This is a genomic window from Burkholderia singularis (assembly GCF_900176645.1).
GTDB lineage: Bacteria > Pseudomonadota > Gammaproteobacteria > Burkholderiales > Burkholderiaceae > Burkholderia > Burkholderia singularis.
Genome location: NZ_FXAN01000046.1, coordinates 1 through 57671, shown reverse-complemented (window position 1 = coordinate 57671; position 57671 = coordinate 1). Strand labels below are relative to the sequence as shown.

Below are 57671 nucleotides of genomic sequence, written 5' to 3'. Positions count from 1 at the left end.
CTGCCGCAACCTTCGTCACCGCGTCGATGAGTTCGGCGCTCGCGCATTCCTTCGTCATATAGCCGGATGCGCCCGCTCGGAATGCGCGCACTGCGTATTGCTGTTCCGCGTGCATGGTGAGCACGAGAATATGCAACGCGGGCCTTTCGTCCTTGATCTGCTTGATCAGTTCGACGCCGGTTCGCCCAGGCATCGACAGATCGAGCACGAGCACTTGCGCGTCAGTGCCGCGCACGAGCGCGATCGTCGATGCGCCATCCCACGCCTGGCCGGCCACTTCGAAGCCGCTGGCGTTTTGCAGGATGTGGCGCAGGCCGTCGCGAACCAGCGTGTGATCGTCGGCAATGAGCACTTTGATCATGGCAGCGGTCCTTGCGGCTGGACGTCTGACCACTGCGGCGCGGCCGCAGTCGGGCATGTCGGGCTGACGCACGCAACGCTGGCGGTCGATGTGACTGCTGCGGGAAGTGGCGACGCGACGAAGCGGTAGACGTGGGGCCGCACGCATGCGCGAACGGCGTCTTGCACACGGCTTCGCGCGGCAGCGCGCGTTCGCAACACACGCAGTCGTGCCGGGCAGGAAAATCGGCTACGCAATCGGCAGCGCGCTGCCTGACGCAGGGAGCACGGCGCCGGCGCGGCGTTGGGGGAGGGCGCGCTGGCAGTCATGAGGTGTTTTCGGGCCGTTCGCCCGATTTTATGGCGTGTGTATAAGCGCCGCGCATGAGGCGCGCACGCTCGATGTTGCTATGCGATTGTGCATGGGTTGAGACATTTCTCCAAATAACGTTGCGCCGGCGTATCGGGCGATGCGTCGTTTGCGTATGCCGCAAGCCACGTGCAATTGATTGACGTCAAGCTGTCATGGTGTGGCAGCGTCAGACTGACAGCGGATGATGCCGCGGCTGCTGTGAACGAATCGATGATCGGGGGAGGAGAGATGTACCAGCGGATTTTTGTAGCATTCGATGGCAGCCGTTGCGCCAGCCTCGCGTTGGAAGAAGCGGTGCGTATCGCTGCGGCGTCGGGCGGCTCGGTGATGGCTGCGTGCGTCGTCGAGCGCGCGCCGCGGCTTGTCGATGTCGGTAGCGGTTTCGTCGACGAACCGACGCGCGAGGACGCACTCGCCGTTGCGGCCGCGACAGCGGCGCTCGAAGCGGCGAAGCTGGCGTTTCAGCAGCGTAGTGTGTGCGGCGCGGTGCGCGCGATCGACGCGGACGGCGACAGCGTGCCCGAGGTACTGACGCGGACAGCGGCGCAATACGAAGCCGATCTGATTGTCATGGGAACGCACGGGCGGCGCGGGATGGCGCGCATGTGGGTCGGCAGCGTTGCCGAATCGGTGTTGCGGATGGTCGACCGCCCAGTGCTGATGGTGCGCGAATCGGTGCGTGAATCGTCAGACGAGAAACCATCGCGGCGGTAGCGCACACGGGGTCGCGCTGATTCGATGTTCGCGCGTGCCGCTGCCCGGTGCTGCCTATGCTGGATGGCGCGATGGATCCGGAGCGGCCGCGAGGCGTTTTATGCATGTTCGCGTCAACGTGATGACGCCCGTTTTCGATTTGCATGGCGGCGCGGCGGGCGCAGGCGGTTCGTCCGCCAAACGCACGCCCTTGTCACCGTTATCAGTGCGACATCAGCACCGGTACTGTCATCGTTTCAAGCATCGTATGCGTTGCGCCTCCGAGTACGCGTTCGTATATACGCGCATGGCCGTAGGCGCCGGCTACAAGCAAATCGGCATGCAAATCGCTTACGCGATTGAGCAGCGTCGCGCCGACGCCGCCCGCATCGCATGGCGTTGTCGAGAACGACGCGCGAATGCCGTGATGCGCAAGGTATGCCGAGACATCGATGCCGGCAGGCGCGGCTTCGGGCTCGTGCCGCCTGCCTGGCCGCACTGTCTCGACCGTAACGAAACGGGCGTGTATCAGCAGCGGCAGCGCATCGGTGACGGCACGGCTCGCTTCGCGGCTGCCGTCCCAGCCGATCAGCACGTTTTCTCCGCAATTGGCATGCACGGCAGCGTGTGGCAGCACGATCGCGGGGCGGCCGCTCGCCATCAGCATGTCGGCTGCAAAATGGTGCGGGGCGGTGTCGGCTGCGCGATCGTCCGGGGCGGGCTGGCCGAGCACCAGCAAGTCGGCATGCCTGGCGTGCAGCGGTGCGACTTCGGTAATAGGCCCGACAGGCGCGTGCCATTCGACGCTGCGGCCGGCGCGTTCGGCCGCCGCCAGGAATGCGTGCTTGGCCTCGTCTCGCCGGGCCGCGCGTTGTCGTTGATCCTCGGCAAGCGGCGCCTTGTCGGGGCGATACAGCAGCTCGAACGGGTTGTTGCCCGCCGCATACAAGCCGATCAGATGCGCGTCGAAACGCTGGGCGAGTTCGAGCGCGAACGCGGCGCGTCTCGCGCAGTGTCGGCCATTGTCCAAATGAACAAGCAAGGTTTTGTAGCTCATGGCAGTTCCTGTTCAGAAGTCGTTCGCGTGACAGCGCCCGCTGCGCGGCGTAGTAACCGCAATGCGTTGCGCGCGGCAATCCAGGCTTCGTCGGTCGGCTCGACAACGATTGTCACGGCGCTGCCGTCGCGCGAGACGACATGTGCATTCGCTGCATTGGCCGCGGGATCGAGTGCGATGCCGAGCCAACCAAGCGCCGCGCATACCCGCTCGCGCACGGGCGCGCAATGCTCGCCGACGCCGGCGGTGAACACCAGCATGTCGAGGCCGCCGAGCACGGCCGCGAGCGCGCCGATTTCGCGAACGATGCGATGCACGTACAGCGCGAGCGCGTCGCGCGCGCGAACGTCGTCGGTTTCGTGCGCGAGCAGCACGCGCGGATCGGCGGACAAGCCGGATAGCCCCTTGAGCCCCGCGTCGTGATAGAGCAACTGGCCGAGCGCGCGATGCGACAGCTGTTCGACATCGAGCAAGTGCAGCACCGCGCCGGGATCGAGCGAACCGCAGCGGGTGCCCATCATCAAGCCGTCGAGCGCGGAGAAGCCCATCGTGGTGGCGACGCTGCGCAATTCGCGCAATGCGCACAGGCTTGCGCCGCTGCCGAGATGCGCGGCGATCACGCGGCCACGCGCACGCGTTCCGAAGGCTTCGTCGAGCGCGACCGTCAGGTATTCGTAGGACAATCCATGAAAGCCATAGCGCCGCACGCCTTTGTCGAACCATGCGTGAGGGAGCGGCAACAATTGTTCGACGCGCGGCAGCGTGTGATGAAAGGCCGTATCGAACACGGCAACTTGCGGCACGCCAGGCAGCACGCGTTGCAAGGCGTCGATTGCGTCGAGATTGTGCGGCTGGTGCAACGGGGCGAGCGGAATCAATTTGCGTAGCGCGCCGATCGTCGCGTCGTCGGCGATGACCGGCGCGACGTAGTGCGCGCCGCCGTGCACGACGCGATGCGCGACGGCAGCCACGTCCAGATTGGGCAGCCGTTCGTCGAGCCACGCGATGATCGGCGCAAGTGCGGCCTGATACGGATCGCCGGCGGCCGCCGTGAGCATGCGGGGCGGTTCGCTGTCGACGCGCAGCGATGCGTGGCCGCCGATGTCTTGCACCTCGCCCTCGTGCAGCGGCTGGCGGGCCGGATCGCCGTGCGGCGGGTACGCGTACAGCGCGAACTTGATGCTCGATGAGCCGGCATTCAGCACGAGCAGGGTGCGGATCCGCATCGCCGTGCTCAATGCGACATCAGCACGGGAAGCGTCATCGACGCGAGCACTGTGCGGGTCGTGCCGCCCATCAACAGTTCGCGCCAGCGCGCGTGACCATATGCGCCCATGACCATCAAGTCTGCGCCGGATTCATACGCGCGCGACAGCAGCGCGTCGCCAACCGATGCGCCGGGGCCGCCGGCAATGTCGACCACATCCACGTCCGGTGCATGGCGTGCAAGCATGAGCGCCGCGTCCGCGCCGGGTATGCGTTTGCCGAACGGCTCGCTGCGCGCTTCGTCAGCCACCGTCGCGATCAGCGTGCGCTTGGCGCGCGCGAGAAACGGCAGCGCATCGTGCGCGGCGCGCGTCGCCTCGCGGCTGCCGTCCCACGCGACGAGCACACGTTCGCCGACAATCGGAAACGAGCCCGTGCGCGGAATGACCAGCACCGGCTTGCCCGCAGCCAGCACCAACCGCTCGGGGAAGTGCTCGTCGATAAAGGTCTCGGGATCGTCCGGGTTGCTTTGGCCGATGATCGTCAGATCCGCGCAGCGCACGTATGGCAGTGCCGCCTGATTGGCGTGCCCGCCGATCGCCACCCAGCGGCTGCTGACGCGAGCGCGCAGTGTTTCAGCATGGAACAGCCGCTCGATCGCGCCGCGCTGCTCGTTGCGCAGGCGCGCGTGTTCGGCGAAGTACTCGGCCGAACCGGCCATCACGTAGAACGAGCCGGGATCGGGCGTGAAAGTCGCGAACAGGCCCGTCAAATGGGCGTCGAAACGGCGGACGATGCGCAATGCGAGATCGAGCCGCAAGGGCGCGCGTTCGCTGGTGTCGAGATGTACAACCAGGCTTTTGTAGCTCATCGCCCATGCTCCGTGAGAGGGGTTAGCGTCGATGCGATTCAGTCTAGGAGGCGCCCGCCCGGCTTCGCTTGATGCAGGTCAACGGTATGGGTGCCGGAAGCCGCCCGCCGCCCGCTTGCCGTTCGCTTGATGCAGGTCAAGCGGCGCCGGCATGCCGGGCCGCACAGTGATGGGGCCGCCGGGCAGCGGCCGGGCGGTGCGTGGCGGATCGCGCATCCGTTGCCTCGATCGATGAGGGTGAAGATGACGACTGACATCATTGCGGTGTCGCTCGACGGTTACCGCGCCGGCTGCGATGCCGGGTTGGGGATGCTATCAAGCATGCACGATTGGAGGCTCGAATGGCTTCGGCTGCAGGCGCGCGCAATCGAGCGGGACTGCGCGGCCACGCGTAGCGTGCGCGCGGCGCTCGCGACGGCGGCGGATTGGCGGGCTTTCGTCGAAGCGAACCAGAAGACGCTGCACGATTATTTGAATGCCAGCGCGGCGATTTGGCAGCAGGCGAGCGAAATGAGCGTGCGCATGCAGCACGATTGGGCCGCTGCGGTGCGCGACTGGACGCAGAACGCGCAGGCCGACGGGCTGCGCCGTTGGAGCAGTGCGTTCGAGCGTCCGGCGGCCGAGGCCGCCGTTGCGATCGACGCCGCGCCGGCCGAGCTGTTGCCGCCGCTCGCGCCGGCGGGTCGGCGCGCCGGCCGAGGAGAGGCCCATGCACACTGAACGGGTGGCCTTCGTGACCGGCGGGATGGGCGGCCTCGGGACCGCGGTCAGCCGCCGGCTGTTGGCGGCCGGAATGACGGTCGTCGTTTCCCACACTGAGCGCAACGATCATGTTGCGACATGGCTGGCGCGCGAGCGTGACGCCGGACGCGTGTTCCACGCGCTCGAAGTCGACGTGTCGGACTTCGATTCGTGTGCGCAATGCGCGCGGCGCGCGCTCGACGAATTCGGGCGCGTGGACGTGCTCGTGAACAATGCGGGCGTGACATCCGACGCCAGCTTCATGAAGATGACGAAGCGTCAGTGGGATACGGTGTTGCGCACCGACACCGACGGATTGTTCAACATGACCAAGCCGTTCGTGCCGGGAATGATCGAGCGCGGTTTTGGCCGTATCGTCAATATCGGCTCCATCAACGGCGAGCAGGGAGCTTACGGGCAGACCAATTACTCGGCCGCGAAGGCCGCCGTGCATGGCTTCACGATGGCGCTCGCGCGGGAACTCGCGCGTTACGGCGTGACGGTCAATACGGTGTCGCCGGGCTATCTCGCGACATCGATGGTGGAGGCGGTGCCGACGGAGATACTGGAAAAGCGCATTCTGCCGCAGATTCCGGTCGGCCGGCTCGGCCGGCCCGACGAGATTGCCGCGCTCGTTGCGTATCTCTGTTCCGATGACGCCGGGTTTGCGACCGGCGCGGATTTCGCGATCAACGGCGGCATGCATATGCAATGAAGACGCCGCGTTCCAGACGAAGCGCGTGCACGCCGGTTGACGCCGACGGCGTGTTGCCGCCGCGCACCGTGCGTGGCGGCGAAGCGCCGCTTGCCGCCGACGAGTGCGCGCATTTGCCCGAACAACCGTCCGACGAATGGAATCGCGCGACGCGGGCCGCTGTCGCGGCGATGACATTCGGATTATCGCCGGCGTCGCTCGCGCTTGCCGTGCTCGACTGGTGGATGCATCTCGCGGTTTCGCCGGGAAAATGCTTCGATCTCGCGATGCAGGTGGGGCGCGCGGCTTGCGGATTGGCGCCGCCCGAACCGCATGTCGACGCCCTCGACGAAACGCGCATGGCCGTGCACGAAGGGCCGGGCGATCCGCGCTTTACCGCACCCGGCTGGGCCCATTGGCCGTTCTCCTGTTATCGCGATGCATTTCTCGCCGCTCAGCGCTGGTGGTGCGACGCGACGACCGGTGTGCCCGGCGTCGAACGTCATCACGAAGCGCTCGTGCGCTTCGTTGCACGGCAGTGCCTCGACGCGTGTTCGCCGGGCAATTTTGCGGCGACCAACCCGGTCGTGATCGATGCGGCGTTGCACAGCGGCGGCGCGAATTTTGCAGCGGGCGCGCTGCACTGGCTGGACGATTGGAGCGAGCTTTGCGACCGCCTGCGCGGCGCGCGAACTTATCGCATGTCCGCGTATCGGCCCGGCCAGGAGGTTGCCGTGACGCCGGGGCGCGTCGTGTGGCGCAATGCGCTATGCGAACTGTTGCAATATGCGCCGGCAACCGACAAGGTCGCGCGCGAGCCGCTGCTGATCGTACCGTCGTGGATCATGAAGTACTACATCCTCGACTTGCAGCCGCACGACTCGCTGATCCGTTTTCTCGTCGAGTCGGGGCACACCGTGTTCGTGATTTCATGGCGCAATCCCGGTGCCGAAGCGTGCGACCTCGGGCTCGACGATTACCTGTACGACGGACTGTTTGCCGCGCTCGACGAAGTGCGCACGCGTTGCGGTGAAGCAGTGCATACGATTGGTTATTGCCTGGGCGGCACGCTGCTTGCGATCGGAGCGGCGGCGCTTGCGCGTGACGGCCGCGGCGACACGCTTCGCACCGTGACGCTGCTCGCCGCGCTGACGGACTTCAGCGAGCCCGGCGAGCTGGGACTTTTTATCGACGCGAGCGAAATTGCCGCGCTCGATGCATTGATGTGGCGGCAGGGTTATCTCGACGGGGCACAAATGGCAGCAGCGTTCCAACTGCTGAACGCACGCGATCTCATCTGGTCGAGGATGATGAGCGAATATTTACTCGGTCGCCGCTCGAAGCCGAATGATCTGATGGCGTGGAACGCAGATACGACACGCATGCCATATCGGATGCACACCGAATATCTGAGACGTTTGTTTCTTGATAACGATCTGGCGGCGGGACGCTACTGCGTTGCCGGGCGGCCGATCGCGTTGTCCGACATCAATGCGCCGATGTTCGTCGTTGGCACCGAGCGCGATCATGTGTCGCCGTGGCGCTCCGTCTACAAGCTGCACCTGCTGACGCACAATGCGCTGACCTTCGTTTTGACATCAGGCGGCCACAATGCCGGCATCGTATCCGAGCCGGGGCATCCTGGGCGTTACTATCGTTGCGCGACCCGCGAGGCGGGCGCGCCGTATCGGAGCAGGCACGAGTTCGTGCGGGACGTTGCGGCCGTTCAGGGTTCATGGTGGGTGTGCTGGCGCGACTGGCTGCGCGGGCATTCGACAGGCGAGGTTCGGGCACGCGAGCCGGACCCAGGATGGGGGGCGGCACCGGGCGTTTATGTACTCGATAGCTGAACGCGCCGAGTTGCATTGCGCGGCGTGCTTCAGCATTCGCAGGCGCGCATGAAACCCGTGCGGCCAACGGCGGCGGCTTCGTGCAGTGGGACGCCTTGCGGTTCACGGCGTGTGCTATGCGCGAGGCGCGTGATTGCCCTGCACGTTTGCCTGTTACCGGTTCGAGTTGGGCCGTTATCCTTGCCGATTGCGTTCGAGAAGAGAAACAGCAGCGAACGAGGAATTCGACTGGCTGACGCAATACGACCTTCGACGAATCGGTACTGGGGCGCTGCCGGTCCGCTAATCCGGGAGTCCTTATTAATTTATTTCACTCTCGGCGGCAGTCAATCATTTATAACGGCGCACTGCACGGCACCGAGTACGCGTTGTCGCGGTGATGACCATGCCAATGCACGGCGAAAATTTTTCCATGCGCTGAAAAAGAACGAATCAAACGGCGAGCCTATCCAATCAGGCGGCGGCAACCATGAGCGTATTCAATGGCAATTGAGTATGCTCATGCAATGGCGCGGTTTAGCTGGCGCTTGTTAACCGTAAGATTTGAGCGGCGCTATAAGCTAAACGGTTTGTGAGTGGCCATGAAACTTTGGTCGCCTTATTTTCTTCTTTGAAAACGAACTTTGCCAGATGCATGCGCGCTTGCCCGCTAAGCATGGTAACCCTTTCCTACGCCGGCCTCGATCGCCACAGCGCATCCATGTTACCCTTCGCGTGGGCGATAAGCGCGACACGCCAGTTTTATCCTTTGAGGGGCAGACCCGAGGGATAATTGTTTGGTCGCGGCAAATCATATTCTAAAGTTGTGTGATTAAATTAAATATTTTTTGATAAATTCGGCTTGGTGAGAGATTCGGTGATTAAGGTAATTCATGAGCCCATTTAAGGTTTTTTCCCCGTTGCGATTATACCGTTCTCTCCTCTGGGAAATGACGAAGCGTGATTTGTCGGCCCGTTATAAAGGGTCATATTTTGGGATATTTTGGGCGTTTTTGATGCCGCTTGCAATGCTCGGAATTTATTCTTATGTATTCGGTGTCGTGTTCGCATCCCGCTGGAATGCGGAAGGGCGGCAAAGTGTCGCGTTTCCGATTGTGCTGTTTGCCGGTTTGATCGTATTTAATTTCCTGGCGGAGTGCATCAATCGGGCGCCGTCGCTGGTGACGGCCTCGCCGAATCTGGTTAAGAAATCGATTTTTCCGTTGGTCATTCTGCCGTGGATGGCGGTTTTTACCGCAACCATTAATGCGTTCATCAGTGTCGCGATATTACTTGTCGGGGAATGGGCGCTGGTTGGACATATTCCGCCTACTGCTGTGCTGTTCCCGCTGGTCCTGATTCCGGTTGCATTGGTGGCGCTCGGCATCGGCTGGTTTCTGGCGTCGCTCGGCGTATACGTGCGGGATATTGCACAATTGGTCGGATTGGTGACGACCGCGTTGTTGTTCTTGACGCCGATTTTTTACCCGCCTCAGAATGCTCCCGGCGCGATCCGCACGCTATCTCAGTTCAATCCGTTGGCCGCGCAAGTACAGTCGATGCGCGAAGTGTTGCTCTGGGGAGCCGTTCCAAGCCCCGTCATGTATTTCGTCTCCATCGTTGTAGGTTGGCTCGTCGCTTGGCTGGGGTTAATTTGGTTCACGAGAACGTCCGAGGGTTTTGCCGATGTCCTCTGATTACATAGTGCGCGTCGACGGCGTCAGTAAAAAATTTAATGTCTATAGCAATCCGTCCGACCGGTTGCGCCAGTATGGGCAACGCTGGTTGATGCGCGCGTTACCGCATGCATTGCAGCGGCGTTTGCCGAATGCGATCGTAGATCGCAAGTTTCATCGGGAATTCTGGGCGCTGCGCGATATCTCGTTCGATCTCAAGCGCGGTGAGAGCGTTGGCATCCTGGGGATGAACGGCGCAGGCAAGTCCACGCTGCTTCAAGTGGTGGCCAAGATTCTGAAGCCGACTGTCGGCAGGGTCGAGACCGTCGGACGTCTCGCGGGCCTGTTTGAACTCGGCTCAGGCTTCAACCCGGAGTTTACGGGGCGGGACAACGTCTATCTCAATGCCGCGATGCTCGGTTTCTCGCGAAATGAGATCAACGAGCGCTTCGACAGCATCGAGCGTTTCGCGGGCATCGGAACGTTCATCGATCAACCGGTCAAGACCTATTCGAGCGGCATGATGGTCCGGCTGGCCTTTGCCGTTCAGGTTCAACTTGAGCCAGACATCCTTATCGTCGACGAGGCATTGGCAGTCGGCGATGCGCTTTTTCAGAAGCGTTGCTACGAGCGTATCGAACGGTTCCTCTCCGACGGCGGCAGCTTGCTATTTGTTTCGCACGATCAGGAGTCGGTGCGAACGCTCACTGATCGCGCGCTGCTGCTGAAGGACGGCGGCATCGTATGCTCGGGCTTGTCGTCGGAAGTGGTGCTCGAATATCGCCGTCTGCTACACGAAGCGGAAAATGCGCAGGCGCGCGACGTGCTCGAATATCTGTCGTCGGCGCGTCAATCGATGGCGCTCGCTCAAGTGCCGGCGCTTGCCGAGGCCGAGCAGGGTGACGATCAGCCAGCAGTGCCGGACGATGATGCGGCGGCCGACGATGCCGAAATGCCGCGGCGCAATCGCACGGCGGATATGTCGTTCGGCGATCTCGATGTCGAGATCCTCGAAGTCGCCACGCTGGATGAGCATGGAGCCGCGTGCCAGTTGTTCTATCCCGGCGATCTCATCGACGTCAGATTGCGTTTTCGCGTCAACCGAACGATCAATCACCTCAATCTTGGCATCCGCCTACGTAACAAAGAGGGCGTCAAGGTCTATTCGGGCGGCACCTTCAATCAGGATATCGTCAATCGACATGCCGCTGCGGCAGTCGAATCGACATGGGAGCGGGTATTCCACGCAGGCGAGATCATCGAATTGTCCGAACGTTTCGAATGCCGGCTGGGCGAGGGATATTACGAAATCCAGTCGTATGCCGCTGAAGAAAAGGTGATGACGCCGGGCCACCAACGCATGTTGCACTGGATGGATGAAAGTGCATTCTTCCGCGTGTCGATGAATCGGTTCGAACGCTGGTATGGCGGCGTGTCGGATATTTGCCCGGTTTGCAGCGTGCGGGTGCTGGAAAACGGGGCGGCCCAAATGTCTGGAGAGCGTGTTGCGTGACATGGATATTGCGCGCCGGCTGTTGACGGCATTCGGCGTGGCGCGATTCGTCGTGTGCGGCGAAATGCCGGTCGCGAGCCGAAATATGCTGTATGACGCAGGCTGCGAAGTGCGGGAGCAGCTCGATGACGATCCGGCTTGTCTCGTCTGTGTCGGTCTGGCCGAGGGCGAGCTGTGGCGTCTGCTGGAGCAAGTCAAGCGCGGGCGGATCGCGGGCGTCTACATCGAGCGTCAGGCGGATGACGAAATCGGTACGCGAGACGAACTGGAGAAGCGATGTTTTTCGCTCGATTACCGAAAGCATCCGTACTACCACCGGGTGTTCGGCTATGCGGATCTCGAGCGGGCCGATGCGTTGCTCGCGACACTTCTCGAGCCGCTCGACGCGCAAGCCGCAGCGCTGTATCCGCTGCCCCGGCTTCTTGAAGAGCGCGATCTCCACATGGACATGCTGCGCGAGGCCGGCCGCCGTTCCGATGCGCACGTGATTCGCTATGAATGGGCGTCGCAGTTCATACGCCCGAACGATGCGGTGCTCGATGCCGCATGCGGCCTCGGCTATGGCACCCATGTCATGCAGCACTTGTCGCTCGGAGCGACGTTCGTTGGAATCGATGGCAGCGACTGGGCGATTGATTATGCGAACCGGTGTTTCGGCGGCGGCAATGTGCGCTATGTGGCCGGCTATTTGCCAGACGCTTTGAGCGGTTATGGCGATGCGTCGTTCGATGTGGTCGTCTCGTTTGAGACATTGGAGCATGTCGCTGAACCGCGGCGCTTGCTGAGCGAATTTGCGCGAATCCTGCGGCCGGGCGGACGGGTCGTGACGAGCGTGCCGAACGACTGGAGCGACGAGACGGGCGCGGATCCCAATCCGCATCATTTTCATGTGTATACGTGGGAGAGGCTGCGTAACGAGATTGCCGAGCACTTCATCGTTGAATCGGCGACACGCCAGATCGCGAGCGGCTGCAAGCGGCTCGATGTGGCATGTGAATGGGTGCCGAGGCCGCGGTTGCTCGAGTCCGTCCCGCTCGAATCGGCTGGCCTTGTGGAGGCGGAGTGGTGGCTGGCCGTCGGGATGAAAGCGCCGCAACTCGGCCACGGCGTCGTGTATCGGGAGACCGTGCATGAGGCGTTCAACGGCCGAACGCATCTCGTGGATTTCGCCGAGCATTACGAGAATCCATGGCTGGTTCACGGCATGGTCGAAATTCCTTATCGCCTGCAGCGCCGAGACGGGCTGATGGACATCGCCGACGACGTCCTGTCCCGTCATGACAGAAAGACACCCGATTACGGCGCGGCGCTCGCGGTCAAGGGCTATGGTTTGCTCGAGCAACTGCCGGCCGGCACCCGGCCACCCGCGCTGGTGCAGTGGGATGCCGACGTGTGTGCTTATCTCGAGATCGGCTCGTCCAATCCGCATGTCAGGCGTTGGTATGTGTCGTTGACTTTTCTGCGTGCGCGCTTGGACATGCGCAGCGGTGATCGCCTTCGCGCAAAAGCGGGTTTTGAGCAGATTGCAAGCGCAGATGTCGCGGACATCACGCCGACGCTGGGAACGAAGGTGGTGGAAGCGGCGTTGCGTTTGGGCTTGTTGTGCTGGCATGACGGCGAAACCGAGCGCGCGCGCGCCGCGTGGTTGAGCGGGCTGACTGCTGCTGGCCGGCTCTTTCAATGCGATTGGATGGAGTTTTACGGCAATACGCGGCGGCCGATGGGTTTTGCGATGAATGATGCAGTCGAGATTGTCGACCGGGCTTCTGCGTGTGCGCAGGCATTGTCCATTTCGAATGGCGCATCGGTTTCGGTTGGCACGCGGTTGTATGGTGTGTTGAGGCAGTCGCTGCGATCAGCGGTAGGACAACTCGAAGTCGATTTACGCGCCGCTCTCGAAGTCAAAGGCCATCTGGAGCAGTTGACGCTCGAGCGCCTCGAGCGGATTCATACGTTGGAGGCGCAACTCCGGGATACCGACAAAGCCTTCCGCTTTGCCGAACGGCTGTCGCTCGAACGTTTGTCGGAAATTCAAGCGCTGGACCAGCGAGCGACGGCATTTGATTTGGCGCTTGAAGAGGCTAAGCGCCTGTCGCAGGAGCGTCTTGCCCGGACTATGACGCTGGATGCACAACTGGCCGAGACCAACAAAGCATTGGACGAAGTCAAGAAGCTGTCTATTGAGCGACTCGACAAACTCATGCTGCTCGAAAAGCAGCTAAAGGAAACCGCTGCGACACACGAAACACGTCTTGAGCAGACCGATGCCGCGCTCAATGAAATGAAAGCGCTTGCGGACGAGCGGCTCGAGCGGATTCATACGCTGGAGGCACAACTTCGGGATACCGACAAAGCTTTTCGCTTTGCCGAACGGTTGTCGCTTGAACGCTTGTCGGAAATTCAGGTGCTGGACCAGCGAGCGACGGCATTTGATTTGGCGCTCGAAGAAACGAAGCGCTTGTCGAAGGAGCGGCTTGCTCAACTGATGGCACTGGATGCGCAACTGGCCGAGACCAATAAAGCATTGGACGAAGTCAAGGAGCTGTCAATTGAGCGACTCGACAAACTCATGCTTCTCGAAGAGCAGCTAAAGGAAACCGCTGCGGCACACGAAACACGTCTTGAGCAAGCCGATGCCGCGCTCATTGAAATGAAAGCCCTTGCGGATGAGCGGCTTGAGCGGATTCGTGCGTTGGAGTTGCAGCTGGCTGCGCATGCCGCCGAGCATTCAACCGACGCGGAGATCAAAACCGGTCAGGATGTGGCCAAGAAACTTTGATTGAAAAAACATGAGAACGAAGACCATTGTATTTACCAGCGCAGCGCTTAACTATATTCCGAAAGTTCGGATGTTATTCAATTCCTTGCGCGAGCTTCATCCTGAAATCGAATTACATCTTGCGCTGTCTGACATACTGCCTAAAGATGTCGATCTGAGCAACGAGCCGTTCGACGAGGTTCACCCGATCAGTGAACTGGGCATTCCCGACTGGAAAGGATGGACGTTTTGCCATTCGATCGTGGAGCTGTCGACGGCGATCAAGCCGTTCGTGCTCGAAAAATTGCTGCTGCGCCCGGATACGGAGCGCGTGATCTACTTCGATCCGGACATGGTTTTATTTTCGAGGGTCGATGATTTGCTCGAGGCACTCGAAGAATCGAATGTTATTTTGACACCGCACCAAACGGAGCCTGAAAGCCGCTTGTCGGCGGTGATCGACAATGAAATTTGCAGCCTCAAGCACGGGGTCTACAACCTCGGATTCGTCGGTGTTTCGGCGACGGACGAGGGATTGCGGTTTGCAAACTGGTGGAAGCAGCGAATTTACTATTTTTGCCGCGCCGATATTCCGAACGGCTTGTTTACAGACCAGCGCTGGATTGACCTCGTGCCGGCCTTTTTCTCGGACGTTGCCATCATTCGTTCTCCGCGACATAACGTGGCGCCTTGGAACGTTACGACCCGCGATGTGACGGGAAGTTTTGCAGAGGGTTTCCAGGTTAATGGCGAGAAACTCGGTTTCTATCACTTCACGGGTTTTGATAGCGGCGCGCATCGTGTAATGGCGTCGATCAATGCACGGCCGGCGTCGAAAATCGGTATGTTGATCGATTGGTACGAGCGCGAAACGGCTCAATTGGCATTGGATCCGCTCGCTCAATACAAATGGGCGTTCGCTGCGTATTCGAATGGCGAGAAGATCGATCCGCTCCACCGATTGATTTATCGAGAGCGTGTCGATTTACAAAGAGCATTTGCCGATCCATTCGATGCAAGCAACGGCGGGTACTTCGGCTGGGTGACCAAGCAAGGCGTGCTCGAATATCCGAACCTGGCCGTGAGGGATCAAGCGGATCCCGGGCTCGATATGCTTAAGCGCCAATTAACTCCAGGCTTCAGGCCCTCTCATGAAGACAATCTGGATTGGAACCGCATTCGCAATCTGGCTGCTGACGTCATGACGCGTCCGTCGCAGGCGACTCGCTATGCCAAGCGTGCATGGGAGATTTTGCGTCAGGAAGGCATAAAAGGAGTGACTCGTCGGTTGAGTTGAAAATTGTTTTAGCGGGACGGGGCAATGCGAGAAAAGCGTGTTGCGACGAAAATAAAACGACTAGGGACCAAAATGAAACTACAAGCTAAATTTGCCGAAGACGGCACTGCGGGGATTTTGACGTACACCTTGCACGGTACTGGGCGGCTCAGGCCGAACGCGGAAATATCGATCCAGGTTGCCGGGAGGCAAGACATTCAGTTGAGCGCGGCGCGGGCAGCAGACTTGCCGATCGATATTCATATTCACACACACCTGTTCGAAAACGGTACGTACACGCTGCAAGCAAAGGCAAAGAGCGGATGGCTGGGCGACACGATTCACGCACAAACCGTTTTTAAGATCGAACATCGCGATGGACTGGCGGCGAAGGTCTCGTCTCTTCTGGCCGAAGCCGGCACGCCTCCGGTATTCGCGGGAGACTGCGATTCGTCGTACTACCCCTATGATGAAACCGCGGCGACGCCTTGGTTCGATCGGCCGGATGCGGATGAACATATTGCTGCATTGCTGCGCTCGGGCGAGATTTCGGGCACTGAGGCCAGTGCGCTGCGCCAATTCGTGAAAGACGGCCTCATGATTCTCGAAGACGTGATCGACGACGCGTTGGTCGATGCCGTCAACGCGGAAATCGAAGATGCGATTGAACGTAAGTACCAAAACTATGAGTTTGGGACGAGTCAGCGAATCGAACATCTTCATCTGCATTATCCGAACATGCGTAAGTTGTGGCTCGATCGGCGCCATCTTCGCCTGGCCGATCTGGTATTCAATGCTCGTGCCCGGCCTTGTCAGACACTGACTTACGTATTCGGCAGTCAGCAAGATGCGCATCAGGACACGGTGCACCTTACGCCGTTTCCCGCAGGCTATATGTGCGGCATCTGGATCGCGCTGCAGGATATCTGCGCAAATAGCGGAGAGCTTGTCGTTTATCCGGGCAGCCATCGCGAGCCGCGCATTTATTTAAATGGAACGGGGTGCAATAAGGTCCGATCGGACTGGAGCGAGTTCGGTGCCAAGATCGTGCCGAAATATCAGGAAATGTCGGCGCGATATACCCCTTTCGTTTACCGCCCGAAAAAAGGCACTGTTCTGATTTGGCATGAAAACCTGTTGCATGCGGGGTCGGTTCGTCTTGATCAATCGTTGCCGCGCCGCTCGGTGGTCATTCACGCATTCGCGGATGGTGCGATCGGTTACTACGATTCAACGGGTATAGCGGCAAGTGCAGTGCCATTCACGGAAATTGCCGCCTTTGCTGGAAATTGACGCGCTTTATGCCGTCGACGGGTTAAGAAATACTGATATGAATATATCCAATGCCCCAATACTGGACCGGGAAAACGATTTGACCGAATTCAGGTGGTCGATCGATCATCTTGCCGTAAATGAAGATGGCGCGCTTCTCTTATTTGGTTGGGCCCTGCATGTCAAGCGCGAAATCAAGCGGCTGATTGTCGTTTGCCACGGCTCGGACGGGGAAGAATTGCATTTTCCCGTCACATATGGAACTGAACGGGTAGACGTTGCGAGGTCGATGCCGGAAGTCATCCATGCAAGCACGAGCGGGTTTTATTATTTCGGACATTTGCCGCTTTCGGGGAAGACGAGCGTATCGCTCAAGGTTACGTTGGCGGACGGCAGCAGCGTCACGCTCCCATCTGGCCGCGAGGTGGAAAAAAAAGCGGCCGCGTCAGGCGTTTCGAGCGCTACAACACGCACGCGTATTCAGGCGTATCGCTATCTGCTGGGGCGCGCGTGGCATTTTGCGGCATCGGGCCGCTTCACGGATCTAGGAGCGGCTGCCGCACGATACCTTCGCAATCGGCCTCCCAAGGTCGCAGGCGGACTGGACGGCATCCTGAGTCGGCTGAGTCAACAAAAAGAGACGGTGCTCGTTATCGATCATGATTTGGGGGGCGGCGCGAATCAGTTTCGCAGGAAATTGATGCGCGATTTGGTTTCGTCGAACGCGCAAGTCCTGCTTCTCACCTTTCATCTACCGTCGCTGCGTTATGCGATCGAGTTGCATGTAGACGACGAACTGGTTCGAGTCGCGGTGAATGGCGAGCGTCTGTTCACTGAACTACAGCGTTTGCCGCTCAACCGGATTCATTATAATAATTCGGTTTCCTTCACGAATCAGTTGTCGTTGCTTCATGCATTGATATTGATTCATTCGAGTCGTGCGGTGCCGATAACATTTTATTTGCACGATTATCACAGTATTTGTCCATCCCATTTTTTGCTCGATAATCACGGGAAATTTTGTAATATCCCTGATCTGCAGCGCTGTGCAAAATGCCTGCCGGCGATGAGCAGTGGCCTGGTGTCGTTGTTTGCCGAGCGGGATATCGGTCTTTGGCGGAAGGTCTGGTTCGACTTTCTGACGCAGACGACTGAAATCGTCTGTTTTTCGAATGCGAGCCTTCAACTGCTGCTGAAGGCTTATCCGGGACTTGCCGATCATCGTCGCCTGGTGGTCCGGCCGCATGACATGTCCGATTTTCCGGTCAAGCAGATAACGTTTGACCTCGATAGGCCGCTCAATATCGGTGTGGTTGGTCGAATTAACGAACATAAGGGGGCCGCTATCGTTGCGGAAATGGCCGACGCGCTCGAGCGGAGGAACAAGGGTGAGCGTATCACCGTCCTGGGCGCGCTCGACGCGGCTCGAGTGTCGGGCGTTCTTCACGTAACGGGAGCGTATGAGCGGGACAAGCTGTCGGATCTCGTGGACAAACATCAGATCAACATGATTGCGTTCACCTCGATCTGGCCGGAGACGTTTTCGTTCGTTGTATCGGAAGTCATGAATTTGGGCTTGCCGATTGTCTGCTTCGACATGGGCGCACCTGCCGAACGAGTCCGATCTTATTCGCTTGGCAAGGAAATTCCATTTTGTGATGGTGCCACGCTGGTCGAGACGATTGTGGCGTTCAAGGACGAACTGCGCAAGAAGCGGCAGCTACATCGGGTGTAACAGCGGTCCTGGCATGACGCAAACAGTAGCATTCAGAGTGTTGTCGGCTGGTATGCGCACTCGATTTGTTAGCAGCGTCAAATTTGCTGAATCGATGTTTTGACGGCTGGCGGCCTAATTGGGTAGTGTTTGTTCGGACTACCATGATTTAAGGCACCACGTCGGCCCGTGCGCCGGAAAGCAAGCGATCGATATGCTTCGACGGCTTGCTGCAAGCGAGTCCGATGCGTGGGTGCGTCGCGATATCGGTTTGCCGGCACGCGGGTTTATAGCCTACCCAGGTTTTCCGCGGAGCGGGGGACGATCGGCGTTCAGGGAGCCGCTCAATGCCGATGAAACTGCGTTCCGCACGGCGGCTTCGATATGCACCGAAGAAGGTGGACGAGTGCAAAGGATGGGCGTGCTTTTTATCGTAGGCTTGTCCGTGAGCGAAGAACATTGTCGCTGTGATCCGCGTGGTGGCAGCAAGCAGTTGCAGCAATCTACGTCGGAGAAAGTAGCTTTCGAGCTGTTAACCTGTATTGCACACTCGCTGATTTGGACTCGGAAGATCTACTTCGCGGTGGAGCGTTTCGGCAGTCACCGACGCTATTACCTTTGAAAATGCATCGATAAATGCTTGGTTTTCCTGAACAGTGCCGATCGTCACTCGAATATGATCGGGATATTCGCGGAATCCCCGCACGTGCACGTGATGTTTTCTTAGGCGTTCGACGATGTTCGAACCATCCGGCGTCTTTAGTAATAGAAAGTTTCCTTCGCTGGCTGCGACACAATACGGAGCGATGACTGGGTGAGTTTGCAGCCGCCTGCGCTCGGCTGCATTGTGTGAGCGGCAAGCCGCAATGAAGTCGGCATCCTCGAGCGCCATTCTGGCGAGCTCGGCGGTCAATGCATTGATATTGAACGGCGGCCGCGTATGCTCCAATTGTCCAATCAGCATGGGATTCGAAATGCCATAGCCTAGGCGCAATCCCGCAAGTCCGTAGGCTTTCGATAGCGTCCGAACCACAACGAGATTCGGATATTGGTCGACAAAACCGATGCAAGACTTGAAGTCCGGGCTCGTCGCATATTCCGCGTAGGCTTCATCGACAACGAGCAACGTCGACTCCGGTATGTGCTGCAACAGGCTACGCATCGTCACTTCATTCAGATAACGGCCCGTCGGATTGCACGGATTGTCGAGAAAAATGACCTGTGCATCGGCGGCGGCTTCCAATAGTGCGTCGACGTCGTGACCATAGTATTTTGATGAGACGAAACGGACTTCGGCGCCCGTCATCGAACTCGCAATCGAGTAGAACGAAAACGAGTATTCGGAGCACAACGCGGTGCGGCCTCGTGAGAGAAATGCCCGGGCCAGAAACATTAGGATTTCAGACGAACCATTGCCAATCAAGAGTTGATTTTCGTCGATGCTGTGTAGGCGGCTAAGAGCCGATCGAAGCGCAGGATAGTAATTGTTCGGATAACGAGCGATGTTGCAATGTTCGAGGAGTTGTTTCCCCAGTTTCCGCAAACGGGATTCACCGAACGGGTTTTCGTTGTTGCACAGGTATACCGCAAACGGCTTCAGTAATGCAGGGATGGAAAACTTATTGCGATGAGCCACCGCCGGAAGGGACTCGGTTATTCGCTACGCCAATCAACAGACACTGCTTTGACAACATACGCAGCGTCTGAAAAATCGGAAGCATTCGTCAATTGAGTCGATTGCGTGCGGTTGCCGTTGCCGACTGGCCATAAGCCGCACGGTGATGCAGGAAAGATGGCTCAGATTCGTTAGCCGGCGTTCCGTGAGTTGAAATCCAGGTCAGGCCGGCGTGGGGAGGTTTACCGGGAGCAGGCCGCGCGGGGAGTCCGCCATTGACCGGTGCGGTTACCGTTTCTTGGAGCACTCACGGTGCCGGTGCGGTGGACAGGGACGTAACCGGTGTGCATGTGCCTATCCGGCAGGATAGGCACATGCACGGCAATATTTATTGGCATTCCTTCCGAGTCAGCCAGATCAGGATGTCGCAAAGATACAGAGAAAAGACTTCCGTTACGCCATAGATATGATTAATCATCGTGGACGTTCTCCATAGGTTTCGATAGTGGCTGGGAAGGGATGAGTGATGCGGTACGGGGCATCCGGTCCCGCATCTATCCTACAACAGGCACCCACACGTCAAAATAGCGCAGTGGCTCGTGCGCGCCATATAAGCATGCGTCGCGCAACAGCATGCCACGCCCATGCTGCCGCACCGTATCACGCGACGAAATAACTGACGTGGCAGGCCGAACGACGCAGCGGTTTCACGCGGGCGAGATGACGGGTGACAGCGTATCGCGATACGCTGCAACCGCGTCACGGACGATCGGTGCGACACGCTGAGCCGCCTCGCATCCAGGATCGTCGAGCGCGGCGAGCAGCGCGCGCCGCATCCGAGGTTCCCAGAAGCGTCGGATATGGTCGGCAATGCCGGCCAGTGCCTCATCGCGATCGGGCATCGAAGCGAAAAATGCGCCGATCTGGTTGGCCATGTCGATCAGGTGTCCGGAATTCATTGCGTTCTCACTTACCCGTCGATACGCCTGCCGCTTCGCGGCGTTCGAGCAGGTCGAGCTGTTCGGCGGTGAAGCGTGCGTATGCGGTTTGCCAATCGGAGCGTTGGGTGACCGGGAGCACTTGAACGGCCGTTACCTTGTATTCGGGGCAATTCGTCGCCCAATCGGAGTTGTCTGTCGTGATGACATTCGCGCCTGATTCGGGGAAGTGGAACGTCGTATACACGACGCCCGGCTGCATCCGCTCGGTCACGAGCGCACGCAGTACTGTCTGGCCGGCACGCGATTCGATGCCGACCCAGTCGCCGCTTCGTATGCCGCGTTCCTGCGCATCGTGCGGATGAATCTCGAGCCGGTCCTCGTGATGCCATTGCACGTTGTCAGTGCGCCGCGTTTGCGCGCCGACGTTGTACTGTGACAGGATGCGGCCTGTCGTCAAAATCAGCGGATAACGCGGCGTGATTTTTTCTGCGGACGGGATGAACTGCGTGATCACGAAGCGTCCCTTGCCGCGCACGAAAGTGTCGACATGCATCGTCGGCGTGCCGTTGGGCGCGTGTTCGTTGCATGGCCATTGGATACTGCCGAGCGCATCGAGCTTGTCATACGATACGCCCGCGAAGGTCGGCGTGAGCCGCGCGATTTCGTCCATGATTTCCGATGGATGCGCATAATCCATCGCGTAGCCGAGCGCGCGGGACAGCATCAGCGTCACTTCCCAGTCCGCATAGCCGGCAAGCGGCGGCATGACCTTGCGCACGCGCGAGATGCGTCGCTCGGCGTTGGTGAAGGTGCCGTCCTTTTCGAGAAACGACGAGCCGGGCAGGAACACATGCGCATACTTTGCCGTCTCGTTCAGAAAGATATCCTGCACGACAATGCATTCCATCGAGGTCAGTGCGGCCGCGACATGTTGCGTATTCGGGTCCGACTGAACGATATCCTCGCCTTGGCAATAGAGGCCCTTGAAACTGCCGTCCAGCGCCGCATCGAACATGTTCGGAATGCGTAGACCCGGTTCCGGCTGCAACGTCGCGCCCCACGCTGCTTCGAACTGCGCACGCACGTTCGCATCGCCGATGTGCCGATAGCCGGGAAGCTCGTGCGGGAACGAACCCATGTCGCATGAGCCTTGCACGTTGTTCTGACCGCGCAGCGGATTGACGCCGACGCCTTCACGGCCGATGTTGCCGGTGGCCATCGCGAGATTCGCGATGCCCATCACCATCGTCGAGCCTTGCGCATGCTCGGTCACACCGAGTCCGTAATAGATTGCGGAGCGCCCCCGGCCCATGCCGGCGGGGCGTGCGCCGCTCGCATACAGGCGCGCGGCGGCGCGCACCTGTTCGGCCGGTACGCCGGTCACGGCGGCGCTTGCTTCGGGCGAATTCTCGGCGCGCGCCGCGAACTCGCGCCATTGCTCGTAAGCGCGGGCTTCGCAGCGTTCGGCGACGAAGGCGTCGTCGACGAGCCCTTCGGTGACGATCACATGGGCGAGCGCATTGATGATGGCGACGTTGGTGCCGGGGCGCAGTTGCAGATGATGATCGGCTTTCACGTGCGGGCCATCGACGAGATCGATGCGGCGCGGATCGATGACGATCAACTTTGCGCCTTCGCGCACGCGGCGCTTCAGGCGAGAGCCGAAAACCGGATGGCCGTCGGTGGGATTCGCGCCGATCACGACGATCACGTCTGCGTTGCCGATCGACGCGAAGGTTTGCGTGCCCGCCGATTCGCCCAGCGTCGTCTTGAGCCCGTAGCCGGTCGGCGAATGGCAAACGCGTGCGCAGGTGTCGACGTTATTGTTGCCGAACGCGGCGCGTACCAACTTTTGCACCAGGTAGGTTTCCTCGTTCGTGCAACGCGACGACGTGATGCCGCCGATCGAATCGCGGCCGTATTTCGCCTGCAGGCTGCGCAGCCGCGTTGCCGCATAAGTGAGCGCTTCGTCCCAACTCACTTCGCGCCACGGATCGCTGATTTTCTCGCGGATCATCGGCTTCGTGATGCGGTCCTTGTGTGTCGCGTAGCCCCACGCGAAGCGGCCTTTCACGCAGGCGTGGCCTTCGTTGGCGCGGCCGCTGCGGTGCGGCGTCATGCGCACGACCTGCGAACCTTTCATCTCGGCCTTCAGCGAGCAGCCGACGCCGCAATATGCGCACGTCGTGACGATCGCATGCTCGGGTTGGCCGAGCTGCACGACCGATTTTTCCTGAAGCGTCGCGGTCGGGCATGCGGCGACGCATGCGCCGCACGACACGCATTCGGAGGCCATGAACGATTCGCTTTCGCTGGCTGCGACGCGCGATTCGAAGCCGCGCGCGGCGATCGTCAGCGCGAACGTGCCCTGCGTTTGCTCACACGCACGCACGCAGCGGCTGCAGACGATGCATTTCGACGGGTCGTAGGTGAAATATGGGTTGGATTCGTCTTTCGGCTCGTGCAGATGATTGGCACCGCCGTTGCCGTAGCGCACCTCGCGCAGGCCGACGATGCCGGCCATGTCCTGCAACTCGCAGTCGCCGTTGGCGGGGCAGGTCAGGCAGTCGAGCGGATGATCGGAGATATACAGCTCCATCACGTTGCGGCGCAGCGTCTGCAAGCGCTCCGATTGGGTGCGCACCTTCATGCCGGCTTCGGCCGGTGTCGTGCACGAGGCCGGATAGCCGCGCCGGCCTTCGATTTCGACGAGACACAGGCGGCACGAGCCGAACGGTTCGAGCGAATCGGTCGCGCACAGCTTCGGCACGTTGATGCCCGCCTCGATCGCGGCGCGCATGACCGACGTGCCGGCAGGCACCGTGACAGGCCGGCCGTCGATCTCGAGCGTGACGCGGGTGTCGGCGTGGCGGCGCGGCGTACCGTAATCCGTATCGTCGAACGGCTCCAGCACGCGCGCCTGCGCGGCGTGTTTGCATGTGCAGTGGCTCGAGCCACAGCCGCTTTCGCGGCCGTTGAGCGTGTCGGTGGACATGGAGGCTCCTTGCGGATCAGGCCGCGGTCTTGACCGGGTTCGGCGCGGCGTTTTTGCCGGCGGCGAGCCCGAAATCCTCGGGAAAATGCTCGAGCGCGGAGAGGACCGGATACGGCGTCATCCCGCCCATCGCGCATAGCGAGCCGGCGAGCATCGTGTCGCACAGCTCGCGCAGCAGCGTGATTTGCCGCTCGGAGGTGTCGCCTTGCCGAATGCGCGCGATGGTTTCGACGCCGCGCGTCGAGCCGATCCGGCAGGGCGTGCACTTGCCGCACGATTCGATCGCGCAGAATTTCATCGCGTACTCGGCGAGCTGCGCCAGATTCGACGTGTCGTCATGCAGCACGATGCCCCCGTGACCGACGACCGCGCCGATCGCCGCGTAGGCCTCGTAATCCAACGGCACGTCCCATTGATGCTCCGGCAGATACGTGCCGAGCGGGCCGCCGACTTGCGCGGCGCGCGCGGGCCGCCCGCTCGCGGTGCCGCCGCCGAAATCGAACAGCAGCTCGCGCAGCGTCGCGCCGAACGCAAGCTCGACCAGGCCGCCTTGCTTGATGTTGCCCGCGAGCTGGAACGGCAGCGTGCCGCGCGAGCGGCCCATCCCGTAATCGCGATAGAACGCGGCGCCGCGCGCGAAGATCACGGGCGCGGTTGCGAGCGTGATCACGTTGTTGATGACCGTGGGTTGACCGAACAGGCCCGCAAGCGCGGGCAGCGGAGGCTTCGCGCGCACCACGCCGCGTTTGCCTTCGAGCGATTCGAGCAGCGCCGTTTCCTCGCCGCAGACATACGAGCCCGCGCCTTTCGCGACATACAGCTCGAACGCGTGCGTGGAGCCGAGCACGCGTTCGCCCAGCCAGCCGGCCTCGCGCGCGCGCGCGATCGCCGCTTCGAGCGTGGCGATCGCATGCGGATATTCGCTGCGCACGTAGATATGGCCGATCGTTGCGCCGGTCGCGACGCCCGCGATGATCATTCCTTCGATCAGGCAGTACGGATCGCTTTCCATGATCAAACGATCGGAAAACGTGCCCGAATCGCCTTCGTCAGCATTGCAGACGATATATTTTTGCTGCGCGTTCGCGTGCCGGACCGTGCGCCATTTGATGCCGGCCGGGAATGCCGCGCCGCCGCGGCCGCGCAGGCCCGATTCGATCAGCGTTTCGCATGCGGCGTCGCCTTTCATGGCGAGCGCGTGCTTCAGACCGGCAAGGCCGTCGTGCCGCAAGTAATCGTCAATCGACAATGGGTCGGTCAGGCCGATGCGCGCGAACGTCAGACGCTGCTGGCGCGCGAGATACGGCAGCGCGTCAACGAGGCCGACGCAGCTTGGATGTGCGCCGCCGTTTAGCCAGCCGGCGTCGAACAGCGCCGGCACATCGGCAGCCGACAGGTTCGCATAGCCAATGCGGCCGGCGGCCGTGCCGATCTCGACGAGCGGCTCGAGCCACAGCAGGCCGCGCGAACCGTTGCGGATCAGCTCGATCGTCACGCCGCGCCGCTCGGCTTGCTCGGCGATGGCCGCGGCGAGTGCGTCGGCGCCAAGTGCAAGCGCGGACGAGTCGCGCGGCACGTAAATGCGTGTCGTCATGCTGCCCCCACGGTTTGGGATACGGCATGCTCGAGCAGTGTGTCGAATTTTTCCGGCGTGACCTTCGCGTGCAGTACTCCGTTGATCGTCATCGACGGCGATTGCGCGCATAGCCCGAGGCAGTAAACCGATTCGAGTGCGATGGCAGCCGGCACACCGGCGTCATGTGCGTGCGGATGCGCGGTGCCGTCGCGCGTGGCGTCGAAGCGGCAGCGCGTGCGCGTTTGCGCATGCTCGGCGAGCGTTTCGCTACCCATGCTGCGGCATGCTTCGGCGCGGCATATCTGAATTGTCACGCGCGCGGGCGGCGCCGTGCGAAAGTGGTGGTAATAGGTCAGCACGCCGTGCACTTCCGCGCGTGACAAATTCAGCGCTTTCGCGAGCAGTGCGACGCAGCCGGGCGGCACGTAGCCTGCATCGTCCTGGATCGCGTGCAGGATCGCGACGAGCGAGCGGCCGGCGCGCGCATGGCGCTCGACGAGCGCATCGGGCGCGGGGGAAATCGGGGACATCTGTTATGCTCCTCCAAAGTCTCATATGCACTATGAATTCATATATGGTGCATCGCGGCTTTGTTTTGATGGATTTTAGGCAACGATAAGCGCAAGCCTTGGCGGTCGCAATAGGAAATCGGGGTGCATAATTGATTCGAGTCGAATGCGACGCCTATTTGATCGTGCGCGACAACGCAGGACGCGGGGCGAGCTTGTCGGACGTGGCGCCGTTGCTCGAACTTGTCGCTGCGACGGGCAGCATCGCGCAGGCAGCGCAAACGAAGGGCGTGTCGTACCGGCATGCATGGGGGCTGCTGCGCGCGCTGGAAGCTTGCGTGGGCGGCGCGCTGATCGAAACCGCGCGCGGCAAGGGTTCGACGCTGTCCGAATTGGGGCGCGCAGTGGTGGACGCGCAGCGCCTCGCGCGCAACCGGCTCGACGGCAATTTGCGCATGCTCGCGGCCGAGGTCGCGGGCGAGCTGAACCGCCGGCTCACGCAGCGTGACGGCGCCTTGCGTCTGCACGCTTCACACGGCTACGCGGTGGCCGCGCTGGTGACATCGCTCGTCGACGCTCAGGCGGCGATCGATATCAAATATCGCGAGAGCGTCGAGGCCGTCAAGGCGCTCGCGCGCGGCGAATGTGATCTGGCGGGATTTCATTTACCGCTGGGCGCGTTTCGCGAGCAGTGCGCGCAGATCTACCGCCCGTGGCTCGACGATGCGCGCCACGTGCTGATTCATCTGACAAGACGCAAGCAGGGGCTGTTCGTGCCGCGCAGCAATCCCAAGCGGATTCGCGGTTTGGCGGATCTCGCGCGTGACGACATCCGCTTTGTCAACCGCCAACCGGGCTCGGGCACGCGCATGCTGCTGGATCTCGCGCTTCGCGCGCTCGGCATCGATCCCGAGCGGATCAACGGCTATGCATCGGCTGAACTGACCCATTCCGCGATCGCGGCGTTCGTCGCGAGCGCAATGGCCGACCTGGGCTTCGGTGTCGAGCCGGCCGCCCGTCATTTCGGGCTTGATTTCATTCCGATCGTCGATGAGGACTACTACTTCGCATGCGAGCGGGCGCGGCTCGACGAACCGCCGCTCGCACGTGTCATGGAGTTGCTGCGCGATGTGCGTTACCACGAACAGGTCGCACGCCTCGACGGCTACGATCCCGCCGCGTGCGGCACGTTGACGAGCGTCGCGGCGGGGCTTGCCGGCGTCGATCAGTGAGGAGGCCGTCACGCAACGCCGCACCGGGCGGGACGAAATTCCGGCGCGGTGTTGCGTGTGGATCGCCCCCGCGGATTGCCGGACGCACCGCGGCTTCGGTGGTCACTGCGATGGTTGGGTTGGCCTCTTCAGCGCTGGGTTGCTCAGCCATCCGAAGCGTTACCGGGGCGTATCGCCATCGTCAAGCGTCCGCGCCACAAAGTCGAACACCGAGCGCAGCACTTCATTGCGATGCTCGGGCGTAACCATTGCCCGCGCAATCAGCACCGCGCCGACAGCCGCGCATCCCATCGTCCATGCAGTGGCGTCGTCGTGCACTTCGTTGGCGATGGCTGCTTGATAGCGCAGGATCAACTTTTCAAACGTCTTACGGGTCGCGATATCCGCCCTTGCCACTTCCGCGCCCAGCGACGGAACCGGGCAGCCCAGCTCGGGATGGTTGACGTTTGCCTTGCTCAGGTAGTTGCGTAGTGCGGCAAGCAGTTCGGCCTTGGTGCGGCCTTCGAACGACGAAAGCACTTTCGACATTTCGTGCTCGATGATCGCGTGCAGGAACTCCGGCTTCGAGCGGAATTGCGTGTAGAACGCGCCCGTCGTCACGCCGGCTGCCGCGGTGAGCTTGTCCATGCCGGTGTTCGCAAAACCGTTTTGTTTAGCGAGCGCCGCGCCTGACTCGATGAGGCGCATCCGGCTCTCTTCCTTGTGTTTCGATGAGTAGCGCATGGCCGCTTCCCGGTGGTTAGAGACGTAATTCGATTGACTTCATCCGAAGTATAGAATAGCGTCCGTTATCATAACGATCGCTATTCTATGCGCTAGAATGTCCCTCAGCCGCCGCATGCGGCAGGCAGACGGAGTGTGTGATGACAGTCGAAAAAACCGCTTGCATTCTTTGTTCGCGCAATTGCGGCCTTGTCGTCGACGTCGAAGGCGGCAAGCTCGGCAAGATTCGCGGCGACGACGAACATCCGGTTTCGAAGGGCTATCTGTGCCAGAAGGCCGCGCGGCTTGCGTACTACCAGCATCACGATGATCGCCTGACGCACCCGTTGCGGCGCGAGCCGGACGGCAGCTTCGTGCGCGTTACGTGGGACGAAGCGATCGACGATATCGCGCGCCGGCTGCTCGCGCTGCGCGCGCGGCATGGCGGCAATGCGTTCGCGCTGGTCGGCGGCGGCGGGCAGGGCAATCATGTCGGCGGCGCATATAGCCGGCAATTGCTCGCAGCCATGCGCAGCCGCTATGCGTACAATGCGCTTGCGCAGGAGAAGACAGGCGATTTCTGGCTCAACGGCCGTTTATTCGGACACCAAACCTGTCATACGACCGAAGATATCGAGCATGCCGACTACGTGCTGATCATCGGGGCGAATCCGTATCAGGCGCACGGCATCCCGAATGCGCGTGATACGTTGCGCGACATCCAGAAAAATCCGGCCCGCACGATGGTGGTGATCGATCCGCGCCGTTCTGAAACGGCGAAGCTCGCCGATATCCATTTGCAGCTTCGGCCCGGCACGGATGCCTATCTGATGAGCGCGATGCTGTCGATCATCGTTCGCGAGGGGCTGCACGACCGCGCGTTCATCGCGCGGCATTGTCGCGGCTTTGAATATGTCGAGCGCGCGTTGCTCGAGGTGCCGCTCGAAGATTACGCGCGCCGCGCGGACATACCGCTCGCGGATATCGAACGCGTCGCGCGCGGCTTTGCGACGGCGCGCAGCGCATGCGTGCGCGTCGATCTCGGCATCCAGCACACGCTGCATACGACGCTCAATGGCTATTTGGAGAAGCTGCTCTTTCTGGTCACCGGCCACTTCGGCAAGCGCGGCGGCAACAACCTGCATACGTTCATACTGCCCGTGCTCGGCCATACCGACGAGCGCGCGCACCGGCACGGCAAGCCGCTCAAGCGCACCGCGCATCACCGGATGCACCCGATCGCCGGAATTTATCCGCCGAATATCCTGCCTGACGAGATCGAATCGGCGGGCGACAACCGCGTGCGGGCCGTGTTCGTCGATAGCGCGAATCCGCTCGTCACTTACGCGGATTCCGCCGCATACGAGCGGGCGTTCGCGAAGCTCGAATTGCTCGTCGTGGTGGACGTCGCGATGACGGAGACTGCGCGCGTTGCGCATTATGTGCTGCCCGCTGCGTCGCAATTCGAAAAATGGGAGGCGACGGGCTTCAACCTCGAGTTTCCGGAAAATGCGTTTCACCTGCGGCATCCGCTCGTCGCGCCGCTCGGCGAAGCGCTGCCGGAGCCGGAAATCTACACGCGCCTGCTCGAGCGCATGGGCGAGATTCCGCGCCGCTTTCCGTTGCTCGCGCGTATTGCGCGGCTCGAGCCGCGAGCGTCCCGGCATCTGGCGTATATGGGCGCGCTCGGCGCCGCGCTCGCATTGAACAAAGGTTGGCGGCGGCATGCCGCGTCGGTCGTCTACCGGACGCTCGGCCGTGCGCTGCCGAATCAGGCCGCCGGCGTGGCGCCGCTGTTGCCGCTCGCGATCGCTTATGCGCAGCGGCATTACGCGGCGGTGCGCCGGGCCGGCCATCGCGGCAACCGGCTGACGCTCGGCACCGCGCTGTTTCGCGCGATTCTCGAACGGCGCTCGGGCACGGTGATCAGCGTTCACGAATTCGACGAGATGTGGCGCTTCATTCGCCACGAGGATGGCCGCATCCATCTGCACATCCCGGAAATGCTCGACGAATTGCGCGCACTGCGAACCGAGACGCCGCCGGGCGCCGACTATCCGTTCGTGCTGATGGCAGGCGAGCGGCGCGCGTACAACGCCAACCAGATCTATCGCGATCCGTCGTGGCGCAAGGTCGATCCGCATGGTGCGCTGCGCATTCACCCGGACGATGCGGCGGCGCTGGGCGTCACGGATGGGGACAAGGTCGGATGCGCGTCCGAGACGGGCTGTATCGAGGTTGTCGCCGAGTTGGACGACAGCGTGCGGCGCGGGATGGTCACGCTGCCGCACGGTTACGGCATGCGCTACAAAGGCGGCGCGCCGATCGGCCCCGAGCTGAACCGCCTGACGTCGGGCGCGCATTGCGATCCGCTGTCGCGCACGCCGTATCACAAGTATGTGCCGGTCCGGCTGAGCAAGATCGATGCCGGCGCGCGGGCGCCCGCCGTCGAGCTGACGCAAGCGTGATGCGGCGAGCCGCGCCGGGCGGCGCTGCGATTGGACGCGCACGCGCGGGCTTGCGCTTTGTCCATCGGAGCCGGATCGATCAGTTTGATTGAGTCTAGATTGGGACGGCGTTGGCGATGCGATTCCAATCATTATTTCAATCGACGAAATTGGTTAATTGAATTGAAACGAGCCAGTACAATGATTGACCCTTGATGAAAAAATCGGGGGCGTCGCTGATTCGAATTAATTATTAAAGGGGACTGGCTATGAAATTTTGCCGCATTGCATTCCGAGGTTCCACGGTGGCGCTTGCCGCGTTGTTTATCCACGCCGCGCCTTTGCATGCTCAATCCACGCCTGGTATTCCCGATCCTGCCGCGGTCGGGCTGACGCCCGGCACCGGGCAAAACGGCGCACCCACCGTGTCGGCCTGTTTTTATAATTACCGAACCGGCGTGGTGGCGGGTTTTCCGGCTCAAATCACGTCCTGGTGGATTGTCACCAATCAACGTAACAATCCGCAGTGCACGCCGCCGGGAGGGCTGCCGAGTCCCAATTGGCAGGAAATGACGTATTTCCACGATATGCCCGTGGGCTCGACCATTTCCGCATGCTGGAGTTTTTCGTGGCCGTCCGATTGGCAACCGATCGGATATTCCGCCGATCCGTCGAAATGCGGTTATTGGCCGAGCGGGCAGATTCCGGGCGCACAGCCTAATGTGGTTTTTTTGAAAAGGGTGCGGTGAGGCGGCCGCTCGGTATGACAAAGCGCCGAACGAAGGATGACAGCAATCGCATCCCTATTCGCGGCGCGTTGACGAGCAGGTTCGCAAAGCTGGCGGTGCCGATGACGACCCGGACGAGTCCGGGTCGTTTTTTTTCGAAAAGCCTTGCCGCGCGACGCGCCTCTTTCAGCATCGTTGCGGCGTCGGAAAGTGTGACAGATCAGCCGCGGATGATCGGAGAGATTCACCGGCAGCGGCATGTTGATGGTGCTGAATTGTCGCGCGGATATGGGCCTGCCGATGGCCGGCGCGGTGCGCGATCCCATGCCGCCCGCCGATAGCGGACGCGCATTGCTTCCGGTGTCGCCGCATCGATGCCGCGAGGCTCGCAAGAGAGGGGCGCGTTGCACGGCTGCGATCTGTTTCGAGCTGCTTTTCCTGCAGTACCGGATGAGTGCTCCGCCGCCTTTACCGGCGCACCTTGACGGAGGATACTTCGTCGTCGAGATCCGCGCCGTGTTTGCCGGCCGTCCTCGACGCATCTTTTTTTGCGGGTATCGCGCACGCGGCGTTCGGTGCCGCGTTGGCAGACGCTTACGCTTTCGCACGTCCACTCATTGCTGGAGCACGCATGTTCGATCACGTCGTATTCGGAGTCAGCGATTATGAGGCGAGTAAGGCGTTTTTCCTCAAGGCGCTCGAACCGCTCGGTATAGCCGTGGTTCTGGAAGGTCCTCTTGGTATCGAGCTTAGCTCGGACGGCAAGGTTTCATTGTGCCTGTTCCAAACCGACGAGAAACCGGCGCATCTTCACTTGGCATTCACTGCCGAGAATCGCCGGCAAGTGGATGATTTCCATCGCGCGGCTCTGGAGGCGGGCGGTCGGGATCATGGTGCGCCCGGCCTGCGCACGCGCTATCACGCGAACTACTATGCGGCTTTCGTCATTGGCCCGGACGGACACAATATCGAGGTGGTTTGCCATCACCCCGAAGGCTAGCGCTTGTGTCGACGGGCACGCGCATGCAGGCCGCGGCGGGCGGCGCTTGTTTGCGTTTGCGCTGCATGTCGAACGTCGTTTGGATTGCCCGGCGGCGGCACGCGGCCCGTAAGCGATATTCACGAGATTGCCGCGACCGATTCTTTTGACGCTCAGCGTCCCGCGCATTCGCGCCAGCGCATCAGTCGCCGCCACAGCGACGGACGCGCTTGCTCGTTTGGCGCCAACGTCACGATGCGAGCGATACCTTGAACGCTGATCAATGCGCCGGCATTCGGCAGTGCGGCGGTTGCATCGTCGGCAGGCAGCGACGGAAGCGGCGCGGGTGTTCGCGGCGAGCCAGTGGTTTCGACGCCGGAAGCGGCGCGGGAATCGAAGCCGGAATCGCAACCGGAATCGAGACCGGGATCGGGCCTGGAAGCGATGCCGGAATCGGGGCTGGGTTCGGAACCGCCATCGGAACCGGCATCGGTGGAGAAACGGACCATGATCGGCATCCTGTCGAAATCGAAGGGGTATCGGTCAATAGCGAACGCGTCCGACGAGCCGCAGCGGGTCGAGCGCGCATTGAACGGCGGATGCGGCAGCCCGCTCTTCGGCGCGCACATATTTGCGGTAATACGCGAGATTGGCGGGGCCGACGCCGTGCTCGGCGCTGAAGCAGCCGCCGAAGCGCGCGACGCGTTCGTACAGCGCGCCGCGCAGCGCGATTTGCCGTACCGCGCCGTATTGCTCGGCGCATGCATGCGGAATCGATACGACGAGATGGCAGCCGCCGTCGCCGAAATGGCCGAACGCGTAGCAACCGAGCGCCGGATGCGTGTCGGCCAGCCAGCGTTCGGTATCGGCGATGAACGGCGCAAGCGCGCCGCGCGCGAACGATACGTCGAACGACAGCGGCAGGCCATCCTGCGCGACGGCGGCAGGCAGGCTGTCGCGCAGCCGCCAGAAACGCTCGGCGGTGGCGCAGGCGGCGTCCAGCGCGTCGCCGCGGCCGACGAGCGCATCGAGCGTGTCGAGCGCGCGCGTTTCCAACAGCGCGTCCAGACCGGGCATGCCGGAGGCGATCTCGACGAGCGCGAAGCACGCGGCAGGCGTATCCGGCAGCGGGACCGACAGATTGGGAAACGCCGCGGCGGCGCGCGCGATGGCACGGGACGACATGAACTCGAATGCGCACAGCAGTTCGCCGAACGCCCGCTCGAACGCGAGCAGGCCCGCGAGCGCGGCGTCATAGGAGGCGAACGCGACGAGCGCCGCGTAAGACGAGCGTTCAAGCGGCGCAAGCGAGAACGAGACTGCGGTGACGAGCCCGAGCGCGCCGCCCGCGCCGATGAACAACTGCTTCAGATCGAAACCGGCGTTGCGTTTGCGCAGCGGCGCGAGGGCGTCGATCACCGTGCCGTGCGCATCGGCGAGCACGGCTTCGATGCCTAGCACGTTGCGGCGCACGTCGCCATATTTGATGAGCCGACTGCCGCCCGCATTCGCGCCGACCAGGCCGCCCGCGCTCGGATCGCTGCCGAGATCGATCGGCAGGGTGAGCCCGGCCTCGGCCGCCGCGCGGTTCAGCTCGGACAGCAGCACGCCCGCGTCGACCGTGATGCTGCGGTTCGCGACGTCGAGCGCGCGAATGCGACGCATCCGGTCGAACGATACGACACATTGCGCACCGCTGCGATCGGGTACTGCCGCGCCGACCAGCCCGGTGCGCGCGCCCTGCGGGACGAGCGTGATGCGATGGGTATGCGCGGCTTGTACGAGCGCCTGGGCATCGGCGGTCGATGCGGGCCGCGCGACGCCGAGCGCTGCGCCGCTGATCTGCATGATGTCGGTCAGATAGGGCGCGCCTGCGCTGCCCTCGAGCCAGCCGTCGCCGAGTGCGGCGGCGAGCGCGGCGGCTTGTGGTGCCGTAGGCGCTGTCGGGTATGTATCGGGCGGTTGAGTCATTTTTGCCGTTTCGCGTGCGTTGGCTTGCCGAGCCGCATGCGCAGTTACGTGCGTATCGGCCGGCTGGGCCGCGTGCGCCGATTCAAGCGCATCGGTTGGCCGGGCCACATGCGCCGTTACGTGCGCATCGGCTGGCCGAACCACACGCGCCGTTTCAACCGTTTCGGTCGGAGCGCCCATGTCAGTGAACCTGCGCGAGTTGGCGGCGCAGCCGGCCGCGCACGACGACGAGCGCGATCAACGGCACGACGCCGCCCCACAGCGGGCTGTGGCGCATCGCGATCGACACGCCGAGCGCGACGACCGTGGCGACGATCATCACGAACGACAACGCGCGCACGCGCTGGTGCTCGGCGCATGCGCCGTCGACGAAGCCGCCGGCGGACCACGCGGTCAGCGCGACGCCTACCGCGAGCACGCAGACGAGCATCGCGGCCGGGCCGAGTTCCTCGCCCCATAAGCGGCTGCCGGCCGGCGACACGAGCGCGAGCAACGCGCCGATCACGAGAAACAGGTCGACGCCGATCGCGATGCTGTTGCGCTCGGCGCGGCGCAGCAGCCATGCGCCATGCGCGAGCGCGAGCCCGCCGCCGATCAGGAACGCATGGGTCCAGCGCTCGTCCGGCTGGCCGGGGCCGAGCCGGCCGTAGAACAGAAACACGATCGCCGGCAGAAAGTTGCTCGCATGCAGCAGGTAGTCGGTGAGCGGATGGCGGGAGGGGGTCATCGGGCGTTTCTCCTTCAGGAAAGCGAATGGATGCTCATGCGTCGTGCCAACGGAACAGGCGCGCGGACACGAACAGGAACAGCAGCGTGCTTGCCGCCATGCCGGCAAGCTGCGGCGCGAACTGCGCATACTGCGCGCCGTCGAGCAGCAGGCCGCGCAGCGCGACCGCGAACTGATTGGTCGGCAGGAACGCGAGCGCGGCCTTGAGCCAGGACGGCGCATCGTGCATGGGAATCGTCAGATCGCTGAAGAACAGCAGCGGATAGTACGTGACGTTGCACGCAAGCTCGGCGGCGGCAAGCGACTGCGCGCGGCTCGCGAGCAGCACGCCGAAGCTCAGCACCATCGCCGCGCCGAGCAGCACGACCGGCAGCGCGCGCAGCCCGGCAGGCGAGACGATCGGCAATGCGATGCCGAACGCGAAGCGCGCAACCGCGAGCAGCACCACGGCGGACAGCGCCATCATCGCCATGCGCGCGACGATCAGCGCGCCGAGGAACACGCCGCGCGACACCGGAAAGCAGACATAGAGCTTGAACGTGTTGCGCTCGCGCAGCGCGGCGATTGCGGTCGCGGTGGAATTCAAGCCGATCGCCATGAACGCCATCACGAGAATGCCGGTTGCGAAGAATGCGCCGTAGTCGAATGCACGACGCTCGGGCGCGGCGTTCTCGAAGCGCGCCGGCTCGGCGGGCAGGCCGAGCCCTTGCGCGGCGCAGCGCGCGAGCGCGATCTCGATCACCCGCGATGCGGCTTTCGCGGCGAGCGAGCCGTTGAAGTCGTAGCGTATCGTCGCGGGCGTGTGCGCGTCGGCGCCGAGCACGACGTTGACGCGTTCGGCGCTGCCGCGCGCGCCCGCGGCGACGATCGTTGCCTTGACGACGTCGCTGCGCGCCAGGCTCGCGACGATTTCGGCACGGCACGCGTCACGGTACGGCGTCGTGCCGCCGGGCGCATCGAATGCGATGTCGACAGTGCCGAGCGAGTTCGAGCCGCCGAATGCGAACAGCATCACGCTGAGCAAGAACACCGGAAAGACGAGCGTCCAGAACAGCGACGAGCGGCTGCGCAGAAAGCCGAGCAGCTCGTTGCGCACCAGGATTGCGAATACCTTAAGCATCGCGTGGCCCCTCCGTGCATACGCGCAGCAGATCCTCGAGCGTACTGGGCGCGAGTTCCAGATGCTGAATGCCCTGTTCGCCGACGAGCGCATGCACGCGCGCGTGAAGCGTCGCGTCGCCGAACGCTTCGGCAACGAGCGGCTGCGGCGCGCGAACGTTGACGACGCCCGGCAACCCGGCGAGCCGCGCGCGCAGCGCGCGGGCCTCGGCGGCGTCGCGGCAGTGCAGCGCGGCGCGCGCGCGGCCGACGCTCGCCGCTATCAGCGCGTCCTTGGCGCCCTGGTAGCGGATGCCGCCGTCGCGGACCCAGACGAGATCGTCGACGAGCGCAAGCTCGTCGGCGCTGTGGCAGATCATCGCGACGCTGGTGGCTGCGGCGCGCGCGCGCAGCAGCCCGGTGACGGCGCCCGCATACCGCCGGTCGAGGCCGGTGAACGGCTCGTCGAGCACGGCCAGCTCGGGCCGGTGCGCGAGCGCGACGTAGAGATCGACGCGCTGGCGCTGCCCTTTCGACAACGCGCGGCACGGCTTGCCGAGCAGCTCGCCGATGCCGAGCGCGGCGGTGACGTCCGGGTCCGCGCGGCGGTACATCGCGCGATGCAGCGCGACGATTTCGTCGACGCGCGCATGATCCGGATATTCGACCTTCTGCAGTTGCGCGCCGAGCCGGCGCAGCGAAGCAGGTTCGCGCATGAAGCGCGGCGCGGGCGCATCGAGCACGCGCACGTCGCGGCCGCCGCGCCGAAAGCCGAGCAGCGTCTCGAGCAGCGTGCTCTTGCCCGCGCCGTTGGGCCCGACGATCGCGGTGACCGCGCCCAGGCGAAAGCGCACGTCGTGTGCAACGAAACGGAAATCGCCCGCCGCGACGTCGATCGCGGCCGCGCTCAGCGCGGCTTGCGGCGCGTGCCGCGCGGGCGGCTGCTGCGTGCCGAACAGCCGGGGCCAGTCGAATGCGTGGCGCGGATCGAGTATCGCGCGCAGCAGGGCGGGAAAGGACACACTCATCGGCGGCATCCGCTCAGTCGAACAGCATCACTTGCGTGTCGCGCGCGCCCCGGTACGGGTTGCGGCCGTGCGCGACCAGCATGTTGTCGACGACGAGCACGTCGCCCGCCTGCCACGGGAACGCGATTTCCTCGCTATCGAACGCATCGTAGATGGGGACGAGATCGTCGAACGGCATCGGCGTGCCGTCGCCGTAGCGGACCTCGTATGGAAACGCGGCGCGGCCGCCGAATACGCGCTGCAATTGCCGATAGCTGAAATCGCCCATCGAGCGGGGGTTCGGATGCTGCGCGCTCGCCTGGTTGAACCACAGCACGTCGCCGGTGCGCGGATGCGTGCGCAGCGCGGGGCCGACGTGCGACACGGTCACGCTGCCGTCGTCGAGCCAGCGGCAGCCGAGCCCGCGTGCCGCGCACAGCCGTTCGACGTCGGCGCGCTCGGCGGTGCCGAATGCGTCGTCCCACGGCCGGTGGTATTCGCCGAACGCCATGCCCGGCCGGTTGCTGCTGGCCGCCCGTTCGCCCGGCGCGGCGAAGTTGCGCAGATACATCACGCCACGCGCGGCGAAGCGCTCGCGCAGCGCGGCCGGAATTCGCGCGGTCACGCGGCGCATGTCGCAAATCGGCGTCTCGCCGCCCGCGTCGGCCGGCCGCCGGCAATAGAACGCGACGAGCCGGGGAAACACCGGCATATAGGCCATCTCCTGATGCAAGCCGATCTTGAACGGCGGGGGCATCCGCGTCGATTCGTATACTTCGCCGGCGATTTGGCGGCGCGGTGCGGCTCCCGCGGTGTAGCCGTTCGCGTGCGGCGGATAGAGCGCGCCGAGGCGGCCGAACGCGGCGGTGTCGGGCACGGCGAAACCGCGCCACAACAGCGCGCCGCGCCCGTCGAGCAGCCGGTCGATGTCGGCAAGCCGCGCGCCGTACCACGCGGCGAATGCGTCGGGCGACGCCGCGAGCGCGGGATCGCGCGGCGTGATGCAAAGCGGCAGCGCGGCGTGCTCGACGAGCGGCGCGCATGCGACGCGGTCGTCGTCGAACAGCGCGGCGGCACCGCCGGCAAGCGGGGCGGGAGTCGGCATGGCGTTACGCAAGCGCGGGTTTTTTCAGCAGGATTTCGAAGCCGAGTGCGCCGAGCCCGGCGCTCGGGCTGTAGATCGACGCGTGCGCCGCGAGGCCGGCCTGCGCGACGAGCGCGTGCGCTTCGTCGAGCGTGATCTTCTCCTCGACGTGAGTCGGCGGATAGTCGGCCGCCGCGCGCATCGCGGTGAAGCGATCGAGCAGGTGCTGGGGCGCATCGCGCCGCATGTCGTGAACCAGCGCGACGCCGCCCGGTTGCAGCACGCGGAACATCTCGGTCAGGCTGAGTGCTTTGTCCGGCAAGTGGTGCAGCGTCGCGCGGCCCACCGCCATCGTCAATTCGCCGTCGTCGAACGGCAGTGCGAGCGCGTCGCCGACCCGCAGCTCGATGACGTCGTCCAGGCCGAGCGCATGGATGCGCGGGCGGCCTTCGTCGAGCATGGCCGGGTCGAGGTCGATGCCGACGTAGCGCCAGCCGGCCATCGCCGGATCGGCCGCCAGCCGGACCGGCACGACGCCCGTTGCCGTGCCGATATCGGCGATCACGCCCGCGTTCATCCCGCGGGCGAGCTGGCGGATGCGGCTGATGAACAGCAGATCCCACGGTTCGAGCGTTTCGGTGGCGAAGCGGTCGTAGTCGTTGGCCGGACGCAGATTCTTGAGCAGCATGTCGTTCCTCGCATGTTGATGGATTGCGAATGGGGCAAAGGGGCCGTCCGTCAGAGCCAGCCGACCGGCACGGCGGCGAGCAGGCGCCGCGCGGTTGCGCTGTTGACGCCGAACGCCGGCCGCTGGCGGCGCTCGAGCGCATGCGCGCACATCGCGGCGATGCGCGCGCCGAGGCCGACGCCGACGCCCCACGACGGCGCGGCGACGCCGAGTTCGAGCAGCGCGGCGGCGGTCAGGAAATCGATGTTGGGGTGCAGTCCGCGGCGTGCGTCGGCGTGCGCGCAGCACGCGTCGAACAGCGTCAGATACGGGCCGTCGAAGCCGCGTGCGGCGAATAGCCGGCGCAGGTGCGGCGGGCGCGGATCGGCGACGAAAAGCGGATGACCGAAGCCGTACAGCGTGCGCTTGGCGTCGAGATCGTCGTCGATCGCCGCGCGCGCGGCCGCTTCGAGCGTCTCGCGCGCGGCCGGGACGGCGGGCTCGGACGTGGCGGCGGCAGCGAGCGTCGCGAGCCAGCCCATTGCTTCGAGCGCCGCCCCGACGTGCGACGGGCCACTCGCCATGAAGCCCGCCGCGACCGCCTGCACCAGCGTCACGCCGGTGCCGATCGCCACGCGCGGCGCGAGCACGGTCGGCGTGATGTAGCCAAAGCCCGCGTGCCACGCGACGAGCAACGCGTCCATGGCCGCGTCGGCGGCCGGGCCGCGGCGCGTCGCGCCGGTCAGCGCGAGCATGCGCTGCGCCTGGGTGGCGGCAGGGTCGCGCAGGGTATCGCCGGCGGCGGACGCGGCCGCGGCGTAAGGCCGCCCTTCGATGGCCGCGTGCAGCAGCAACGGCGCCACGGCCGCGCACGCGAGCATCGCGTCGAGGTCGGCGTCGCAGCGCGGATCGGCGGCGAGCCGGCCAAGCGCATCGTCGAGCCCGCGCAGCAGGCCGGCGGCGGCGGCAAACACCGGCGCGACGCCGGCCGCGCCCATGCCGGCGGCGACGTCCTGCGCGGCCGAGCCGCGCGCGAACGCCGCCGCGTGCGCGGCGAGCCGTTCGCGGATCGCGGTTTCGCGCGCCGTATGCGCGCTGCTGCCGGGCGCGACGTCGAACCACAGATGCGCGAGCGCGCCTTCGAACGTCACCGCGCCGATCAACGCGTTCAGATCGACGCTGCGCACGCGCAGCGCCTCGTCGGGCGCGAGCGTCGCGCCGTCGATGTCGGTGCCGCGATGGCGGGTGGCAGGGCGGCCGAGCAGGTTGCGAGGGGGAGCGTCGGCGGGTTCCGGGCGCAGGGCGGTCGTGTCCGTGTTCATGTCCATGTCATTCCACCTGAGCGAGTTCGTCGCTGCTCACCGAGATCGCGGCGTCGCTCATCGACGCGATCACGGCGGCATGCTGGTGAACGAGCGGCAGCACGTTCGCGAAGTAATAGCGCGCGCTCTTGAGCTTGCCGCGGTAAAACGCGGCTTCGGCCGGCTCATCGGCAAGCGCTTGCCCGGCGAGCGCGCGCGCGGCGATGCATGCGGATTCGAGCAGCACCCAGGCCGACGTGACGATGCCGAACATCTCCAGAAAGCGCGTGTAGAACTGGCTGCTGCGATGCGTGTGGCCGTCCTGCACGTCGCGTGCGATGTGGTCGAGCGCGGCGCCGATGCACTCGGCGCCCGCGCGCAGCGCGTCGAACAGCGGCCGAAGGTCGGCGGGCGTATCGGCATGCGGCTGGCGGGCGACGAACGCGTCAAGCTCGTCGCGGTAGTATTGGATCAGCCGCGAATGCCGGCCGAAGCCGAGTTTGTCGCGCACGAGGTCTTGCGCCTGAATGTAATTCGTGCCTTCCCAGATCGACAGAATCTTCACGTCGCGAGCGCATTGCTCGACGGGGCTGGCGTCGGTGTAGCCGAGCCCGCCGTGCACCTGGATCGCGGTTTCGCAGATCCGCCAGGCCTGATCGGAGATGAATGCCTTGCAGATCGGTGTGAGCAGCAGTTGCAGCTTGCGGTGGCGCTCGATGTCGGCCGGGTCCGCGCCGGGCGTCGCTTCGAGTATCGCCGCGCGGGTCGCGGTCGCGGCAAGCTTGCCGAGCAGCCCGCGGCAGCCGTCGATGCGGCTTTTCATGTCGATGAGCATGCGCTGCACGTCCGCGTGCTCGATGATCGGCACGCGCGCCGCGTGGGTGTTCGACGCGTGCGCGATCGGCCGGCCTTGCAGCCGGCGCCCGGCGTAGTCGACTGCGTGCAGGTACGCGCTCGATGCGACGCCGACGCCGAACATGCCGGTGCTCATCCGCGCCTGGTTCATCAGCGGCATCAGTTGCAGCAGGCCGACGTTGCGGCGGCCGCCGAGCAGCCAGCCGCGGGTCGTGCCGCGCGCACCGAACACGAGATGAGTGTTCGCGCAGCCCTTGAGGCCCATCTTGCGCGGCAGGCCGATGCATTCGACATGGTTCGGCAGCAATTCGCCCGTCGTCTCGTCCGGCCAGAAACGCGGCACGACGAGGCACGACAGCGAGAACGAATCGGGCGTCGCGGTGTCGATCCGCCCGAGCACGAAATACAGCGTGTTGTCGGTCAGCTCATGCATGCCGGCGGAGATGTAGATTTTTTCGCCCGTTATCGCATAGATGTCGTGTTCGAGCGGCGTCGCGCGCAGCGCGACCGCGGTCAGATCGGTGCCGGCCTGCGGCTCGGTCGCGCAGAAGCACGCATCCCAACGGTATGCCTCGAGCGGTGCGATCAGCGCCTTCTGGCGCGGCGTGCCGTGCATCTGCAGCAGCTTGACCGCGGGCCGCGTGAAGCCGCCATAGGTCATGAACGACGGGTTCGCGCCCATGAACATTTCGTAGATCATCTGCGTGACGATCGGCGGCAGCCCATGCGCGGAGCCGAACAGCGTGTTCGCCCACTCGTCGCGAAAGCGCGCCCACAGCGCGTGGAAATGCGACGGAATCCGCACCTGGCCATCGTCGAGCAGCGTGCAGCCCTCGATGTCGGCTTGTTGATAGCTGAGGCCGAGATCGTGCGCGAAGTCGCGCGCGCGTTCGAGCAGCGCGTCGATCGCGGTGCGATCGTGCGTCGCATAAGGCCCGTCGGACAGAAAGCGGCGGTCCGCCTCGAACAGTTCCCACAGAAAGAAGCGCAGTTCGCGCAGGCTGACTTTATAGGCGCTCATCGCGCATCTCCGTCGATGTCGAGTGCGGCATCGAAGCCGCCCGTCACGTCGCACACGGCAGCGGCGGCCGCGCCGTGCAGCGCCGCGTCCCAAACCAGCACCGTGCGGCGCTCGCCTTCGTCGAGCGCGCTGGCCAGGCGGATCAGCGCGGCCGCCGAATCGGCCGACGACAGGTGTCCCGCCAGGTCGTGCTGCATTCGGCAGCCAAGCGGCAGCGAGGCGGCATTGGCCACGCGCGCGGTGAACTCCGGATCGAAGCCGGGCGGCGCGCACCAGTCGATCTGGTCGGCGCGCAGCGCCGCGGCGTCGAGCGCATGCTGGATCGCGCGCGCGGCGATCGGCGCGAGCGTGTCGCGCAGCGCGCCGGGCTCGGCCGCCCAGGGCTCGGCAATCGATTCGCCGAACGCCAGCGCGACGCCGCGCAGCCCGCCCCACGCGGCGCCGTCGGGCGCGGGGCCGGCGCGGTTCACCAGCATCGCGGCGGCGGCGTCGCCGTAGCCGACGAGATCGCCGAACTGCCGGAAGAACGGATACAGCCATTTGTCGCTGACGATCACGAGCGCCTGATCGTCGGGGCCGAGCAGGCCGTCGAGCAGCGTCAGCGCGCTATACCAGCCGAGCGTGCCGTTCTGGCCGAGCGCGAGCGGCATCACGCGTTGCAGCCCGAGTTCGTATTGCATCCGGCCGACGACGGAATCGCCGATCGTCTCGTTGAGTGCGCAGCTCGCGACGAGCACGTGCGTCGTGCGCGCGAGCTGGCCGGAGCCGAGCTGGTCGCGCAGATCGAGGGCGGCGTCGGCGGCGAGATCGGCGAGGCTGCGTCCGGGCGGCGCGATCCGCAGCGTCGGGCGGCCGCCCGGCGCGAGGCGGGCGGCCTCGTCGGGCGTGAGCGCGCCGTGGCCGCGCGGGCGGGCGAAGCGCGCTTGCGGCAGCAGCAGATGGCGGTAACCGTGATGGCGCTCCTGCGCCTGGATCGCGTTGAACGCAACGGCGGGCGGCAAGACTACGACGCCGCCAGTCAGCGTGAGCACGTCGCGGGCGAGTGGAGCGTGGCGCGTGGCGCCGCGCGTGTCGTGGCGAACTTCGTCGAGCGTCGGCAGGCTCATGCGGGCGTTTCCTCCAGGTTCGAACCGGTGAATGTGTCGCGATGCAGCGCCTTTAACGCGGGGCGGTCGATCTTGCCGTTCGGATTGCGCGGCAGCGCCGCTCGCACGTCGACGACAAGCGGCACCATATAGGTCGGCAGCGCCGCGCGGCAGGCACGCACGACGTCGGCGTGGCACGCATTGGCATCGAGTGTCGATACGACGCACGCGGCGATCGCCTCGCCGAGCGCCGTGTGCGGCACGCCGAACACGGCGGCTTCGCGCACGTGCGGCAGCGCGAACAGCACGTCCTCGACTTCGGTCGGGCTCACGCGGTAGCCGGATGTCTTGATCATGTCGTCGCCGCGTGCGACGAAATACAGGTAGCCGTCGGCGTCGCGCCGCACGATGTCGCCGGACCATACGGCGACGCCGTCGCGCGGAATCTGCCCGTGACGCCGCGGCAGCGGCCTAAAGCGCTGGGCGCTCAGCTCGGGCTGGTTCCAGTAGCCGAGCGTGACGAACGCGCCGCGATGCACCAGCTCGCCCGGTTCGTCGGGCTCGCATTCGGTGCCGTCCGGGCGCAGCACGAGAATTTCGGCGTTCGGCACGGCCTTGCCGATCGAGCTCGGGCGCACCTGCGCGTCGGCGGGCGGCAGATAGGTCGAGCGGAACGCCTCGGTGAGGCCGTACATCAGGTAGGGCTCGGCGTTCACGTACAGCGCGCGCAGCCGCTCGAGCAGCGGCGTCGCCAGATGGCCGCCGGTGTTCGCGAAGCGGCGGATCCGCGAGCGCGCGGTATCGCTCCATTCGACGGACGCGAGCTGCATCCACAGCGGCGGCACGCCGGTAATCGACGTGACGCCGCGCGCGTCGCAGTAGCGCGGCACCTCGGACGGTTGCAGGAAATCGAGCGGCGCGTAGCACGCGCCCGACACGAGCGCGGTGGTCAATTGGCTCAGGCCCGCGTCGAAGCTGAGCGGCAGCACGCCGAGGATCACGTCGCTCGGATGCAACCCCTGATATGCGGCGACGCTGAACGCGCCCGAGACGAGATTGCGTTGCGATACCACCACGCCTTTGGGCTTGCCGGTGGAGCCGGACGTGTAGAGCAGCGCGGCGGGATCGTCGTCGACCGGCCCGTGCGTGATGCGGCGCGGCGCGCCGGACGACGCCTGGATCGCCTCACCGAGCGCCTCGATGAGCAGCGTGCGCCCGGCCACGCGCGCGGCGAGCGCCGGCAGCCGCTTGAGCCGTTGCGCGCCGGTGACGAACAGCGCCGCGCCGCTGTCGGCGACGATGTGTTCGATCTGCGCTTCCTTCAGTTGCGGGTTGATCGGCACGAAGATCGCGCCGAGCGCGTTCGCGGCCAGGATCGCGACCACGGTTTCGTATTGCTTCGGCGCATAAATCGCGACGCGATCGCCGGGGGCGATGCCCGCCGCATCGAGCGCGGCCGCCGCGCGTTCGACCGCGCCGGCCAACTGCGCATAATCGGCCTGTTGCCTGCCGTCGGCATAGGCGGTGTGATTCGGCCAGCGGCGGGCGCTGTCGTTGAGCACGTCGGCGAGGCTGATCAAGGCATTCATGGTCGACTCCTCGTGGATGGGGCTACGCGGGCCGGATATAGACATGGGCTGGTTCGTGCGACAGAAAATGCGACATCGAATAGGTGCGGTGATACGCGCCGCAGCGCGGGAACAGGGCGAGATCGCCCGGTTGCGGCGGCGGCGTGTGCGCGTCGGTGCGGCCGATCACGTCGGCGCGGCTGCATGTGCTGCCGACGAACACGGTGGGCACGTCGCGCGACGCGCCGGCCGGCGTGGCGCGCACGAGCCGGGGCGAGGCCAGGCGCCGCATCACGGTTTCGGTTTGCGCGAGCAGGAAGCTGTGCGACAGGCCGCCGTCGCAGACGGCGATCGTGCGCTCGGGCCAGTGCTTGACGGCGACGATCCGCGTGACGAACGTGCCCGCGTCGGTAAAGATCGCGCGGCCCGCCTCGTGCGCGAGCGCATGCGTGGCGGCAAGCGGCGCGAGCGCGGCACGGTAGCGCTCGAACGCGGCGTCGGGGGCGGGGTCTTCCGCAAAGCCGCCGCCCAGGCTCAGTGACGTAAGCGGCGCGCCGTTTGCGCCCGCGAGGTCGCGCGCGAGCGACGCGAGCGCCTCGGGCAGGACGAGCGTGTCGGGGGCGGCCAGGTCCTGCCTCACGAACGAGTGCGGGCCGGAGAACACATGCAGCCCGGCCACTTGCAGGCCCGCCGCCGCGAGCGTGCGCACGGCCGCGTAGGCTTCGTTCGGCGTCATCCCGAAATGGTCGTGCCAGTGCGGCCGCGCATGCTCGCCGGCGAGCGCGCCCGCATTCAGCCTGAGCAGGATTTGGCCGGGGGCCGTGCCGGATGCCGCGGCGTGGCTCGCGAGCGGCACGAAGCGCGCGACCGCGTCCGGGTTGTCGAGCACGAAATGGCAACGCGACGCGAGGCCCGCGCGCATGAACGTTTCGTCCATCGATGGATTGTTCAGATAGCGCGGCGCCTTGATCCGGCCGATCACGATATCGAGTTCGCCGCGGCTCGCGAGCTCCACGCCGTCCTCGTATGCGTGCGCGCAGCGGGCCAGCATGTCCTGGTTCGGATTGGCCTTGAGCGACACGATGAGCTGTGTGCCGAGCCGTGCCTTCAGCGCCCGGTAGCGTTCGATCGCGATTTCGGGTTCGTACACGTAGCACGGCGTGCGCAAATCGGCGGCCCATGCATCATCGTCGGCGCGCGGCGGGCGCTCAAGCTCATGCGTCATGGCGGGTCACCGGATGGAGCGTGGCCGCCGCATACGCGCCGCAGTTCGACTGCATCACGCCGAGCACGCGCTGGCCTTTCGCGACGGCGTCGAGGCCGACGTCCGCGAGATTGATCGGAAAATCGGAACAGCATGCGTGGCCGTGCGCATGGATGTTCGCCTCGTAGAGCCGCTCCGGCGGCACGCGCATCGCGCGGCACAACGCTCGCCAGCCGGGCAGGTCCGCGTTGTGCGGCAGCACGAGCGCGTAATCGTCGAGCGGGTGCGGCTCGAGCGCGAGCGCCGCGTCGATCGCCTTGCGTGTATAGGGCCATTCCATCGCGATCAAGTCGGCTTCGTTCTCGGCGACCGTATCGGAGCCGCGATACCACTTCGCATGCGTCTCGATCGCGATTGCGCCGAGGCGGGTTGCCGTGCTGTTGCGCACGAGCAGCATCGCGGCCGCGCCGTCGCACTGAACGCCCGTCATCTGGCGCATGCGGAAATCCTCGCCGTATACGCGGTCGGACGACACGATCAGCGCCGCGTCGAGCTGCGCGTGGCGCCGCATCAGCGCGCGTACAGTTTCGATGCCCGCGGCGACCGACACGCAGTTCAGTTGCGCGATGGAGCCGAGCCACAGCGGTTCGATTCCGCAATGCGCGGCGAGCTCGTGCGGCAGGCTGCGCGGCGCGGGCGGCACGCTGAACGGCTGGGTATGCACGTGCACGATCGCGCCCACGTCGGCGGGGCTCACGCGCGCGACGTCGAGCAGCCGGCCGGCCGCGGCGATTGCCAGGTCGGTCTCGCTCGTGTCGAGCGCCATGTGGAAATAGCGGCTGCCGGAGCGCGCGATCGCGGCCGCGCGCTGGGCGGGGTAGTCGCGCTCGGCGGCCCACGCCTCGATGTCGACGGGCAGGCCCGGCAATTCGTAGGCGGCGGCATCGATGCCGATCCAGAAATCTTCGCGGCCCGTGACGGGCGTCGGTGTCGTCGTCATGGTCAGTTGAGCGGCATGGCCGCGTAGTCGAGGACGTCGAGTTTTTCGAAGCTTGCCTGCACGGTGGGCGTGAGCAGGCCCATTTCGCGGATCGTCGGCACGAGCCGGCGGAAGATCGAGCGGCGGATCGAACTCGACACCGGCGATTCGCGCACCAGCGCACCGCATTCGCGCTTGGACAGCCCCATCGGCTCCCAGATGTCGTCCGCGCACAGATGCTCGTACAGCACGGCCGCGCCTTCGCAGACGAATTCCTCGCGCTCGCGCAGCTCGCGCGCGTCCATGTCCGCATAGACGCGGCACAGCGTGATCCGGCCGACCGCGAAATGGCGCGATTCGTCGCGCTGGATGCGCGTGAACAAATCCTTGACGAACGGATCGCGGCTGTACGCGACGACGCTCTGGAAGATCGACAGCGCGATTCCCTCGACGAGCACCTGCATCCCGAGGTTGGTCATGTCGAGCGCGCTGCTCGTGATCGTGTCTTGCAAGAGCCCCTTGAGCGAGCGGCTCATCGGGTAGCGCACGTCGAGCTTTTCGTTGACGAGCTTCGCGTATGCCTCGACGTGGCGCGCCTCGTCCATCATCTGTGCGGCCGCGCAAAGGCGCGCGCTCAGTCCGTCCTCGGCCGACGCGAGCTTCGACGCGCAGATCAGCGCGGCCTGCTCGCCGTGCAGGATTTGCGACAGCAGCCAGCCCTGCGCGTGATGGCGCACTTCGCGCTTGTCCGTGTCGGACAGCTTGCTCCACAGTTCGGAGCCGTAGATCAGCAGCGTCGGGTCGGGCATGCCGAGCGGGTTCGCCGGGTCCAGCTCGTGGCGCCAATCGACGTCTTTCGCGACGTCCCACTGCGCTGCCTTGGCCTTTTCGTACAGGCGGTTCAGCGCGGCGTCGCGCAGCTCGTAATCGTTCGACATCAGCGCGTCGACGGGCATCGGCCAGCGGATGTCGGCGGTGTCGTGGGCAGCGGTCAGCATGTCGGTCATCTCATCTTCTCCCCGGCCGCGCGGCGGCGCCGGATTGGGCTGAATGGGAACAACGGCGGGAAACGGCGGACGCGGCCGGGTCCGCTTCGATGCGCACGCCATATGCGGGCCATGCGCGCCGCAGCAGCGCGTCGAGCGCGCCCGCCATGCGGGCCGGCCAGAGCGCGCAGCGCAGCGTGTTGCCGCCGGCGAAATCGAGATCGCGCGCGATCCGGTCGGCAAACCAGACGACGGGCGCACCGTCGGCGGCGTCGCGCAGCGCCTCGTCGTACAAATCCACGCCGAGCAGCACGTGCGGCGCAAGCAACGCGGCCGGCAGCGCAGCGAAGTGCGGCGCGCACACTTCGAAGAAAAGCCGCGTGTCGGGATGCACGGCCGCGCGCACGCGCTGCGTCAGTTCGGCGAGAAACGCGTAGTACTGAATATGGTCGAGCAGCACGCGCCGGGCGTCGTCGCGACCTTGGCGAGGACCGTCGCGGCCGGGCGGCGCGCCGCCCGGCGCGGCGGCGCTGGCGGCGGCCGCAAGCGTTGCGCGCGCGTAGTCGGCGGGCGTATCGAGCGGCATCCGGTACGCGTTCGCGGTGACGATCACCGGCTGCGACGCGTCGCGGACGATCCGATACGAAAAGTGCTCGGGCTTGGTCATGTCATCGCTCCGCGTCGAGCACAAGCGTCGCGTGCGGCGCGAGCGCCAGCTCGGCAATCGCGTAATAGCCGTTCAGCGCAAGCGAGCAGACCACCGCGTGCCGGGGCGCATCGCCTTCGCGATGCGCGAGCAGCAGCGAGATCCACGGATCGCTGCCGAACGCGTGCCCGAACGCGGCGTGGCCGTCGGGCAGCAGCGGCGTCTTGCCGACCGATGCGAGCAGCGCGCGCCGCGACGTGGCCGGAAAGAACGGCAGTGCCGCGCGCGCGTCCGGGTGCTCGGCGCAGAAAGCGCGCAGATCGCGTCCCAACTGCACGACTGCCGTCGCGGGCGCGGCGGCCTCGGTGCGCACCGTCGGCCGCTCCTCGCGGCCGATGTCGACGAGCAGCGTGCACACGCCAAAGCCCGAGTGGCCCCAGGCAGGATTGCCGAGCCAGTACGTATAGCCGTGCACGTCGACGTCGACGATCTGCAGCAGCAGCGTGCGCGGCCCGGTGGCGGCGGCCTTCAGCAGCGCGCGGCGCAGCACGTAACCCCAGCCCGCGCATTCGTATGAGCAGGTCATCCAGTCGGGGCGGTATTCGTTCGCGCCGGCGAGCGCATCAGTGAATGCGCGATGCGGTGCCGAGCCGTTCATCAGCAGCATCGACAGGATCGTCGAGCTGAGCACGTAATCGTCCGCGCACACCGAGCCGCACAGCCGTTCGCGCTCGGCCGCGACCAGCGCGCCGAGCGTGCACGCCGCGTCGAGCGGATCGGCCACGGCGTCGCATACCGGCGCATCGACGCGCCGGTATGCGAGCGCGTGCAGCGTCAGGGCGCACGGCACCGGGCTGGACTGCATCGAGGCGGACGGCGCGGCCGGGGCCGCCGCCGATGCGGCTGTCGGGGCGAGCATCGCGGCGTCAGGCAGCGTGCTGCTGGTGGCGCAACTGCGTGTCGAGCTGCTGCAGCGTCGTGTACTGCGTGATGTTCAGCGCTTCCGGGTCGATCGATCCGTAAAGCTGCTCGCAGAATACGATCAGCTCGACGATGTTCAACGAATCGATGCCCAGCTCGCCGATGCCGGCGTGCGTATCGACGGTTTCGACGTTGAGAATCTTCGCGACTTCGCGCGCGAGGATGTCGAGGGCGTTGGCCGGAACGTTTTGGGTCGTCATGTTGAGGCTCCTTATATCGTGTCGTGGTTGCTTCGTGGTTGCGTCGTGGTAAACGGGTGAATCGGAATCGGAATCGGAATCGGGAACGGCCGGTCAACTGCCGGCTGCGCTGCGCACGCTCTTGCGAAGCTCGTGATAGCAGCGGTAGGAGCTGCCTTCCATCTTCGTGAACGCGAGCAGATCGCGCTGATCGTCGAACGCCGCGACGGCGCCGTTGCGCACGAGCGCGCCCAGAAACTCGTTGGACAGCAGCTTGATCGCCAGCACGCGCTGCACCTTGCCGAAGCTGTAGTGCTCGAGTTCCGTCTGGCTGCGCGCGGCCTCGGCGATGAAGCGATGCAGCGCGCGCGCGTCGGCGTCGAGCGACACGCGAGCGCTTCGTTCGAGCCAGCCGACGTGCGCCATTAGCGCGCGGACGAAATACGGGCGCACGACCGTCAGATACTTATTGAACACGGTCGGCCCGCCGATGCGCAGCCGATCGTCGGCGAACACGCGCACCGTGCCACTCACGTTCGCGAGTTGTAGATGGCCGGCGAGAAACGGCGCGCCGAACGTCTGCCGGGCGAGCTTGCGGTATTCGTCCGGCCATACCAGATACGCGGCCGGAAACATCACGCCGGGCAGCCGCGCGGCGATCACGGCCATGCAGTCGCGCTGCGCCTCGATGCCCCAGACCTTGTCGACGCTCAGCGAGAGGCCGCTGGCATCGCTGCGCGCGAGCGTGCGCCATGCGGCGAGCGTCGGGCCGCCGCCGTCGCTCATCAGGAACGCGAACTGATGGCCCGAGTCGATGCAGTCGCACGCGCGGCGGTTTTGGTCTTCCGAGAAGAACAGTCCGAACATGATCCGGATGAACGCGCGCATGAACGGCTTGAAAAGCGCGTGCAACCCTTCGTGTTCGATTCGCTCGAGCAGGGCCTCGGTGAGCGGCGCCTCGTCGTGGCGAAGCGGCGTCGACGCGCCCGAGTCCGGCAGCGCCTGGGCAAGCGCTGCATCGAGCGCGATCACCATCTCGCTGTCGAGCAGACGCACGGCGGCGGCTTCGATCAGCTCGACGGCTTGGCGGGGCGTATCGCCGAGCATGCCGAGATGGCGCAGCACCGGATAAGCGGCGCGTTCGGCCACGCGCGGCACTGCCGTCGGCGTCGGGCGTGCGGGGGCGAGCGAAAGTGTGGACATGAGCGGTTTCCTGTCAGAAGCGCACGCGCAGGGCGGCGTCGATTTCGGTGCTAAGGCCGATTGCCCGGTATTCGGAGCCGGCGCTGGCGAATGCATGGGTGACGGCGATGTCGACGCTTGTGCGCTTGCCGATATCGGCGACGGCCTGCGCGATCGCGAGCAAGCCTTTGTCCTGCGGCGAGTAGACGCCGCGCACCGAGTACTCGACGCGCCCGATCTTCTTGCCGAGCCGCGCGAAAAAGTAGTCGCGCAGGCTGCCGTCGACGCTGACGTAGTTCGCCGTCGCGCCGAGCCCGGCCAGCGCCGCGCCCGGCGCGGCGGCCAGCCGCGCGTTGTTCGCGCGGATCGCGGCGGTGAGCTGGCGCCACTGGCTCGCGTCGAAGCGCGCCTCGTCGTGCGACCATTCGACGATCAGCGACAGATTGCCGGGCAGCGCGCTTTGCATGCCGAGCGCGCTGCGCCACATGTATTGGCGATCGCCGCGGCGATCGACGGCGTCGTATGCGTGTTGCGCATCGAACGGCGTGCCGTGCGTGATGAACGCGGGCACCGGCCGAGTGGAGCCGCGCTCGATCCAACTGCTCGCGTACACCGTGCTGGATGCGCCGACGTCGAACGACAGCGTCGCGCCCGCGCCGCCGCGGCCGGCGTGGCGGCCGAACAGCAGCGCGGCGGAGCCGCCCGGCCACTGGGTCGCGCCGCGCAGGATCTGCGTCGCGCCGCTGACCTCGCGATTGTCGACGTCGCGCCTCAACGTGCGGTTCTGGCCGGCAATCAATTGCAGCGTCGCGCGCTCGCCGACCCATTTGGCCTCGACGAGCGGCGTGCCTTCCACGTCGCCGTAGCGGTCGTAGATATCGGCCGTCGACGGGCGCTTCTGGAAGAAGCCAAGCGGAAAGAACGCCTGCGACGTGTCTAGCGTGTCGATCCGCTTGCCGGCCGTGACGGTGAAGCCGTCGTCGAACGCGTAGCGCACGCCGGCTTCGTTCAAGCGCGACGCCTGAGCGCCGAGCGAGTGGTCGCTCGCGACGGCGCGCGCGTTCACGAACAGGTTATCGCCGTCGATCCGCACGATCGCGCCGATTTCCTGATGCGCGCGCGGCTCGCTGCCGAGCAGGTTCGACAGCAGCGCGCGGCCGCCCGTAAAGTCGACCGAGCGGGCGTAGCCGATGCCGTTGAGGGTCGCGAGCTGATCCATCAACGTGTCTGCTTGCGCGATGCCGCAGTGGCACGCAAGCGCAACTGGCAGCCAGAGCGCAGCGCAACGTCGCCACGGACGGCGTGTCGCGGCGACCGGCGGGGAGGATGAACGAGCGCGCTTTGCATCGCGGTTTGCCTCAATGGCCATCGGCGAGCGTGTCGGGGTTGAACCAGCCCGACGGAATCCGGTGCGGCTCGCCGTCGAGGATATCGACGACGCTCGCGCGCTGCTTCTCGACTTCATTGCGGTACGTGATCTGGCGGATCACCTGGCGGCCGTTGACGACGACCGGCGCGGAAAAATCCGCGCTGCGAAACAGCAGCCCGCTCGCCAGGAAGAATTGCGCGCGCACGGGCGCGTCGGAATCCGCCGCGATCCACAGCTTGATCGTCGGATACACGTTGTCCGGATCGGCCGCGCTCAAATCGAGTTCGGTGGCGCTCTTGCCGCCGATCGTCGTCGTGCCCGGCGCGGCCGTTGCCCGGTAGCTGTCGGCCCAGTGCGTGCGCGTGATGTCGCTGATCACGACTTCGCCTTGCAGCCGCTGCATGCCGTTGATGCGCACGGCGCTGCGGGTGTTCGGCACGTAGAACCAGTGGCCCAGCGTGGTCGCCAGATATTTCTGGCCGCTGTTTTCGCCGCTCTTCGTCAGCGCGAGCGTATCGCCGTTGCCGCGTGTGTAGACGAGATAGCGCGTCGCGTCGTTGGGCTGGCCGCTTACGAGATTGGTGATCCGGATCTGGGTTTGCGTATCGGACGAGGTGCTCCGGTACGCATCCGCGCGCGCCAGCAGCGCCTGGGCGCTGGGCGGCTCGGACGCGTGGGCGGCCGTGCTGACGGCGAGCGCGAAGGCAACGGCGAAGGCGGCCGAGCGCGGCGTAATACGGGGGTAGATCATGACGCGAGTCCTTCGAGGATGTTTCGCTTGGCGAGCCCGGCGGTGGCGAGGCCGGCGGCCGCGACGCCGAGCGCGATGAACGCGCCCTCGACGATCGCGAGCGCCGCCGGCGACACCGCGAATTCGAGCAGGATCGGCTTGACGCGGCCGGGAGGCGGCGGCAGATGGATTTGCGCGTGGTTCAGCGCGAGCATTGCGAGCAGCGCGGCTGCGATGCCGGTTGCCGCGCCGAGCAAGCCGAGCAGGGCGGTTTCTCGGATCAGCACGCCGCGCACGGTGCCGGCGGGCACGCCGAGCGCGCGCAGCGTCGAAATCTCACGGCGCCGCTCGACGATGCTCATCAGAATCCAGTTGCTCATCGACAGCAGAATCGTCACCGACAGAATCGCGCCGAATACGGAAAACTGGTTGCGGTACAGCGAGACCACCTGGTGGTACAGCGATACGAGCTGATCCCAGGTGCGCACGTCGAGCGCGGGCAGCGCGCCGCGCAGCGTGGCCGCCGCGGCGGGCGTCGCGCGGGTGCGATCGAGGAACACGGCCACGCGCGAGATCCGGTCGGTGCGCAGCAGCGCTTGCGCGGCCGGCAGCGTCACGTTGACGATCCGTTCGTCGACATCCTTGTTGCCGGTGCTCATCACGCCGACGATCTGCGCATCCGTCGCGTTGATGCCGCCGTGCGCGGTCGATGCCATCAGCTGCACGACCGAGCCGACGTGCACGCCGAGCTTGCGCGCCAACTCCGCGCCGACGACCAGTTCGGTGCCCGCGCCCGCGGGCGCGAGATAGCGGCCGGCTTGCACCGCGTGGTAATCGAAATAGCCCGGCGGCTCGCGCTGCGGCTCGACGCCGACGCCGACGAAGCCGTAGCTCAGATCGCCGTTCGAGATCAGGCCGTCGAAGTCGATTTCGCGGGCCGTGGTCGCCACGCCCGGCAGCGAGGCGAGCGCGCGCCGCGCGGCGGCCTGCTCGTCGGCGGTGAGCCCGTATTGCAGCGGCCGCTCGCCGATCAGATCGAGATAGCCGCGATGCATCACCTGCACGTGCCCGACGCCGCTGTCGATCGAGCCTTCGCGTACCGCGTCGAACGTCGCGATCACATAGCCGAGCGCGATGCTCGCGGCGAACGCGGCCACGCCGATCATCGCCATCGTCAGCACGGTGCGGCGCGAGTTGCGCCAGAGATTACGCCACGCAAACATCGACCAGTTCACGGTTTGCTCCCGGTATGCCGTCGCGCATCTCGATGCGTTGCGGCAGGCGCGCGCACAGACGTTCGTCGTGCGACGCGATCAGAAAGGCCGTGCCGAACGTGCGGTTGATCGTCAGCACGAGTTCGGCCACGGCATGCGCGTTCGCGCTGTCGAGGCTCGCGGTGGGCTCGTCGGCGATCACGATCGCCGGCTCCTTCACGAGCGCGCGCGCAAGCGCGACGCGCTGCTGCTCGCCGCCCGACAATTCGGTTGGCCGGTGCCGCTCGCGCGCCGCCAGGCCGAGTGCGTCGAGCATCGCGCGTGCGCGTTCGCGGCGCGTGCGCGGCGTGCCTTGCGCGAAGCAGCCAAGTTCGACGTTCTCGATGGCCGACAGCACGGGAATCAGGTTGAAATGCTGGAACACGAAACCGATCCGCTCGCGGCGCACGGCTTCGAGCGTGGCCGGCGCATCGTCGATCTGCCGGCCTTCGAGCCAGCGCGTGCCGGACGTCGGCACGTCGAGAAAGCCTGCGAGATTGAGCAGCGTGCTTTTGCCGCTGCCCGACGGGCCGACCAGCGCGACGACGTCGCCGCGCCCGATCGACAGCGTAGCGCTGCGCACGGCGACCACGCGCGCCGCGCCCGCGTATTCGCGCGACACGTCGCGCAGCTCGAGCACGGGGGCGGCACCCGTCGCCGCTTGGGGCATGCTCAGGCCGGGCTGCGTCATGCGAGCGCTCCGCGCATCGCTTCGCGTTCGGCCATGGGCGGCGCAAAGCGCGGATCGGCCGCGGCGGCGGAGATGCCCGTCGTCGGCAGCGCGCCCGCGACGTATAAGTCGCGGCACTTCAGCCGTTGCAGCTTGCCGCTCGTCGTGCGCGGCAGCGAGCCGGGCTCGACGAAGCACAGATCCTGAGCGGCAAAGCCGATTCGCGCCGCGAGCAGCTGCTGGCATGCAAGCCTGGTGTCGAGCGTTGCATCGGCCGGCCGCGCCTCGACCACGACGACCACGCGCTCGGTGCCTGTCCCGTCGTCCGCCACGCCGAACGCGATGCAGGTGCTTTTGCGCAGCGCCGGATGAACGAGAATCGCGTCCTCGATCTCGTGCGGAAAATAGTTGCTGCCGCGCACGATGATGATTTCCTTCTTGCGGCCGAGGATATGGAGCTGGCCGTCCGACACGTAGCCGACGTCTCCCGTCGCAAACCAGCCGTCCGCGGTGAGCGGCGCGTCGATCGTCCCGTCGCCCGGCTTCAGATAGCCGAGCATCAGCGACGTGCCGCGAATCGCCACTTCGCCAATGCTGCGCTCGGGGCGCGCGACGCCGTCGGGGCCGACGATGCGTATGGCCATGCCGTCGATCGGCGTGCCCATTGCCAGCACCGTTTCGTGGTCCGCGAGCGCGCGTTGAGCCGCGTCGTCACCGGCGTCGATTTCGACGCGCCGCGCGATTTGCCGCTCGAGCATCGCGCGCTTGTCGATCGAATCGGCGATCACGTAGGGCGCGCCGTCGATGCGCGACTCATGCCACGCGCGGTGCATCGAAACCGCGAGCGTCGATTCGGCCATGCCGTAGCAAGGCTGCAGCGCGGACGCGTCGAGGCCGTACCGCGCGAACGTCGCGGCGAAGTCGCACAGCGTCGAGTGATCGACGCGTTCGCCGCCGATGAAGATATTGCGGCACGCCGACAGATCCACGTCTTGCATCGCGGTCTCGTTGAAGCGCCGCACGCAATAGCGCAGCGCGAAGGTCGGCGCCGACGTGGTGGTCGCGCGCGCCGCGGCGATTCTCTTCAGCCAGCCGAGCGGATTGCGGATGAAGCTGTTGGGCTGCATCATGACGAGCGGCGCGCGGTAATGCATGTTCGACAGCAGCGTCAGCAGCCCCATGTCGTGATAGAGCGGCAGCCACGACACGGTGCCGTCGCCGCGCTCGATGTCGAAACGCACTGAGCTACCGATGCCCAGTACGTTCGAGATCACGTTCTCGTGGCTCAGCACCGCGGCTTTCGGATACGACGTCGAGCCGGACGTGAGCTGGATATGATGCGGATCGCGGCCGGCCTTCGCGCTGATCGGCGCATGCGCGCCCGAGGCGGCGGCGGCCTCCAGTGTCGCGGGGTCGATGACGCGCGTGCGCGTCGCGGCGAACGCGCCTTCGCGCCACGCGGGCGCGGTGGCGTCGGCGGCGATCACGAGGCGGGGGCGGTACAGCTCGCACGCGACGTCGACCACCTGGCGCGACGCCGTCGCGCGCTTCGTTGCAGGCGGCACCGTGCACGGCAGCGCGCCCGTCATCACGCACGCCATCATCGCGACCGCATGCCCGATGGACGCGGGCAGCGCAAGCAGCACGATATCGTTGTCGCGCACGCCCAGCTCGTGCAATGCGCATGCATGGCGGCACACCTGTTGCGCAAATTGCCGGTAGGTAATCGACGCATCGTTGCCCGATTCGTCGACGAACGTCATCTGGTGCTGCGCGCCACGCACGTTCTCGAGCGCTTCGATCAGGCGATGAATGGTGGATGCGCACTTCGTCACGAGGAATCCCCCTTGATGAATACGTCGGCAATACGCTGGCACCGGCGGCGCGGTGTGGCGAATGACGGGCATTCTTGTCAAATCTCGGGCACGCGACAAACGCAATCTTTGCAATCAATGCATGAGTTGAGCGCATCCACGCGGGATGACGGTGCGCTTACGTGAACGGACGGCGTGCGCATCATGCATGGGCGTCATGCAATGCGTTCGGAAAATTCGTTTGTACGGCCGGGCGACTCCCAGAACAATGCACCCCGACACGCGGCCGCATCCGGGCGTCGACACATCGTGCCGTGTCGTGCGCGAGCCGCCGTATCAAATGCGCCAGACCTGTCTGGTCAAGGAGATCGCTTTGTCCGTCACGTCATCGCTTGCCGCTCGACTCAAATCGTCCGTCGACTTGAAGAGTCGGCCGAGCGGCATTGCCTTTGGGCTCAAGCTTGCCGTTTATGCCACGTTGATCGTGCACGGCGCGATGCTCGCGCTGTCGCCGCATGTCGTGCTGAAGGTGCTCGGCGTCGTCCTGCTCGGTGTGATGTTTGCGCATGGCGTCGAGCTTCAGCATCAGGCGTTGCATTATCAAGGCTTCCGAAACAAACGCTTCAATATCGTGTCTGGCGTGCTGCTCGGGCTGCCGATGCTGGTTTCGTTTCACGCGTATCAGGACAGCCATCTGCGTCACCATCGTCTGCTCGGCACCCCCGACAATAAAGAATTCTTCGATTACGGCGATCAGTACGGCGCGAATCCGGTCGTATCGGTGGGGCGGTGGCTGTGGCGGCTGTCGATGGCCGCGCATTATCTGCAGTTCGTCAAGCAGATCGCCAAGCTGTTCGTGCCGGGCGCGCGCTTCAACGACAATCCGCTGGTGTCGCGGGCGATTCGTCGGGATTACCTATTGATGGCAGCCGCGATTGCCATATTGGCGGGCGTGTCGATCGCGTTACACGATGCGTTCGTCGTCTGGGCATGGCTCGTGCCGCTCGTGTTCGTTGCGGCGCCCGTGCATGCGTTGATCGAGATGCCCGAGCACTACCGCTGCGATCTGACCAGCACCGATGCTTTCGTCAACACCCGCACCATCGTCAGCAACGCATTCATGACGTGGTTGACGAACGGCAACAACTATCATGTCGAGCATCACCTGATGCCGAATCTGCCGATCGAGCGTCTGCACGATCTGCATGGCGCGATCGCGCCGCATATTCGTCACTATCACGCGACTTACCGCGAGTTTTATCGTGCGCTGCTGTGCGGCACGCTCGCGCCGCGCGTGATCGACGATATGCCCGACAACGCGCACGGCAGCGCGGGCAGTGAGGCGCATGACGCCCCGGCCGCGGACGGCGCGGCTGCGCCCGCCGCCGCACAGTCGGCATGACTGAGCGATGCCGGCGCGGCGTGGTGCGCGCGCCGCATATCCATTCCATTCGACGAAGCGCGCGATGATGCTTTATCCGGAGCTTTACAAGTCGCTCGAAGCGGTCCGCTGGGACATGGAGAAGGACATTCCGTGGGATCAGTTCGACGCGTCGCT

The 57671-nt window shown here is 64.7% G+C and carries 48 protein-coding genes and 1 pseudogene (1 of these 49 running past the window's edge); 16 read left to right on the top strand and 33 right to left on the bottom strand.

The window, feature by feature from the left end; all coding sequences use genetic code 11:
• Positions 1 to 361, bottom strand: the 5' portion of a protein-coding gene (locus tag BSIN_RS09400; RefSeq protein ID WP_089340280.1) for a response regulator. The gene continues 287 nt to the left of window position 1, outside the view; the window shows 361 of its 648 coding nt (coding positions 1-361); it begins with the start codon at positions 359 to 361; its stop codon lies beyond the left edge, outside the window.
• Positions 362 to 940: 579 nt separating this feature from the next.
• Between BSIN_RS09400 and BSIN_RS09395 the strand changes: the two genes are divergently transcribed.
• Positions 941 to 1426 carry a universal stress protein gene (locus BSIN_RS09395; protein ID WP_089340279.1) on the top strand — a complete coding sequence of 162 codons (486 nt, stop codon included), beginning with the start codon at positions 941 to 943 and terminating at the stop codon, positions 1424 to 1426.
• A 202-nt stretch (positions 1427 to 1628) separates the two neighbouring features.
• Here the strand turns inward: BSIN_RS09395 and BSIN_RS09390 are convergent, their stop codons facing one another.
• Genes BSIN_RS09390 through BSIN_RS09380 form a run of 3 tightly spaced genes read right to left on the bottom strand, consistent with a single transcriptional unit; the run spans position 1629 to position 4539 of the window.
• Positions 1629 to 2462, bottom strand: coding sequence for a universal stress protein (locus BSIN_RS09390; protein WP_089340278.1), 834 nt, complete (start codon positions 2460 to 2462; stop codon positions 1629 to 1631).
• The gene (locus tag BSIN_RS09385; protein WP_089340296.1) at positions 2459 to 3688 is read right to left on the bottom strand and encodes an acetate/propionate family kinase; all 1230 of its coding nucleotides are present in this window, start codon (positions 3686 to 3688) and stop codon (positions 2459 to 2461) included. The genes BSIN_RS09390 and BSIN_RS09385 overlap by 4 nt, the downstream gene beginning before the upstream one ends.
• Positions 3689 to 3696: 8 nt before the next feature.
• On the bottom strand, positions 3697 to 4539 hold the full coding sequence (locus BSIN_RS09380) for a universal stress protein (RefSeq protein ID WP_089340277.1): 843 nt from the start codon (positions 4537 to 4539) through the stop codon (positions 3697 to 3699).
• 243 nt (positions 4540 to 4782) lie between these two features.
• Here BSIN_RS09380 and BSIN_RS09375 point away from each other — a divergent pair, with 243 nt between their 5' ends.
• The 9 genes from BSIN_RS09375 to BSIN_RS09335 all read left to right on the top strand — a co-directional run bounded on the left by BSIN_RS09375 (position 4783) and on the right by BSIN_RS09335 (position 18033).
• The gene (locus BSIN_RS09375) at positions 4783 to 5259 is read left to right on the top strand and encodes a hypothetical protein (protein ID WP_089340276.1); all 477 of its coding nucleotides are present in this window, start codon (positions 4783 to 4785) and stop codon (positions 5257 to 5259) included.
• Positions 5249 to 5995 (top strand): beta-ketoacyl-ACP reductase, encoded by a 747-nt coding sequence (locus tag BSIN_RS09370; protein WP_089340275.1) that lies wholly within the window; start codon positions 5249 to 5251, stop codon positions 5993 to 5995. Before BSIN_RS09375 ends, BSIN_RS09370 begins: the two co-directional genes overlap by 11 nt.
• Positions 5992 to 7824: a PHA/PHB synthase family protein gene (locus tag BSIN_RS09365; RefSeq protein ID WP_089340274.1), complete on the top strand. Its 1833-nt coding sequence runs from the start codon at positions 5992 to 5994 to the stop codon at positions 7822 to 7824. Before BSIN_RS09370 ends, BSIN_RS09365 begins: the two co-directional genes overlap by 4 nt.
• Positions 7825 to 8696: 872 nt before the next feature.
• On the top strand, positions 8697 to 9500 hold the full coding sequence (locus BSIN_RS09360; protein ID WP_089340273.1) for an ABC transporter permease: 804 nt from the start codon (positions 8697 to 8699) through the stop codon (positions 9498 to 9500).
• Between the two features lie 7 nt (positions 9501 to 9507).
• Entirely contained in the window at positions 9508 to 10992 is a 1485-nt protein-coding gene (locus BSIN_RS09355; protein WP_218192410.1) for an ABC transporter ATP-binding protein, read from the top strand.
• Between the two features lies 1 nt (position 10993).
• On the top strand, positions 10994 to 13771 hold the full coding sequence (locus BSIN_RS09350) for a methyltransferase domain-containing protein (protein WP_256583711.1): 2778 nt from the start codon (positions 10994 to 10996) through the stop codon (positions 13769 to 13771).
• 10 nt (positions 13772 to 13781) lie between these two features.
• Complete coding sequence (locus BSIN_RS09345; RefSeq protein ID WP_218192409.1) at positions 13782 to 15047, top strand: glycosyl transferase; 1266 nt, start codon at positions 13782 to 13784, stop codon at positions 15045 to 15047.
• A 72-nt stretch (positions 15048 to 15119) separates the two neighbouring features.
• On the top strand, positions 15120 to 16319 hold the full coding sequence (locus tag BSIN_RS09340; protein WP_159935917.1) for a phytanoyl-CoA dioxygenase family protein: 1200 nt from the start codon (positions 15120 to 15122) through the stop codon (positions 16317 to 16319).
• 37 nt (positions 16320 to 16356) lie between these two features.
• Positions 16357 to 18033: a glycosyltransferase gene (locus BSIN_RS09335; protein WP_089340268.1), complete on the top strand. Its 1677-nt coding sequence runs from the start codon at positions 16357 to 16359 to the stop codon at positions 18031 to 18033.
• A gap of 511 nt (positions 18034 to 18544) precedes the next feature.
• Here BSIN_RS09335 and hisC read toward each other — a convergent pair.
• The 5 genes from hisC to BSIN_RS09310 all read right to left on the bottom strand — a co-directional run bounded on the left by hisC (position 18545) and on the right by BSIN_RS09310 (position 25669).
• Positions 18545 to 19648, bottom strand: a complete 1104-nt coding sequence (gene hisC, locus BSIN_RS09330) for a histidinol-phosphate transaminase (protein ID WP_159935915.1) — start codon at positions 19646 to 19648, stop codon at positions 18545 to 18547.
• A gap of 686 nt (positions 19649 to 20334) precedes the next feature.
• A complete protein-coding gene (locus BSIN_RS09325; RefSeq protein WP_059518787.1) occupies positions 20335 to 20586 on the bottom strand; it encodes a formate dehydrogenase subunit delta in 252 nt (83 codons plus the stop codon).
• A gap of 7 nt (positions 20587 to 20593) precedes the next feature.
• A complete protein-coding gene (fdhF, locus tag BSIN_RS09320) occupies positions 20594 to 23563 on the bottom strand; it encodes a formate dehydrogenase subunit alpha (protein ID WP_089340266.1) in 2970 nt (989 codons plus the stop codon).
• Between the two features lie 16 nt (positions 23564 to 23579).
• Complete coding sequence (locus tag BSIN_RS09315) at positions 23580 to 25157, bottom strand: formate dehydrogenase beta subunit (RefSeq protein ID WP_089340265.1); 1578 nt, start codon at positions 25155 to 25157, stop codon at positions 23580 to 23582.
• A complete protein-coding gene (locus tag BSIN_RS09310; protein WP_089340264.1) occupies positions 25154 to 25669 on the bottom strand; it encodes an NAD(P)H-dependent oxidoreductase subunit E in 516 nt (171 codons plus the stop codon). The genes BSIN_RS09315 and BSIN_RS09310 overlap by 4 nt, the downstream gene beginning before the upstream one ends.
• Before the next feature lie 131 nt (positions 25670 to 25800).
• Here BSIN_RS09310 and BSIN_RS09305 point away from each other — a divergent pair, with 131 nt between their 5' ends.
• Complete coding sequence (locus BSIN_RS09305) at positions 25801 to 26880, top strand: substrate-binding domain-containing protein (protein ID WP_089340263.1); 1080 nt, start codon at positions 25801 to 25803, stop codon at positions 26878 to 26880.
• Between the two features lie 159 nt (positions 26881 to 27039).
• On the opposite strand, the gene BSIN_RS09300 is transcribed toward BSIN_RS09305, so the two are convergent.
• Positions 27040 to 27603: a TetR/AcrR family transcriptional regulator gene (locus BSIN_RS09300; protein ID WP_089340262.1), complete on the bottom strand. Its 564-nt coding sequence runs from the start codon at positions 27601 to 27603 to the stop codon at positions 27040 to 27042.
• Between the two features lie 140 nt (positions 27604 to 27743).
• Between BSIN_RS09300 and BSIN_RS09295 the strand changes: the two genes are divergently transcribed.
• From BSIN_RS09295 to BSIN_RS09285, 3 genes are all read left to right on the top strand, one after another.
• Positions 27744 to 30050: a molybdopterin-dependent oxidoreductase gene (locus BSIN_RS09295; protein ID WP_089340261.1), complete on the top strand. Its 2307-nt coding sequence runs from the start codon at positions 27744 to 27746 to the stop codon at positions 30048 to 30050.
• A 248-nt stretch (positions 30051 to 30298) separates the two neighbouring features.
• A complete protein-coding gene (locus BSIN_RS09290) occupies positions 30299 to 30778 on the top strand; it encodes a hypothetical protein (protein ID WP_069236164.1) in 480 nt (159 codons plus the stop codon).
• 610 nt (positions 30779 to 31388) lie between these two features.
• Positions 31389 to 31757 (top strand): VOC family protein, encoded by a 369-nt coding sequence (locus BSIN_RS09285; protein WP_059518804.1) that lies wholly within the window; start codon positions 31389 to 31391, stop codon positions 31755 to 31757.
• 152 nt (positions 31758 to 31909) lie between these two features.
• On the opposite strand, the gene BSIN_RS25800 is transcribed toward BSIN_RS09285, so the two are convergent.
• The 23 genes from BSIN_RS25800 to BSIN_RS09170 all read right to left on the bottom strand — a co-directional run bounded on the left by BSIN_RS25800 (position 31910) and on the right by BSIN_RS09170 (position 56134).
• A complete protein-coding gene (locus BSIN_RS25800; protein WP_159935913.1) occupies positions 31910 to 32245 on the bottom strand; it encodes a hypothetical protein in 336 nt (111 codons plus the stop codon).
• Between the two features lie 34 nt (positions 32246 to 32279).
• Positions 32280 to 33707, bottom strand: coding sequence for an FAD-binding oxidoreductase (locus BSIN_RS09275; RefSeq protein ID WP_089340294.1), 1428 nt, complete (start codon positions 33705 to 33707; stop codon positions 32280 to 32282).
• Positions 33708 to 33888: 181 nt separating this feature from the next.
• Positions 33889 to 34434 carry a permease gene (locus BSIN_RS09270; protein WP_089340259.1) on the bottom strand — a complete coding sequence of 182 codons (546 nt, stop codon included), beginning with the start codon at positions 34432 to 34434 and terminating at the stop codon, positions 33889 to 33891.
• A 34-nt stretch (positions 34435 to 34468) separates the two neighbouring features.
• Entirely contained in the window at positions 34469 to 35554 is a 1086-nt protein-coding gene (locus BSIN_RS09265; RefSeq protein WP_089340258.1) for an ABC transporter permease, read from the bottom strand.
• Positions 35547 to 36560 (bottom strand): ATP-binding cassette domain-containing protein, encoded by a 1014-nt coding sequence (locus BSIN_RS09260; RefSeq protein ID WP_089340293.1) that lies wholly within the window; start codon positions 36558 to 36560, stop codon positions 35547 to 35549. The genes BSIN_RS09265 and BSIN_RS09260 overlap by 8 nt, the downstream gene beginning before the upstream one ends.
• A gap of 13 nt (positions 36561 to 36573) precedes the next feature.
• Positions 36574 to 37644 (bottom strand): TauD/TfdA family dioxygenase, encoded by a 1071-nt coding sequence (locus BSIN_RS09255; RefSeq protein ID WP_089340257.1) that lies wholly within the window; start codon positions 37642 to 37644, stop codon positions 36574 to 36576.
• 4 nt (positions 37645 to 37648) lie between these two features.
• Positions 37649 to 38311 (bottom strand): class I SAM-dependent methyltransferase, encoded by a 663-nt coding sequence (locus tag BSIN_RS09250; protein ID WP_069236157.1) that lies wholly within the window; start codon positions 38309 to 38311, stop codon positions 37649 to 37651.
• Between the two features lie 50 nt (positions 38312 to 38361).
• A complete protein-coding gene (locus tag BSIN_RS09245; protein ID WP_173678656.1) occupies positions 38362 to 39612 on the bottom strand; it encodes a citrate/2-methylcitrate synthase in 1251 nt (416 codons plus the stop codon).
• Between the two features lie 7 nt (positions 39613 to 39619).
• On the bottom strand, positions 39620 to 41467 hold the full coding sequence (locus BSIN_RS09240) for an acyl-CoA dehydrogenase family protein (RefSeq protein WP_089340255.1): 1848 nt from the start codon (positions 41465 to 41467) through the stop codon (positions 39620 to 39622).
• Entirely contained in the window at positions 41464 to 42573 is a 1110-nt protein-coding gene (locus BSIN_RS09235) for a hypothetical protein (RefSeq protein WP_089340254.1), read from the bottom strand. Before BSIN_RS09235 ends, BSIN_RS09240 begins: the two co-directional genes overlap by 4 nt.
• Complete coding sequence (locus BSIN_RS09230) at positions 42570 to 44141, bottom strand: acyl-CoA ligase (AMP-forming), exosortase A system-associated (RefSeq protein WP_089340253.1); 1572 nt, start codon at positions 44139 to 44141, stop codon at positions 42570 to 42572. The genes BSIN_RS09235 and BSIN_RS09230 overlap by 4 nt, the downstream gene beginning before the upstream one ends.
• Before the next feature lie 22 nt (positions 44142 to 44163).
• Positions 44164 to 45345, bottom strand: coding sequence for a PLP-dependent decarboxylase (locus tag BSIN_RS09225; protein ID WP_089340252.1), 1182 nt, complete (start codon positions 45343 to 45345; stop codon positions 44164 to 44166).
• Positions 45335 to 46324 carry a beta-ketoacyl-[acyl-carrier-protein] synthase family protein gene (locus tag BSIN_RS09220; RefSeq protein ID WP_089340251.1) on the bottom strand — a complete coding sequence of 330 codons (990 nt, stop codon included), beginning with the start codon at positions 46322 to 46324 and terminating at the stop codon, positions 45335 to 45337. The genes BSIN_RS09225 and BSIN_RS09220 overlap by 11 nt, the downstream gene beginning before the upstream one ends.
• 2 nt (positions 46325 to 46326) lie before the next feature.
• Positions 46327 to 47310: a ferritin-like domain-containing protein gene (locus tag BSIN_RS09215; protein WP_173678654.1), complete on the bottom strand. Its 984-nt coding sequence runs from the start codon at positions 47308 to 47310 to the stop codon at positions 46327 to 46329.
• Between the two features lies 1 nt (position 47311).
• Complete coding sequence (locus BSIN_RS09210; RefSeq protein ID WP_089340250.1) at positions 47312 to 47956, bottom strand: hypothetical protein; 645 nt, start codon at positions 47954 to 47956, stop codon at positions 47312 to 47314.
• A 1-nt stretch (position 47957) separates the two neighbouring features.
• Positions 47958 to 48854 carry a hypothetical protein gene (locus BSIN_RS09205; RefSeq protein WP_089340249.1) on the bottom strand — a complete coding sequence of 299 codons (897 nt, stop codon included), beginning with the start codon at positions 48852 to 48854 and terminating at the stop codon, positions 47958 to 47960.
• Between the two features lie 7 nt (positions 48855 to 48861).
• Positions 48862 to 49116, bottom strand: a complete 255-nt coding sequence (locus tag BSIN_RS09200) for an acyl carrier protein (protein ID WP_089340248.1) — start codon at positions 49114 to 49116, stop codon at positions 48862 to 48864.
• A 93-nt stretch (positions 49117 to 49209) separates the two neighbouring features.
• Complete coding sequence (locus tag BSIN_RS09195; RefSeq protein ID WP_089340247.1) at positions 49210 to 50298, bottom strand: hypothetical protein; 1089 nt, start codon at positions 50296 to 50298, stop codon at positions 49210 to 49212.
• A gap of 13 nt (positions 50299 to 50311) precedes the next feature.
• A complete protein-coding gene (locus BSIN_RS09190; RefSeq protein WP_089340246.1) occupies positions 50312 to 51646 on the bottom strand; it encodes a hypothetical protein in 1335 nt (444 codons plus the stop codon).
• Entirely contained in the window at positions 51636 to 52397 is a 762-nt protein-coding gene (locus BSIN_RS09185) for an outer membrane lipoprotein-sorting protein (protein ID WP_089340245.1), read from the bottom strand. The genes BSIN_RS09190 and BSIN_RS09185 overlap by 11 nt, the downstream gene beginning before the upstream one ends.
• Positions 52394 to 53611 (bottom strand): ABC transporter permease, encoded by a 1218-nt coding sequence (locus tag BSIN_RS09180; RefSeq protein ID WP_089340244.1) that lies wholly within the window; start codon positions 53609 to 53611, stop codon positions 52394 to 52396. The genes BSIN_RS09185 and BSIN_RS09180 overlap by 4 nt, the downstream gene beginning before the upstream one ends.
• Entirely contained in the window at positions 53583 to 54320 is a 738-nt protein-coding gene (locus tag BSIN_RS09175; protein WP_256583709.1) for an ABC transporter ATP-binding protein, read from the bottom strand. The genes BSIN_RS09180 and BSIN_RS09175 overlap by 29 nt, the downstream gene beginning before the upstream one ends.
• Positions 54317 to 56134 (bottom strand): AMP-binding protein, encoded by a 1818-nt coding sequence (locus tag BSIN_RS09170; RefSeq protein WP_218192408.1) that lies wholly within the window; start codon positions 56132 to 56134, stop codon positions 54317 to 54319. The genes BSIN_RS09175 and BSIN_RS09170 overlap by 4 nt, the downstream gene beginning before the upstream one ends.
• A gap of 400 nt (positions 56135 to 56534) precedes the next feature.
• Here BSIN_RS09170 and BSIN_RS09165 point away from each other — a divergent pair, with 400 nt between their 5' ends.
• Both BSIN_RS09165 and BSIN_RS25245 read left to right on the top strand, forming a co-directional pair.
• Positions 56535 to 57515 (top strand): fatty acid desaturase family protein, encoded by a 981-nt coding sequence (locus BSIN_RS09165; protein ID WP_089340290.1) that lies wholly within the window; start codon positions 56535 to 56537, stop codon positions 57513 to 57515.
• Between the two features lie 67 nt (positions 57516 to 57582).
• A pseudogene (locus tag BSIN_RS25245) lies at positions 57583 to 57671 on the top strand (ferritin-like domain-containing protein); the annotation flags it as partial.

What these genes read in the sequence shown, in the direction of transcription:
- BSIN_RS09335 (WP_089340268.1), top strand. Translation starts at nt 16,357, where the DNA reads ATGAATATATCCAATGCCCCAATACTGGACCGGGAAAACGATTTGACC.
- BSIN_RS09230 (WP_089340253.1), bottom strand. Translation starts at nt 44,141, where the DNA reads ATGAATGCCTTGATCAGCCTCGCCGACGTGCTCAACGACAGCGCCCGC.
- BSIN_RS09190 (WP_089340246.1), bottom strand. Translation starts at nt 51,646, where the DNA reads ATGGCCATTGAGGCAAACCGCGATGCAAAGCGCGCTCGTTCATCCTCC.
- BSIN_RS09345 (WP_218192409.1), top strand. Translation starts at nt 13,782, where the DNA reads ATGAGAACGAAGACCATTGTATTTACCAGCGCAGCGCTTAACTATATT.
- fdhF (WP_089340266.1), bottom strand. Translation starts at nt 23,563, where the DNA reads ATGTCCACCGACACGCTCAACGGCCGCGAAAGCGGCTGTGGCTCGAGC.
- BSIN_RS09200 (WP_089340248.1), bottom strand. Translation starts at nt 49,116, where the DNA reads ATGACGACCCAAAACGTTCCGGCCAACGCCCTCGACATCCTCGCGCGC.
- BSIN_RS09235 (WP_089340254.1), bottom strand. Translation starts at nt 42,573, where the DNA reads ATGAGCCTGCCGACGCTCGACGAAGTTCGCCACGACACGCGCGGCGCC.
- BSIN_RS09380 (WP_089340277.1), bottom strand. Translation starts at nt 4,539, where the DNA reads ATGAGCTACAAAAGCCTGGTTGTACATCTCGACACCAGCGAACGCGCG.
- BSIN_RS09300 (WP_089340262.1), bottom strand. Translation starts at nt 27,603, where the DNA reads ATGCGCTACTCATCGAAACACAAGGAAGAGAGCCGGATGCGCCTCATC.
- BSIN_RS09350 (WP_256583711.1), top strand. Translation starts at nt 10,994, where the DNA reads ATGGATATTGCGCGCCGGCTGTTGACGGCATTCGGCGTGGCGCGATTC.
- BSIN_RS09205 (WP_089340249.1), bottom strand. Translation starts at nt 48,854, where the DNA reads ATGCTCGCCCCGACAGCCGCATCGGCGGCGGCCCCGGCCGCGCCGTCC.
- BSIN_RS09285 (WP_059518804.1), top strand. Translation starts at nt 31,389, where the DNA reads ATGTTCGATCACGTCGTATTCGGAGTCAGCGATTATGAGGCGAGTAAG.
- BSIN_RS09185 (WP_089340245.1), bottom strand. Translation starts at nt 52,397, where the DNA reads ATGATCTACCCCCGTATTACGCCGCGCTCGGCCGCCTTCGCCGTTGCC.
- BSIN_RS09275 (WP_089340294.1), bottom strand. Translation starts at nt 33,707, where the DNA reads ATGACTCAACCGCCCGATACATACCCGACAGCGCCTACGGCACCACAA.
- BSIN_RS09195 (WP_089340247.1), bottom strand. Translation starts at nt 50,298, where the DNA reads ATGTCCACACTTTCGCTCGCCCCCGCACGCCCGACGCCGACGGCAGTG.
- BSIN_RS09340 (WP_159935917.1), top strand. Translation starts at nt 15,120, where the DNA reads ATGAAACTACAAGCTAAATTTGCCGAAGACGGCACTGCGGGGATTTTG.
- BSIN_RS09215 (WP_173678654.1), bottom strand. Translation starts at nt 47,310, where the DNA reads ATGACCGACATGCTGACCGCTGCCCACGACACCGCCGACATCCGCTGG.
- BSIN_RS09270 (WP_089340259.1), bottom strand. Translation starts at nt 34,434, where the DNA reads ATGACCCCCTCCCGCCATCCGCTCACCGACTACCTGCTGCATGCGAGC.
- BSIN_RS09360 (WP_089340273.1), top strand. Translation starts at nt 8,697, where the DNA reads ATGAGCCCATTTAAGGTTTTTTCCCCGTTGCGATTATACCGTTCTCTC.
- BSIN_RS25800 (WP_159935913.1), bottom strand. Translation starts at nt 32,245, where the DNA reads ATGGTCCGTTTCTCCACCGATGCCGGTTCCGATGGCGGTTCCGAACCC.
- BSIN_RS09290 (WP_069236164.1), top strand. Translation starts at nt 30,299, where the DNA reads ATGAAATTTTGCCGCATTGCATTCCGAGGTTCCACGGTGGCGCTTGCC.
- BSIN_RS09260 (WP_089340293.1), bottom strand. Translation starts at nt 36,560, where the DNA reads ATGAGTGTGTCCTTTCCCGCCCTGCTGCGCGCGATACTCGATCCGCGC.
- BSIN_RS09210 (WP_089340250.1), bottom strand. Translation starts at nt 47,956, where the DNA reads ATGACCAAGCCCGAGCACTTTTCGTATCGGATCGTCCGCGACGCGTCG.
- BSIN_RS09255 (WP_089340257.1), bottom strand. Translation starts at nt 37,644, where the DNA reads ATGCCGACTCCCGCCCCGCTTGCCGGCGGTGCCGCCGCGCTGTTCGAC.
- BSIN_RS09370 (WP_089340275.1), top strand. Translation starts at nt 5,249, where the DNA reads ATGCACACTGAACGGGTGGCCTTCGTGACCGGCGGGATGGGCGGCCTC.
- BSIN_RS09245 (WP_173678656.1), bottom strand. Translation starts at nt 39,612, where the DNA reads ATGAACACGGACACGACCGCCCTGCGCCCGGAACCCGCCGACGCTCCC.
- BSIN_RS09250 (WP_069236157.1), bottom strand. Translation starts at nt 38,311, where the DNA reads ATGCTGCTCAAGAATCTGCGTCCGGCCAACGACTACGACCGCTTCGCC.
- BSIN_RS09240 (WP_089340255.1), bottom strand. Translation starts at nt 41,467, where the DNA reads ATGAGCGCCTATAAAGTCAGCCTGCGCGAACTGCGCTTCTTTCTGTGG.
- BSIN_RS09310 (WP_089340264.1), bottom strand. Translation starts at nt 25,669, where the DNA reads ATGTCCCCGATTTCCCCCGCGCCCGATGCGCTCGTCGAGCGCCATGCG.
- BSIN_RS09225 (WP_089340252.1), bottom strand. Translation starts at nt 45,345, where the DNA reads ATGACGCATGAGCTTGAGCGCCCGCCGCGCGCCGACGATGATGCATGG.
- BSIN_RS09385 (WP_089340296.1), bottom strand. Translation starts at nt 3,688, where the DNA reads ATGCGGATCCGCACCCTGCTCGTGCTGAATGCCGGCTCATCGAGCATC.
- BSIN_RS09175 (WP_256583709.1), bottom strand. Translation starts at nt 54,320, where the DNA reads ATGACGCAGCCCGGCCTGAGCATGCCCCAAGCGGCGACGGGTGCCGCC.
- BSIN_RS09220 (WP_089340251.1), bottom strand. Translation starts at nt 46,324, where the DNA reads ATGACGACGACACCGACGCCCGTCACGGGCCGCGAAGATTTCTGGATC.
- BSIN_RS09295 (WP_089340261.1), top strand. Translation starts at nt 27,744, where the DNA reads ATGACAGTCGAAAAAACCGCTTGCATTCTTTGTTCGCGCAATTGCGGC.
- BSIN_RS09265 (WP_089340258.1), bottom strand. Translation starts at nt 35,554, where the DNA reads ATGCTTAAGGTATTCGCAATCCTGGTGCGCAACGAGCTGCTCGGCTTT.
- BSIN_RS09395 (WP_089340279.1), top strand. Translation starts at nt 941, where the DNA reads ATGTACCAGCGGATTTTTGTAGCATTCGATGGCAGCCGTTGCGCCAGC.
- BSIN_RS09315 (WP_089340265.1), bottom strand. Translation starts at nt 25,157, where the DNA reads ATGACGACACGCATTTACGTGCCGCGCGACTCGTCCGCGCTTGCACTT.
- BSIN_RS09390 (WP_089340278.1), bottom strand. Translation starts at nt 2,462, where the DNA reads ATGAGCTACAAAACCTTGCTTGTTCATTTGGACAATGGCCGACACTGC.
- BSIN_RS09325 (WP_059518787.1), bottom strand. Translation starts at nt 20,586, where the DNA reads ATGAATTCCGGACACCTGATCGACATGGCCAACCAGATCGGCGCATTT.
- BSIN_RS09365 (WP_089340274.1), top strand. Translation starts at nt 5,992, where the DNA reads ATGAAGACGCCGCGTTCCAGACGAAGCGCGTGCACGCCGGTTGACGCC.
- BSIN_RS09375 (WP_089340276.1), top strand. Translation starts at nt 4,783, where the DNA reads ATGACGACTGACATCATTGCGGTGTCGCTCGACGGTTACCGCGCCGGC.